The sequence below is a fragment of the Paenibacillus dakarensis genome (assembly GCF_001373415.1).
Lineage (GTDB): Bacteria > Bacillota > Bacilli > Paenibacillales > Paenibacillaceae > Paenibacillus_AQ > Paenibacillus_AQ dakarensis.
In genome coordinates this window covers 1-57331 of record NZ_CDSE01000024.1, presented here as the reverse complement: position 1 = coordinate 57331, position 57331 = coordinate 1, and the positions used below count along the sequence as shown (strand labels likewise).

General features: G+C 45.6%; 54 protein-coding genes, 1 riboswitch and 1 other annotated feature. Of the genes, 45 read left to right on the top strand and 9 right to left on the bottom strand.

The annotated features are described in order from the left end of the window. Nucleotides 1–192: 192 nt before the first annotated feature. The 4 genes from BN1234_RS07015 to BN1234_RS06995 all read left to right on the top strand — a co-directional run bounded on the left by BN1234_RS07015 (nucleotide 193) and on the right by BN1234_RS06995 (nucleotide 6375). Nucleotides 193–348, top strand: a complete 156-nt coding sequence (locus tag BN1234_RS07015; protein WP_211751796.1) for a hypothetical protein — start codon at nucleotides 193–195, stop codon at nucleotides 346–348. 86 nt (nucleotides 349–434) lie between these two features. Next, nucleotides 435–708, top strand: a binding site (T-box leader). A gap of 98 nt (nucleotides 709–806) precedes the next feature. After that, on the top strand, nucleotides 807–1841 hold the full coding sequence (pheS, locus tag BN1234_RS07005; protein WP_054955948.1) for a phenylalanine--tRNA ligase subunit alpha: 1035 nt from the start codon (nucleotides 807–809) through the stop codon (nucleotides 1839–1841). A 29-nt stretch (nucleotides 1842–1870) separates the two neighbouring features. Next, on the top strand, nucleotides 1871–4324 hold the full coding sequence (pheT, locus tag BN1234_RS07000) for a phenylalanine--tRNA ligase subunit beta (RefSeq protein ID WP_054955947.1): 2454 nt from the start codon (nucleotides 1871–1873) through the stop codon (nucleotides 4322–4324). A 227-nt stretch (nucleotides 4325–4551) separates the two neighbouring features. After that, a complete protein-coding gene (locus tag BN1234_RS06995; RefSeq protein ID WP_054955946.1) occupies nucleotides 4552–6375 on the top strand; it encodes a cell division protein ZapA in 1824 nt (607 codons plus the stop codon). A 129-nt stretch (nucleotides 6376–6504) separates the two neighbouring features. On the opposite strand, the gene BN1234_RS06990 is transcribed toward BN1234_RS06995, so the two are convergent. Together BN1234_RS06990 and BN1234_RS06985 are read right to left on the bottom strand one after the other, a co-directional pair. Further along, on the bottom strand, nucleotides 6505–6894 hold the full coding sequence (locus BN1234_RS06990; RefSeq protein ID WP_054955945.1) for a cupredoxin domain-containing protein: 390 nt from the start codon (nucleotides 6892–6894) through the stop codon (nucleotides 6505–6507). A 188-nt stretch (nucleotides 6895–7082) separates the two neighbouring features. After that, complete coding sequence (locus BN1234_RS06985; RefSeq protein ID WP_054955944.1) at nucleotides 7083–7436, bottom strand: phage holin family protein; 354 nt, start codon at nucleotides 7434–7436, stop codon at nucleotides 7083–7085. A 164-nt stretch (nucleotides 7437–7600) separates the two neighbouring features. On the opposite strand from BN1234_RS06985, the gene BN1234_RS06980 reads away from it, so the two are divergent. From BN1234_RS06980 to BN1234_RS06965, 4 genes are all read left to right on the top strand, one after another. Next, the gene (locus BN1234_RS06980; protein ID WP_054955943.1) at nucleotides 7601–9970 is read left to right on the top strand and encodes an endonuclease MutS2; all 2370 of its coding nucleotides are present in this window, start codon (nucleotides 7601–7603) and stop codon (nucleotides 9968–9970) included. 117 nt (nucleotides 9971–10087) lie between these two features. Continuing rightward, entirely contained in the window at nucleotides 10088–10507 is a 420-nt protein-coding gene (locus BN1234_RS06975) for a DUF350 domain-containing protein (protein WP_054955942.1), read from the top strand. A 187-nt stretch (nucleotides 10508–10694) separates the two neighbouring features. Then, nucleotides 10695–11261 (top strand): hypothetical protein, encoded by a 567-nt coding sequence (locus BN1234_RS06970; protein WP_054955941.1) that lies wholly within the window; start codon nucleotides 10695–10697, stop codon nucleotides 11259–11261. Between the two features lie 123 nt (nucleotides 11262–11384). After that, nucleotides 11385–12587: an MFS transporter gene (locus tag BN1234_RS06965; protein ID WP_054955940.1), complete on the top strand. Its 1203-nt coding sequence runs from the start codon at nucleotides 11385–11387 to the stop codon at nucleotides 12585–12587. Nucleotides 12588–12590: 3 nt separating this feature from the next. On the opposite strand, the gene BN1234_RS06960 is transcribed toward BN1234_RS06965, so the two are convergent. After that, nucleotides 12591–13811 (bottom strand): NAD(P)/FAD-dependent oxidoreductase, encoded by a 1221-nt coding sequence (locus BN1234_RS06960; protein ID WP_054955939.1) that lies wholly within the window; start codon nucleotides 13809–13811, stop codon nucleotides 12591–12593. Nucleotides 13812–13956: 145 nt separating this feature from the next. On the opposite strand from BN1234_RS06960, the gene BN1234_RS06955 reads away from it, so the two are divergent. The 15 genes from BN1234_RS06955 (at nucleotide 13957) to BN1234_RS06885 (ending at nucleotide 27220) form a co-directional block, all read left to right on the top strand. After that, nucleotides 13957–14193, top strand: a complete 237-nt coding sequence (locus BN1234_RS06955; RefSeq protein WP_054955938.1) for a hypothetical protein — start codon at nucleotides 13957–13959, stop codon at nucleotides 14191–14193. A 24-nt stretch (nucleotides 14194–14217) separates the two neighbouring features. Beyond that, on the top strand, nucleotides 14218–14601 hold the full coding sequence (locus tag BN1234_RS06950) for a spore coat protein (RefSeq protein ID WP_054955937.1): 384 nt from the start codon (nucleotides 14218–14220) through the stop codon (nucleotides 14599–14601). 187 nt (nucleotides 14602–14788) lie between these two features. Then, nucleotides 14789–15289 carry an Lrp/AsnC family transcriptional regulator gene (locus BN1234_RS06945; protein ID WP_054955936.1) on the top strand — a complete coding sequence of 167 codons (501 nt, stop codon included), beginning with the start codon at nucleotides 14789–14791 and terminating at the stop codon, nucleotides 15287–15289. A 13-nt stretch (nucleotides 15290–15302) separates the two neighbouring features. Then, the gene (locus tag BN1234_RS06940) at nucleotides 15303–16508 is read left to right on the top strand and encodes an aminotransferase class I/II-fold pyridoxal phosphate-dependent enzyme (protein ID WP_054955935.1); all 1206 of its coding nucleotides are present in this window, start codon (nucleotides 15303–15305) and stop codon (nucleotides 16506–16508) included. Between the two features lie 118 nt (nucleotides 16509–16626). Continuing rightward, nucleotides 16627–16890: an aspartyl-phosphate phosphatase Spo0E family protein gene (locus BN1234_RS06935; protein ID WP_054955934.1), complete on the top strand. Its 264-nt coding sequence runs from the start codon at nucleotides 16627–16629 to the stop codon at nucleotides 16888–16890. 150 nt (nucleotides 16891–17040) lie between these two features. Further along, nucleotides 17041–17601 carry a cob(I)yrinic acid a,c-diamide adenosyltransferase gene (locus BN1234_RS06930; RefSeq protein WP_054955933.1) on the top strand — a complete coding sequence of 187 codons (561 nt, stop codon included), beginning with the start codon at nucleotides 17041–17043 and terminating at the stop codon, nucleotides 17599–17601. Nucleotides 17602–17604: 3 nt separating this feature from the next. Beyond that, a complete protein-coding gene (locus tag BN1234_RS06925) occupies nucleotides 17605–18588 on the top strand; it encodes an RluA family pseudouridine synthase (protein WP_082423129.1) in 984 nt (327 codons plus the stop codon). Between the two features lie 19 nt (nucleotides 18589–18607). Further along, on the top strand, nucleotides 18608–18973 hold the full coding sequence (locus tag BN1234_RS06920) for an arsenate reductase family protein (RefSeq protein ID WP_054955931.1): 366 nt from the start codon (nucleotides 18608–18610) through the stop codon (nucleotides 18971–18973). 183 nt (nucleotides 18974–19156) lie between these two features. Next, nucleotides 19157–20047, top strand: a complete 891-nt coding sequence (locus tag BN1234_RS06915) for a 5'-3' exonuclease (RefSeq protein ID WP_156337162.1) — start codon at nucleotides 19157–19159, stop codon at nucleotides 20045–20047. Nucleotides 20048–20159: 112 nt separating this feature from the next. Next, nucleotides 20160–21047 carry an ROK family protein gene (locus BN1234_RS06910; RefSeq protein WP_054955929.1) on the top strand — a complete coding sequence of 296 codons (888 nt, stop codon included), beginning with the start codon at nucleotides 20160–20162 and terminating at the stop codon, nucleotides 21045–21047. A 284-nt stretch (nucleotides 21048–21331) separates the two neighbouring features. Then, complete coding sequence (locus tag BN1234_RS06905) at nucleotides 21332–22612, top strand: Gfo/Idh/MocA family protein (RefSeq protein ID WP_054955955.1); 1281 nt, start codon at nucleotides 21332–21334, stop codon at nucleotides 22610–22612. A 113-nt stretch (nucleotides 22613–22725) separates the two neighbouring features. Further along, on the top strand, nucleotides 22726–23421 hold the full coding sequence (locus BN1234_RS06900; protein WP_054955928.1) for a response regulator transcription factor: 696 nt from the start codon (nucleotides 22726–22728) through the stop codon (nucleotides 23419–23421). After that, complete coding sequence (locus tag BN1234_RS06895; RefSeq protein ID WP_054955927.1) at nucleotides 23414–24421, top strand: sensor histidine kinase; 1008 nt, start codon at nucleotides 23414–23416, stop codon at nucleotides 24419–24421. Before BN1234_RS06900 ends, BN1234_RS06895 begins: the two co-directional genes overlap by 8 nt. 100 nt (nucleotides 24422–24521) lie before the next feature. Next, complete coding sequence (locus tag BN1234_RS06890; RefSeq protein ID WP_054955926.1) at nucleotides 24522–25277, top strand: ABC transporter ATP-binding protein; 756 nt, start codon at nucleotides 24522–24524, stop codon at nucleotides 25275–25277. Further along, entirely contained in the window at nucleotides 25274–27220 is a 1947-nt protein-coding gene (locus BN1234_RS06885) for an FtsX-like permease family protein (RefSeq protein ID WP_054955925.1), read from the top strand. Before BN1234_RS06890 ends, BN1234_RS06885 begins: the two co-directional genes overlap by 4 nt. A gap of 57 nt (nucleotides 27221–27277) precedes the next feature. On the opposite strand, the gene BN1234_RS06880 is transcribed toward BN1234_RS06885, so the two are convergent. Continuing rightward, nucleotides 27278–27586 carry a DUF3055 domain-containing protein gene (locus BN1234_RS06880; RefSeq protein ID WP_370733792.1) on the bottom strand — a complete coding sequence of 103 codons (309 nt, stop codon included), beginning with the start codon at nucleotides 27584–27586 and terminating at the stop codon, nucleotides 27278–27280. A gap of 244 nt (nucleotides 27587–27830) precedes the next feature. Here BN1234_RS06880 and BN1234_RS06875 point away from each other — a divergent pair, with 244 nt between their 5' ends. Then, nucleotides 27831–28838: an HRDC domain-containing protein gene (locus BN1234_RS06875; protein ID WP_054955924.1), complete on the top strand. Its 1008-nt coding sequence runs from the start codon at nucleotides 27831–27833 to the stop codon at nucleotides 28836–28838. A 57-nt stretch (nucleotides 28839–28895) separates the two neighbouring features. On the opposite strand, the gene corA is transcribed toward BN1234_RS06875, so the two are convergent. Both corA and BN1234_RS22905 read right to left on the bottom strand, forming a co-directional pair. Continuing rightward, nucleotides 28896–29831: a magnesium/cobalt transporter CorA gene (gene corA / locus BN1234_RS06870; protein WP_054955923.1), complete on the bottom strand. Its 936-nt coding sequence runs from the start codon at nucleotides 29829–29831 to the stop codon at nucleotides 28896–28898. A gap of 109 nt (nucleotides 29832–29940) precedes the next feature. Continuing rightward, nucleotides 29941–30069, bottom strand: coding sequence for a hypothetical protein (locus BN1234_RS22905; protein WP_281177639.1), 129 nt, complete (start codon nucleotides 30067–30069; stop codon nucleotides 29941–29943). Between the two features lie 201 nt (nucleotides 30070–30270). Continuing rightward, nucleotides 30271–30403, top strand: a riboswitch (SAM riboswitch). A 128-nt stretch (nucleotides 30404–30531) separates the two neighbouring features. Here BN1234_RS22905 and metA point away from each other — a divergent pair. From metA to BN1234_RS06775, 19 genes are all read left to right on the top strand, one after another. Continuing rightward, entirely contained in the window at nucleotides 30532–31449 is a 918-nt protein-coding gene (gene metA, locus BN1234_RS06865) for a homoserine O-acetyltransferase MetA (protein WP_054955922.1), read from the top strand. A 42-nt stretch (nucleotides 31450–31491) separates the two neighbouring features. Continuing rightward, nucleotides 31492–32676 (top strand): PLP-dependent transferase, encoded by a 1185-nt coding sequence (locus BN1234_RS06860; RefSeq protein WP_054955921.1) that lies wholly within the window; start codon nucleotides 31492–31494, stop codon nucleotides 32674–32676. Beyond that, on the top strand, nucleotides 32673–33890 hold the full coding sequence (locus BN1234_RS06855) for an aminotransferase class I/II-fold pyridoxal phosphate-dependent enzyme (RefSeq protein ID WP_082423127.1): 1218 nt from the start codon (nucleotides 32673–32675) through the stop codon (nucleotides 33888–33890). Before BN1234_RS06860 ends, BN1234_RS06855 begins: the two co-directional genes overlap by 4 nt. A gap of 171 nt (nucleotides 33891–34061) precedes the next feature. Continuing rightward, nucleotides 34062–35195, top strand: coding sequence for a cyclic dehypoxanthinyl futalosine synthase (gene mqnC, locus BN1234_RS06850; RefSeq protein WP_054955920.1), 1134 nt, complete (start codon nucleotides 34062–34064; stop codon nucleotides 35193–35195). A 191-nt stretch (nucleotides 35196–35386) separates the two neighbouring features. After that, the gene (locus tag BN1234_RS06845) at nucleotides 35387–36325 is read left to right on the top strand and encodes a putative sporulation protein YtxC (protein WP_054955919.1); all 939 of its coding nucleotides are present in this window, start codon (nucleotides 35387–35389) and stop codon (nucleotides 36323–36325) included. 385 nt (nucleotides 36326–36710) lie between these two features. Continuing rightward, nucleotides 36711–38648 (top strand): threonine--tRNA ligase, encoded by a 1938-nt coding sequence (thrS, locus tag BN1234_RS06840; RefSeq protein WP_054955918.1) that lies wholly within the window; start codon nucleotides 36711–36713, stop codon nucleotides 38646–38648. A 249-nt stretch (nucleotides 38649–38897) separates the two neighbouring features. Further along, the gene (locus BN1234_RS06835; protein WP_245640112.1) at nucleotides 38898–39515 is read left to right on the top strand and encodes a 3D domain-containing protein; all 618 of its coding nucleotides are present in this window, start codon (nucleotides 38898–38900) and stop codon (nucleotides 39513–39515) included. A gap of 112 nt (nucleotides 39516–39627) precedes the next feature. Further along, entirely contained in the window at nucleotides 39628–39828 is a 201-nt protein-coding gene (locus BN1234_RS06830; protein ID WP_054955952.1) for a hypothetical protein, read from the top strand. A gap of 204 nt (nucleotides 39829–40032) precedes the next feature. Then, on the top strand, nucleotides 40033–40995 hold the full coding sequence (gene liaF / locus BN1234_RS06825) for a cell wall-active antibiotics response protein LiaF (RefSeq protein WP_306455053.1): 963 nt from the start codon (nucleotides 40033–40035) through the stop codon (nucleotides 40993–40995). 5 nt (nucleotides 40996–41000) lie between these two features. Further along, nucleotides 41001–42092: a sensor histidine kinase gene (locus BN1234_RS06820; RefSeq protein ID WP_054955915.1), complete on the top strand. Its 1092-nt coding sequence runs from the start codon at nucleotides 41001–41003 to the stop codon at nucleotides 42090–42092. 13 nt (nucleotides 42093–42105) lie between these two features. Then, nucleotides 42106–42756 carry a response regulator gene (locus BN1234_RS06815; RefSeq protein WP_054955914.1) on the top strand — a complete coding sequence of 217 codons (651 nt, stop codon included), beginning with the start codon at nucleotides 42106–42108 and terminating at the stop codon, nucleotides 42754–42756. A gap of 157 nt (nucleotides 42757–42913) precedes the next feature. Beyond that, nucleotides 42914–44509 carry a S1C family serine protease gene (locus BN1234_RS06810; RefSeq protein WP_054955913.1) on the top strand — a complete coding sequence of 532 codons (1596 nt, stop codon included), beginning with the start codon at nucleotides 42914–42916 and terminating at the stop codon, nucleotides 44507–44509. Nucleotides 44510–44634: 125 nt separating this feature from the next. Continuing rightward, nucleotides 44635–45321, top strand: a complete 687-nt coding sequence (locus BN1234_RS06805; RefSeq protein WP_054955912.1) for a response regulator transcription factor — start codon at nucleotides 44635–44637, stop codon at nucleotides 45319–45321. 1 nt (nucleotide 45322) lies between these two features. Beyond that, nucleotides 45323–46792, top strand: coding sequence for a sensor histidine kinase (locus tag BN1234_RS06800; RefSeq protein ID WP_054955911.1), 1470 nt, complete (start codon nucleotides 45323–45325; stop codon nucleotides 46790–46792). A 51-nt stretch (nucleotides 46793–46843) separates the two neighbouring features. Further along, nucleotides 46844–47788, top strand: a complete 945-nt coding sequence (locus BN1234_RS06795) for a 4-hydroxy-3-methylbut-2-enyl diphosphate reductase (protein ID WP_054955951.1) — start codon at nucleotides 46844–46846, stop codon at nucleotides 47786–47788. 282 nt (nucleotides 47789–48070) lie between these two features. Beyond that, a complete protein-coding gene (glnA, locus tag BN1234_RS06790) occupies nucleotides 48071–49495 on the top strand; it encodes a type I glutamate--ammonia ligase (RefSeq protein WP_054955910.1) in 1425 nt (474 codons plus the stop codon). Nucleotides 49496–49690: 195 nt separating this feature from the next. Then, nucleotides 49691–50779: a 3-phosphoserine/phosphohydroxythreonine transaminase gene (gene serC, locus BN1234_RS06785; protein ID WP_054955909.1), complete on the top strand. Its 1089-nt coding sequence runs from the start codon at nucleotides 49691–49693 to the stop codon at nucleotides 50777–50779. A gap of 197 nt (nucleotides 50780–50976) precedes the next feature. Continuing rightward, nucleotides 50977–51441, top strand: coding sequence for a tRNA (uridine(34)/cytosine(34)/5-carboxymethylaminomethyluridine(34)-2'-O)-methyltransferase TrmL (trmL, locus tag BN1234_RS06780; RefSeq protein ID WP_054955908.1), 465 nt, complete (start codon nucleotides 50977–50979; stop codon nucleotides 51439–51441). 197 nt (nucleotides 51442–51638) lie between these two features. Further along, on the top strand, nucleotides 51639–51893 hold the full coding sequence (locus tag BN1234_RS06775) for an AbrB/MazE/SpoVT family DNA-binding domain-containing protein (protein ID WP_054955907.1): 255 nt from the start codon (nucleotides 51639–51641) through the stop codon (nucleotides 51891–51893). Nucleotides 51894–52185: 292 nt separating this feature from the next. On the opposite strand, the gene BN1234_RS06770 is transcribed toward BN1234_RS06775, so the two are convergent. Both BN1234_RS06770 and BN1234_RS06765 read right to left on the bottom strand, forming a co-directional pair. Continuing rightward, nucleotides 52186–53265 carry a phosphodiester glycosidase family protein gene (locus BN1234_RS06770; protein ID WP_054955906.1) on the bottom strand — a complete coding sequence of 360 codons (1080 nt, stop codon included), beginning with the start codon at nucleotides 53263–53265 and terminating at the stop codon, nucleotides 52186–52188. Continuing rightward, the gene (locus BN1234_RS06765) at nucleotides 53262–53675 is read right to left on the bottom strand and encodes a hypothetical protein (protein ID WP_054955905.1); all 414 of its coding nucleotides are present in this window, start codon (nucleotides 53673–53675) and stop codon (nucleotides 53262–53264) included. The genes BN1234_RS06770 and BN1234_RS06765 overlap by 4 nt, the downstream gene beginning before the upstream one ends. Before the next feature lie 371 nt (nucleotides 53676–54046). Between BN1234_RS06765 and BN1234_RS06760 the strand changes: the two genes are divergently transcribed. Then, the gene (locus tag BN1234_RS06760) at nucleotides 54047–54703 is read left to right on the top strand and encodes a response regulator transcription factor (protein ID WP_054955904.1); all 657 of its coding nucleotides are present in this window, start codon (nucleotides 54047–54049) and stop codon (nucleotides 54701–54703) included. A gap of 102 nt (nucleotides 54704–54805) precedes the next feature. Further along, complete coding sequence (locus BN1234_RS06755; RefSeq protein WP_054955903.1) at nucleotides 54806–56020, top strand: aminotransferase-like domain-containing protein; 1215 nt, start codon at nucleotides 54806–54808, stop codon at nucleotides 56018–56020. Nucleotides 56021–56154: 134 nt separating this feature from the next. On the opposite strand, the gene BN1234_RS06750 is transcribed toward BN1234_RS06755, so the two are convergent. Then, complete coding sequence (locus BN1234_RS06750; protein ID WP_054955902.1) at nucleotides 56155–56943, bottom strand: DUF2161 family putative PD-(D/E)XK-type phosphodiesterase; 789 nt, start codon at nucleotides 56941–56943, stop codon at nucleotides 56155–56157. Nucleotides 56944–57331: the final 388 nt, after the last annotated feature.

Below are 57331 nucleotides of genomic sequence, written 5' to 3'. Positions count from 1 at the left end.
TGGCGGGTGGGGGCCTTGGGTAAATGCCGGGGGGTGGCTGATTGTTCAGGGTCATCATGAGGACCTTATTCTCCGGGACATCCATCGTGTGGGACAGGTGAATGATGATTGCAGCGCAGGCGTGGTTACAACACATTATCATGCTTTGCAGCGAACGAACAATACTGCGTGAACGAGAAGAAAGCAGTGTCAATGGTGAATGATTTCGCAATCCGCCCCGAGGATTACAAGCTGAGGGTTGATGAAGTGATCACATTGTTATCGTTAGACCAGGACAGGACCCGTGATGGAGTGACCATTCTTTTCCAGCTCGTAGAGGAAACAGAGATACTCCTAGGCGAACAATGACGTTAATAAGGCTGAGAATTCAGGCATATGAACTTGTCATGCACGGCATATTTGAATATAATATAGGCTATATAAGCCATAACAATGAAAATGCGTTGAAGGAGAAGAGTAAGCAGTGCCTCTTTACAGGGAGGAGACGTCATGGATTGAGAACGTCTCTATGGAAACAGGCTGCCGAAGTTCACTCTGGAGCAGTTCCCTGAACACAGACTTTGCTGCTTAAGTAGGGGATATCGGATTCCGGCACGTTAAGCCGGTCAGAGTGAGTCTATTGCTTTGATATTGGGTGAATAACGGCTGTTATTCATTTCATTCCAGGCAGGCTAACAAGGGTGGTACCACGGTCTTTTCGTCCCTTTCGGGAGAAAAGGCCTTTTTTGTTGCAAGCATTTTGTTCAATGAGGTTTTGCCGTAGTACTGGTATTCAATTGAAGATGGATGAAGGGGGCATAAAAGCCATGAAAGAAAAATTAGAAGCACTAAAGCAGGAGGCGCTGGCCCAGCTGCAGGGGGTAACAGATCCACAAAGTCTGAATGATCTGCGCGTCAAGTATTTGGGGAAGAAAGGTGCCTTGACAGAAATTTTAAGAGGTATGGGGTCACTCAGCGCTGAAGAGCGTCCGGTTATCGGACAGATTGGTAATGAGGTTCGCGGAGCTATTGAATCTGTTATTACAAGCAAGCAGGAAGAATTCCAGCGCAAGGAGACGGAAGAACGTCTTCGTGCAGAAAAGGTAGATGTAACCCTGCCTGGACGTAAGCTCGCTCAAGGATCTATCCATCCGCTGAGCAGAGTTATTCAGGATATAGAAGATATTTTTATCGGCATGGGCTACCGTGTAGCCGAAGGCCCTGAAGTAGAAACGGATTACTTCAACTTCGAAGCGCTCAACCTGCCGAAGAACCATCCGGCTCGTGATATGCAGGATTCCTTCTACTTGACTGACGATCTGCTTATGCGGACTCAGACATCCCCTGTACAGGCGCGGACCATGCTTGCCATGAAGGGGGAAACGCCTGTTAAGATCATCTGCCCGGGACGTGTATTCCGCCGGGATGATGACGATGCAACGCATTCCTTCCAGTTCCATCAGATTGAAGGGCTAGTAATTGGCAGTAATATCCGCATGAGCGATTTGAAAGGTACTCTGCTGCAGTTTGTACGCGAGATGTTCGGTGAAAATACCCAAATCAGACTGCGTCCAAGCTTCTTCCCGTTCACTGAGCCAAGTGCTGAAGTTGACGTATCTTGTGTAAGATGCGGCGGCAGTGGCTGCCGTGTATGTAAGCAAACAGGATGGCTTGAAATTTTGGGCTGCGGTATGGTCCATCCGAAGGTGCTTGAGATGGGTGGATATGATCCGGAGAAGTACAGCGGTTTTGCCTTCGGTATGGGTGTAGAACGGATTGCAATGCTGAAATACGGCGTTGACGATATTCGTCATTTCTTTAATAACGATATGTCATTCTTGAAGCAGTTTGCACGGATATAATTTTAAACCTAAGAAGGAAGTGAAGAGTCATGAGAGTATCAACAGAATGGTTGTCTGAGTATATATCTCTTTCAGGCGTAACAGCTGAAGAACTGGCAACCCGCATTACCTCGGCTGGTATTGAAATCGATCTTATTGAGGACCGCAATCAAGGGATTAACAAAGTAGTTACAGGATACGTGAAGAGTAAAGAGAAGCATCCGGATGCTGACAAGCTGAATATTTGTATCGTGGATGCTGGACAGGAAGAGGATCTCCAGATCGTATGCGGTGCCAAAAATGTTGACGCAGGCCAGAAGGTTCCTGTCGCACTTGTTGGTGCCAAGCTGCCGGGTGGTTTGGATATCAAGAAAGCGAAGCTGCGCGGAGTTCTTTCACAAGGCATGATCTGCTCCGCCAAAGAGCTTGGTATGAACGACAAGCTCCTGCCAAAAGACTTGCAGGAGGGAATTCTGGTGCTTCCGGCAGATACAGAAGTTGGCGTACCGATCACGAAGGTGCTGGGTCTTGATGATAAAGTGCTTGAGCTCGACTTGACACCAAACCGGTCTGACTGCCTTAGCATGCTTGGAGCAGCATACGAGGTAAGTGCTATTTTGGGACGGGAAATTTCTCTTCCTGATCCGGATAAAGAGCTGGTTGAGGTTAGTGATGCGGCTGGAAACCATGTTTCGGTTGCGATTGAAGCAGCAGAGCAGTGCCCTCACTATGCCGCTCGTTATATTACAGGTGTTACTGTAGGCGCTTCGCCGCTCTGGATGCAGAACCGTCTGATGGCTGCGGGCGTTCGCCCGATCAATAACATTGTGGATATTACCAACTATGTAATGCTTGAATACGGGCAGCCGCTTCATGCATTCGATGCAGATCAGCTGGCAGATGGCTCAGTACTGGTTAGAATGGCTAAGGAAGGCGAAACAATGACGACCCTGGATGGCCAGGAGAGACGCCTTGAGCCGCATATGCTGGTCATTACAGCAGGCGGCAAGCCTGTTGCACTAGCTGGTGTTATGGGCGGACTGGATTCTGAAGTAACAGATAATACGGTTAACATATTCCTCGAATCTGCTAAGTTTGACGGCGGAACGGTTCGTAAAACATCTCGTCAGCTAGGTCTTCGATCTGAAGCGAGCTCCCGCTTCGAGAAGGAAGTGGATGGAGGAAGAGTTATACCTGCGCTCAACCGCGCAGCTGCTCTCATGGCGAAATATGCCGGAGGCACAGTCCATCAAGAAATCGTTCAGGCAGGAGAAGCTGTGGCAGAACCCAAAACAATCCAGCTTTCGCTTGAAAAACTGAATCGTTACCTTGGTACGGACCTGTCATCGCTTGAAGTGAAAACGATCTTTGCTCGTCTTCATTTCGCTTGTGGTGATGCGAAGAAGACCGGCATCATTGAGGTTCAGGTTCCTACGCGCCGCGGCGATATTCAATATGATGTGGACTTGATTGAGGAAATCGCCCGTTTATACGGTTACGATAATATCCCGACAACCGCTATTGAAGGACCAACAACGCCGGGAGCACTGACCAAGTCCCAGGCACTTCGCCGTGGTATTCGTCATCTCCTGACACATGCGGGCTGGCAGGAAGTGCTCGGGTATTCTTTCATTCACCCTCAGAGTGCAGAGACATTCACATCTCTTGCTGAGGGCGGAAGAGCGGTGAAGCTGGCAATGCCAATGAGTGAGGATCGAGGTGTGCTTCGCACCAGCCTGATTCCGCAGCTGCTCGATATTGCTGTTTATAATGCAAACCGCAAGCATACCGATCTTGCAATGTTCGAAATCGGAAATCTGTTCCATACACATGAAGAAACACTGACTAAGCAGCCTTTGGAAAGACCTGTGCTTGGATTGCTATTGTCAGGACGTATCGGAAATAAACAGTGGAATGTTAAGCCGGAGAAGGTTGACTTCTTTGACCTCAAGGGAGCACTTGAAACTGTATTTGCTTTACTGGGTATCGATAGTGAACAAATTTCTTACGCTGCTGATCAACCTGAGGGATTCCACCCTGGACGTTCTGCATCCATCTATGTTCAGGACGGCGGGAATAAGCTGAAGCTTGGAACTTTAGGGCAGGTTCATCCTCAAATTCAGCAGGATAAGGATCTTGAAGATACGTATGTTGCTGAAATATTGCTCAGTCCACTATATGATCTTGCTGGCAGCCGTGTACAATATCGTGATCTTCCTCGTTTCCCTGCTATGGAACGTGACTTGGCGATCGTGGTAGATGAAGCTGTGGAAGCAGGGGCTCTAATCCGGGTTATTCGGGAGAATGCCGGAGAACTGCTGCAAAATGTGCAGGTGTTCGATGTCTTTACTGGTAGCAAGCTGGGAGAAGGCAAGAAGAGCATTGCCATTTCCTTAACGTATCGTCATCAGGACCGGACGCTTACCGATGAGGAAGTTGCAGCTGCAAATGAAAAAGCAGTACAAGCGCTGGAGCAAACTTTTGGTGCGGAATTGAGAAAATAGAAGGAATTAGAGAAAGCCGTATCGAATACAAATTCGATGCGGTTTTTTTACGAGTCTTCTGAAGAACATCATGGTCGGGAGAAGGTGTCCTGACTAATCCATATATGGCAATTACGGTCTAGGGATTTAGAAATTCGTCTAGAGAGCCTTTCTAATATATAATGTATATAGAGCGAAGGCCGTAAAGACATCTAAGAATCAACATACAATTGAAGGAGGGCATAACTGTGACTACACCAGATCGTACACGTGTTACCGTAGAAATCTACGGAACTTCCTATAAACTTGTTGGCAGCAGCAGCGAATATATGAAACAGGTAGCCGATTATGTCGATGAACGAATGCGCTCGATTTCAAAGGCGCACAACCGCTTGGATACTCCGCGGATTGCAGTCCTTGCAGCCGTACATATGGCGGAAGAAGCCGTTCAAATGCAGCAGTTCCAGAATGAGGTCAAGCTGCTTACAGCTGAACGGAGCGAGCTTCGTTCTGAACTGGCTCGTATACAGTCACTTCAAACGGAACAACAGGCATCATTCATGGAACAGAAACAGCAGCTTGAACAGAAACTGAGCGAGCAGACAGCTCTTGCTGCTGAGCTCGGGGAATTGAAGGAGAAGCTGACGGCTGAGTCGGAACGGAATAAGGAGCTTCTTCGAATAGAGTCTGAGCGGATAGCCAAAATCCAGAAGGAAAAACAGGATGTTGAGCAGCAGCTTGTTCAGCAGACAGGAGATCTGGAGAAGCGTCATAAACAGGCTATTGAAGAACTGAAGCGTCAATATGAAGGGCAAATTCAGCAGCTGCAGAAGAATCATAAGCAGTCGCTGGAACAGTTGGAACAAAACCACAAGCGTTCATCTCAGCAGTCAGAGCAGAAGCATGCTGGGGCTTTACAGGAGATGGAGCAGAAATACAAGCAGACGGCTGCCGATCGTGATCAGCAGCACAAGGTGATTGTTCAGGAATTGGAGAAGAAGATTACAGTATTGCAAAATACGGAGAACAGTCTGAAGACTCGTTTAACCGGTATGGAGAAAGAACTGGTTTCCTTAAAAGAAGAGTCGTCCAAATTAAAGGAAAAATTAACCCAAACGGGTCAGCAGCTTGACAATTCCGCTAAAGAACTAAGAACGGCTAAAGCCAATGTACTTCAGCTTACGGAGGACCGGGAGCGTTTGAAGCAGGAAGCGGTGAAATCAGAAGAAGAACGGCGCCGGCTGCAGAAGCTTGTTGTGGATGGGAACCAGACCTCCCGCAAGCTGAACGATGATATTCATCGTCTTAATGAGGATGTAAAGTCATGGAAGTCACTCGCTGAACAGCGCAAAGAGGAACTTGGAGATTTGGAATTGCGCATGGTTGAAGCCGTTGAAGTGTCCGAGACACTCGAAGAAGGTATGAAGAATCTTCAGGAAGAATTGAATGTTCTTAAGGATGAAGCTAAGCAGCATAAATCTAGACAGCAAGCTTCAGAAGAGGAAAGACGAGCGCTTCAACTTAAGGTCGAGGAGCTTGAGAGAATTAGTAATGAGGCTGTTGTTCGGGATGAAGAAACGAAGAAATTGTATGCAATGCTGGAAGAAGAGTATGATGATGTCTCTTCCAAGCTTGAAGAGCTTCGTAAATCTGCTGCCGAGTGGGATAGCCGAAATGAGGAGCAGCTTGAGCTGTTAAGAAAGGCCGAAGAAGAGCTGGTCGAGTGGCGCAATAAATATGAAGCTCTTGCGGAAGAACGTGAAGAGTGGACGCAATCAGAAGATGCGCTGAATGAAGAAATGGATTCATGGCGTCAGGAAATAGCTGCGACTCGTCAGACCTGCGAGCAGCTTGAAGATGAGAAGAAAGCAGCTTCCGAGCAGCTGTCCCATTTAGGCGAACAGTATGAATTGGTTATGCATCAGTATCGATTGCTCCAGGCAGAACGAGAAGTTCAGCAGGAGAAAACGAACGAGCTGGAGGAAGAACATCGGAAACTTCAAGAGGAGTATGCCAAACTTCAGGTTGAGTATAATGAATGGATTGAGTTAATCGAACAGGAGCAGCGTTGATGGAGATTACAGCCCCTGATTTTCTATAGAAATTATAGTTTCATGACAATACAAAACCTCCAGGTTCCACAAGGACTTACTTGTGGAATCTGGAGGTTACTGTCGTGTTTATCAAATCATGATTAATAATTACTCTTCAATGATCAGTTTCGAGATCATTTTCGTATGACCGGTACCGCACATGATGGAGCAAGAAATCTCGAATGTGCCTGTTTTATCTGGGGTTACAACTGCAGAGCTGTTTTTGCTATCCAGCTGCAAGCTCAAAGCAGGAATCATTACACCGTGATTTCCTTGTTTGTTATTGAAAGTGATTTTTACAGGAACCCCTTTTTTAAGTGTGTATTCTTCTTGATCAAATTGATAGTCGGTGGCGATGATCTCAAGCTCAGCTTCTGGTGCGACACCTGTATCGGTTACACCGGTTCCACTAGCTGGCGCTGCGTCTTTATCTTCACCGCAAGCCGCCAAAACAAACAACAGCATACAGGATACGATTAGTGCAAGTGCTTTTTTCACTTTATTCTCTCCCAACTATTAATATTGTGTGTCAACTCTTCTTCTATGATAACTCATATTGATACACTGAAGACAGGAATGAAAATGAATAATTGGTGAATATTACACAACGGATGCTGAAGGATAGGAATGAACAAGCCCCTGCTCAGGTGTTGAACAGGGGCTTGTTTAAACGGATAAAATTATGTTTAATCTGCTCGGGTCTTATCGAAGGGGGCTGCCAGAGGGATAAACAGGTCAATGATCCCGATGACAAGGGCTGCAAGTAATGCTCCGAGTACTGTAACACGAACATCGGTGATTATGAACTGAGCCAGGTAGATTACAAGCGCGCTTACAAGAAACCCTACAATTCCACGTCCAAACGGAGTGACCCGGGTTCCAAACACACTTTCAATAATCCACCCGATAAGGGCGATAACCAGAGCCAGCAGCAGAGCGCTACCGAATCCTCCCACGCTAAATTGAGGAACGATCCACCCTACAACCATCAGAACAAGCGCAGAAACGATAAATCGAACAACATGCCCAAGAAACTGCATTGGTTGTACCTCCTTATTAAGTTGCATTTAACCGCAGGATTATTGTGTTCAGTTACAGCTCGAGTTATGTGCCCGGATAAATGTTTGATGTACTGCTTATAAATGGCGAAAATTCTGCGTGTCGGCTATAATAAAGGCATTGATTGAGAGGAGTTGTGAACTTCTTGGATGACAAGATTTTGCATACATTGGAATATCGCAAAGTTCTAAATACATTGTCGCAATTTACACAGACTTCGATGGGAACAAAGGCCGCGGAACAGCTAAAGCCATCTGTTCAATTAGAGGACGTAAAACAACTGCTTGCGGCGACGGATCAAGCTTATACGGTAGATCGCTTGAAAGGCAGCCCGTCCTTTGGTGGAATCACAGATGTAAACGATGCGCTAAAGCGTGCGCGAATTGGTGGAACGCTGAATCCCCAGGAGCTGCTTGCTGTTGCGAATATGATTATGGGATCGCGCCGGTTAAAGCGGTTTATTGCACAGATTCACGAAGATGAACCGGTAGAAATATTGTATAACTTGAGTGAACTGATCTCGGAACAGAAGCCTCTTGAAGATGCAATCAAAGCTTGTATCGATGAAAGTGCTGAAGTTATGGATACGGCAAGCAGTGAATTGCTTCAAATCCGCAGAGAGCTGAGAAATGGTGAAGTACGTATTCGTGAAAAGCTTGATGCTATGATTCGTTCACAATCGGTTGCTAAAATGCTGCAGGATCAGCTTATTACGATCCGGGGCGACCGGTTTGTCATTCCTGTCAAGGCTGAATACCGTTCGTATTTTGGCGGAATTGTACATGATCAATCAGGATCAGGAGCAACTCTTTTCATTGAGCCCGAGTCCATCGTAGCGATGAATAATAAACTGCGCGAAACACGCATGAGAGAAGAACGTGAAATTGAAATTATTTTGCAAAAACTGACAGCTCTTGTCGGCGACCAGGCTGACCTGTTGACACTCGATATTGACATTACAGGACAGCTGGATTTTATTTTTGCAAAAGCGCGGCTTGCTCATGTGATGAAGGCATCATTGCCGCGGATGAATGACCGGGGATATTTGAGACTCAAAAAAGGGCGCCATCCGCTCATTCCAATCGATCAGGTTGTTCCGCTTGATGTGGAATTAGGTAATTCATATACCTCCATTATTGTTACAGGACCGAACACAGGAGGAAAAACGGTCACCCTCAAAACGATAGGATTGCTTAATCTGATGGCAATGTCGGGTTTGTTTATCCCGGCAGAAGAAGGTAGTCAGATGTGTGTCTTTGATGCCATATACGCAGATATCGGTGATGAACAGAGCATCGAACAGAGCCTGAGTACTTTTTCAAGTCACATGACTAATATTATCCGTATCCTGAAGAGCATGACTCCGAAAAGTCTTGTGCTGCTGGATGAGGTCGGAGCGGGAACAGATCCGGCTGAAGGGTCTGCCCTTGCTATTGCCATCTTGGAACATATGCACCGGATGGGATGCCGGATGATTGCTACAACCCACTACTCTGAACTGAAGGCTTATGCCTATGAGCGAAAAGGCGTTATTAATGCAAGTATGGAATTTGATATTAATACGCTGAGCCCTACGTACCGCCTGTTAGTCGGCGTTCCGGGCCGGAGTAATGCATTTGCTATTGCGGAGCGGCTTGGACTTCCAGGGATGATCCTCGACTATGCACGTGGTGAGGTGAAAGAAGAGGATCAGCGCGTAGAGCACATGATTGCATCGCTCGAAGAGAACCGTCATGCGGCCGAAACCGAGCGCGAAAAGGCTGAAGTGCTTCGTAAAGAGATGGAGGAGCTCCGTGCCCGTCATTCTCAGGAGCTGGCTAAGCTTGAGGAACAGCGAGACAAGCTGCTGGATAAAGCGCGTCAAGATGCGAAGAAGATGGTTGATAAGGCCAGAAGAGAAGCGGAGGAAATTATCTCGGATCTGCGTAAGCTTGCCCAGGAGGAAGGCGCTTCAGTTAAAGAGCATAAGCTCATTGCTGCAAGGAAACGTCTTGACGAGGCAGAACCGGAACAGAAACGAAAGTCTTCGGGACAGCGCAGTGAAAAGACAAAGAGAACGATTGAGCCTGGAGATGAGGTTATGGTGTACAGCCTCAATCAGAAGGGGCATGTGGTGGAATTAGCCGGAGCCAAGGAAGCGCTTGTTCAGCTTGGTATCATGAAGATGAAGGTATCTCTGGATGATCTGGAGCTTGTCTCTGCTCCGGCATCGGCGAAGAAATCTCAAGGTCAGCGCCATGTGACGACGCTTAAGCGTACAAGGGATGCCAACATTCGCAGCGAGCTTGATTTACGCGGAGCAAATCTGGAAGAAGCGCTTATCGAAGTGGATCGGTTTATAGATGAGGCATTTTTGGGCAACCTTGGGCAAATATCGATTATTCATGGTAAAGGAACAGGTGTTTTAAGAACGGGCATTCAGGAGTATTTACGCAAACATAAGCATGTGAAAAGCTATCGTCTTGGAAATTACGGCGAGGGTGGAACGGGCGTTACGATTGCGGAACTGAAATAAACGTTAAATAAATTAGGAACCGAAGGTTTATCTAACCCGTATACAACTAAAGCACCTGAATTATGACCGGTGGGTGTTAACATATCATCTACCAACTGCGGGGAGGAACGCGGGGGAATGACAGAGATTATTGATCAGCTGCTGGCTCACCCAGTAGGTGTGCTCGTGGGCTATTTCTCGGTTGCGATTTTAGCGTTAATCGTATATTTGTCTTGTTTTGAATGGGTTACTAAATATAATTGCTGGAAAGAAATACAAAAGGGAAATGTTGCTGCAGCCATGGCGACCGGTGGGAAAATATTCGGTATATGCAATGTAATGCGGTTCAGTATCGATTCCAATACATCGGTATATGGGATGCTTAAATGGTCTTTCATAGGATTTTTGCTGCTGCTGGCTGCGTATTTGCTCCTGGAATTTCTGACGCCGGTGTTTTCCATCGATGAAGAAATCAGCAAGGATAATCGAGCCGTTGGATTGATTGTATTGATTATTACTGTATCTTTGTCTTTTGTTATAGGCGCAAGTATAAATTAACCGTCTTTCAAGATGGATGATGATAATCGTTTCTACTTGAACGGAGGAACCAATACATGAAATATTTACCGCGGATATTGTTCGCCGCTGCTTTGATCTTTTTCTTGTCAGGCATAGTATACTTGATGTGGAAGTAATGTAACGGGTTCAGCTGTGACCGTTGGTATAATGAAAGGGATGAATATTGATGGAACCGACTATATGTCCATGGTGCCAAACTGAAATTGTGTGGGATGAGGAGATTGGTCCTGAAGAGAACTGCCCGCATTGTGATAATGAATTAAAGGGATATCGTTCAATTAGTGTTACACTTGATGATTCTGAGGAAGAAGGACATCAGGAAATTATGAAGCAGCCATATAATGATGATGATTTTGAGCACGGAGATATATTGAATAAGCCGTTCTGGGGATCTGATGAAGGAACAGTTCCGGAAATTCGAACACTTGAGAAGTATGGAGAAGCTCATGACCTGATGGCTTATGAAGAATCCGTTGAGAAAGTGCTTGATCATCAGGATGAAACGCCTGAGTGCTTCCACTGTCGTGAGTATATGATGCTTGCTGGAACACAGCGAGTTGATGGGGAAGGGTTCAATCCAGCTGCTCTGCCGTTTCTTAAGAGGCCTCTGCTAGCCCCTCCATTCGATCTGAACGTGTATATTTGCTCGGGATGTTTCCATATTCAATACAGTTTGGCGGAAGACGACCGCTTACGGCTGATCGAAGGTTTGACACCTAAATCCAATAAGTAGCGAAGGGCAGCCATGAGGCTGCTCTTTTTTTGTTTGAAATGTTATGAACCTTTCCGATCTCGGGCAACTTAAACAAGATGACTGCACAAAACAAACAAGGTGCTGCTGAGGAGGCGGGTGCAATTGAAACAACCTAGAGACCGTCAAGCCGTTCTTTTGCTCGCGGTCAACGGCTTGTTTGTATTGGCCGGGGCATTGTCCGGGACATTTCTGAATGTATACTTGTGGAAAAGCAAACAAGATTACATTATGATCGCATGGTTTACGATTGCACAGCAGATCGCGCTGGGCATTACGTTTTGGATTGCTGGTAAATGGGTGAAGGAAGGCAATAAAATGAACACTCTGAGACTTGGCATTGCCATTGCCGGTTTATTTTACTTATGTATCCTCTTTGCCGGAAAGAACGCAATTGATTATATATGGCCGCTTGGTTTATTGCTTGGAATGTCACTTGGTCTGTTCTGGCTTGCATTTAACGTAGTGTATTTTGAAGTAACCGATGCGGAGAATCGCGATTGGTTTAATGGGTGGGTTGGATTGTTAGGCTCCATGACGGGGATTGTAGGACCATGGCTCTCAGGTATTCTGATTACACTCATGCATGGTGAGCAGGGATACCGGTTTATCTTCAGTGCGTCTATGGTTATATTTGGATGCACTGTCGTGCTTAGTTTTTTTCTGAAGAAAAGAAAGGTGAACGGGAAATATGACTGGATGGAAGGAGTTAAGCGACTGAAGGAAGCAGATGGTTCATGGCGATTGACAATGGGCGGGTTGGTTATGCAAGGCATACGTGAGGGAGTGTTTTCATTTCTTATTTTTTTGCTGGTTTATAGCGCTACGAATCAGGAGGCGAGACTCGGGCAGTTTATGCTGATCACTTCTGCTGTATCGCTGGTGAGCTATTGGGCTGCCGGGAAGTGGTTTAAGCCCACTTACCGCAGGCCTGGAATGCTGTTTGGAGCGGTTATGATGCTGCTTGTGATTATCCCGCTGTTCTGGAAAGTGAACTATGTGACATTACTGATCCTTGGAATAGGAACTTCATTGTTTATTCCGTTATACATGCTGCCTGCAATCGCGGTCAGCTTTGATCTTATGGGGGTAAACGCTAAGAATGCAGAGAAAAGAGTTGAGCTTGTGGTTGTAAGAGAAATCTGCCTCATGATTGGGAGAATGGCCGGGTTAATCGTCTTTATTGCTGTACTCTCCATACGGCAGGATCCATTAACCGTAACCATGCTCTTGGCCATTCTCGGAACTTCTCCTATAGGAACATGGTTATTCATGCGAAAAATGATGAAGAGGCAAACAGCTTCTTAAATGTTATGGGTGGAACGGTAAGCGATCTAAGGAGAACCAATCGAGTTCTTTCGGAACCTTGCCAGTAACGGCCTTTGCTAATAAGTCGGCAGCAATCATACTGTACACGGTTCCATTTCCCCCATACCCCTCGATAAAATAGCTGAGAGGATAATCGGGATGGCGTCCGATCAAGGGAATCCCGTCTTTACTGGTGGCGAATACGCCTGCCCAGGCATGCGATATTGATATTTGACCAAGTGTTGGGAAAAGGGCTTGGACATTTTGCAGAAGCTGGTGACCTTTTCGAGTGATGTTCTGATGAGTCAGATCGGCAGCGGTAAGTGGCTCATCCAGGCCTCCGGCAATGATCCGATGATCCGGAGTAGTCCGCATGTATAGATAGGGACGATTAGTTTCCCAGATTAATGCACCCTCGTACCATGTTGAAAGATCATGCACCGGCTCGGTCATGATAGCGTATGTGCTGTCCAGCGACACCAGACGATCGGGCTTCCATTCCTGTGTACCATACCCTGTAGCCCATATGATGGTGGAGGCGTTAACAATGCCGGATTTAGTCTTGATGACGACTCCTTTTTCTGAATAGTCAACCTTCTCCACAGGACTGTGTTCAAACACGCGCAAGCCTTGGCTGGTGGCTTTATTGATTAATCCGTGTAACATTTTGTACGGATTCACTTCAGCATCATGACGGCAATAAAGGGCAGCTGGTTTGGAGAACGGGAATGACGCTTGTATACGCTGCTGATCCCAGTATTCAACATGAAAGCCATAACGGTTCAGCGTATCATATTCGTTTCGGATTTTATGGACATCCTTCTCCGTAGAAGCATAGTACAGACTGCTTCTGCGCCTGAACTCCGTATCAACGGGTAAGCTGCCTGCTATATCTGCCAGGCGATCGACAGCCTTCTTGCACAATGCATAAAAAGAGACTCCTTTTTGTTCACCGAAAGTTTGAATGAGCTGAGCCAAGGGTTCGTCGTTCATAAATTGAAGCAGTCCGGTATTAGCCGAACTGCTGCCCCTTCCAAGTTCACCCTGCTCAAGTAATATGGTGTCGGTTCCTTGTTCGGATAATACATAAGATGTGATTGCCCCGGTTATTCCTCCTCCAATGACAACGACATCGCATAACTCCTTGTGCTCAAGCGGAGAGTAATGCGATTTTTCTACTGTATTTAAATGGTCCCAAGGTGTATCCCCTTCTATTAATTTCATTTCCTTACACCTCTTATGTATGTGTTTGAAAAATATACTGTATCTATTATGAGCTGTATATCAGGTATTTATTGCGCAACATAGAAAGACCGCAGAAAGCCATACTACAATTGTATATCTAATATGGAAGGGGATTATGAACACCATGCCATCCAATAATCAAATGCAGCCTCTAACCTCGAAGGAACTCGATTATATTGTGGATTGTATTTCTAATGAGAGCACACTGGCCAAGTACTGCGCAGCGACAGCTGCAACTACTCAAAGTCCGTCCGTTCAACAGGCGCTTCTTGGATTTATGCGCAAGCACGAAACTCACATGGACACACTGATTCAATCTCTTCAAAATCACCAAAATCTTGCGCCCAATCAAGCACACTAAAAACAATTAGAGGAGGAAGAACATATGCCATCTGCAACTGGGAGTCCTTTCTTGCCGGAAGAGGATTTGCTAAATACAATCCTGAATGAACTTAAGAGGTCTGTGAAAGAATACACGACCGCAACTACAGAGTCATCCTGCCAAGCCGTACGAAGCATGTTCAGCAATTTAACTGCCGAGACGCTTCAAATGCAGGGAGATTTGTATAAACTGATTGAGCAGCAGAAGCAGTATCCTGCCCCTGTACCTCATGCAATTCGAAGCGACATAGACAAGCAGCTCCAAGAAGCTCAGAATACAATTCAGCAGACTGGCCAGCTAATTAGCCAAAAAACGTCCGGACTTCCTATGGGTGTCCATAAGTCCAACGTATCTGCTCACCCAAGTAATGTCACGTCCTCACACTAAATATGTAACCAGAGTGCATAATAATAACGCATAATTGAAAACCGACTGCTCTGAGGCGAAAGCCAAGATGAGAGGTCGGTTTTTTCTTTGCACAGATTGCCTGAATTATTGTAATATAAGTATTAATCTCTTTTGCAGGGAAGAAGGCCATGGCCAATGACCTGAAATAAACGCTGGAGGATGACATATGGAAGAGCTAAGCGAATTGAAATTGAAAGTGCTTGACTTGCTAAAAGAAGATGCGAGAAGATCTCCGGCTTTGTTATCAACTTTGCTCGGCGTGAAGGAAGAGGAAGTGAAGTCTGCAATTACGGAACTGGAAGAAGATCATGTTATCGTAAAATATGCGACTGTGGTGAACTGGGGCAAAGTAGAGGAAGAGAAGGTTACTGCGCTTATTGAAGTGCAGATTACACCGGAGCGAGGGCGAGGCTTTGAGGGAATTGCAGAGCGTATTTATTTATTCCCTCAGGTGAAATCCGTATACCTGATGTCCGGAGCATATGATCTGCTTGTAGAGGTGGAAGGCCGTAATTTGAGAGAGGTCGCCAACTTCGTATCCGAAAAATTGTCTCCAATTGAATCCGTATTGTCGACCAAAACCAACTTTATTCTTAAAAAATATAAACAAGACGGGATTATTTATGAAGAACGTCAAGAAGACAATCGTCTCCTGATCTCGCCGTAAAGGAAGAGTGTGTATGATTGTGAATGAAGAACATCTTACAGAAACCAATAGAAAACCGATGAGTTCTTATTTGGCGCCATCGGTTCGTGAAATTAAACCATCGGGTATCCGGAAGTTTTTCGATTTGGTAAGCGGTAATAAGGATATTATTACTCTTGGTGTAGGTGAACCGGATTTTGTAACGCCATGGCATGTTCGTGAAGCATGTGTATACTCGCTGGAGCGGGGATTCACAGGCTATACCTCGAATGCTGGTATGCCTGAGCTGCGTGAGGCTATTTCACAATACTTGGAGAACAGCTTCCATGTGTCTTATGATCCGGCACATGAAATTCTAGCAACCGTCGGCGGGAGCGAAGCAATTGATCTGGCGCTTCGTGCGCTCATTACTCCAGGGGATGAAATTCTGATCCCTGAACCCTGCTATATTTCCTATTCTCCAATCACATCAATCGGCGGTGGAATTCCTGTCGGTATTGAAACGACAGCTGATAATCATTTCAAGCTCACGGCCGAGGATCTCGAAGCCAAGATAACTCCCAAGTCAAAAATATTGATTTTATGTTATCCGAGCAATCCTACCGGAACAACGATGACTTACGAAGATTGGCTTCCTATAGCTAAGGTTGTAGAGAAGCATGACCTGATTGTAATATCTGACGAGATTTATGCGGAGTTAACTTATGACGGTAAACATGTCAGCTTCCCTTCAATTCCTGGCATGAAGGATCGGACGATCCTCGTAAGCGGCTTTTCGAAAGCTTTCGCAATGACAGGCTGGAGAATGGGTTATGCCTGTGCTCATCCGGATTTGATTGCGGCTATGCTGAAAATTCATCAATACACGGTCATGTGTGCTCCTGCAATGGGGCAGGTAGCTGCTCTAGAGGCACTTACCAACGGGCTGGAAGAGAAGGATCGTATGATTGAATCTTACAATCAGCGCCGCAGACTTATTGTTCAGGGTCTATGTGATATTGGGCTGGATTGTCATGAGCCGCAAGGTGCATTTTATGCATTCCCAAGTATTAAACGAACCGGGCTTTCATCAGAGGAATTTGCACAGCGCCTTCTTACCGAGGCCAAGGTTGCAGCTGTGCCGGGTACCGCATTTGGTCTTGGCGGGGAAGGGTTTATCCGCTGCTCCTATGCGACTTCGATTGCTCAGTTAAATGAAGCCTTGGAACGTATGGGGAAGTTTGTCGAAAAATTGACATGAGAAGAAGTTAATTGTTCCATTTCCTTGAATTTACAAAGATTTTACTTTTCATTACAAATATCTATGGTATAATTTCAATTTGGGAGCATTATTTCAATTTTCCAAGGAGGGATTGCCAGTGTATTGTGATTACGAATTGTCGCCTCACTGCGGTGATTTTGTAGGCGAAAGCCAAGATCCTAATAAGTGGTCTATGGAATCTGCGAAATCCAATCCTCAGGATATTACCTTGGAAGAAGAGATACATTTGCTCCGCCGTAAAATGGAACAGATCTTTTTAGAAGAGCAGTCATTTACTTCAGAAATCGTTATTGAAATTAGCAGTCTGCTGGACTTAAAGATCAATGAGTATATGAAGACCTACCCTAAAAGGAAATTATAATGAAATGATAAAGTAGGAGACCATTAATGGTCTCCTTTTTTGATCTAAAGCAGGTTAGATTCATCTGCACAAGAAGTTATGTTATAGTGAAACATAATTAAAAAAGCAGCAGCATGGATAATTATAGTGCGGAATAAGGAGGAATGAACGTTGAAGGTATACACAAAAACCGGCGATAAAGGCGAGACGTCAATTATTGGCGGCCGAGTGCCTAAGGATGATCCTCGGATTGAAGCCTACGGAACGATAGATGAATTGAACAGTTTTGTCGGACAGGCGGTCGGTTTGGCGCAAGCAGCGGGCTTTCATGAACTGTATGAGCAGCTGATCCAGATTCAGCATGAATTGTTTGACTGCGGATCAGATCTTGCTTATGCGAGACATAATGAGGATAAATACAAAATGAACGGCTCGTTGGTGGAGAGACTTGAGGAGTGGATGGATGCTTTCGAAGCGGAAAATCCGCCGCTGGAGCGGTTTATTTTGCCGGGAGGAAGCAGCTTGTCTTCTATGCTTCATGTATGCCGTACCGTATGCCGCCGTGCAGAGCGGTTGACGGTTACACTGGCGCGCCAGACTGAAATCAACGCTGAAGTACGCAGCTATTTAAACCGGTTGTCTGATTACTTTTTTGTTACAGCCCGTACCGCTAATGTACGTGCAGGCGTCCCGGATATGGAATATGTGCGAAGTGGAAAGGTGTTTCGATAATTGATGGAGTTGTATTACCCGCCTATATCTTATAAGGTGCCTGAGAGTGATGATGGTGTTATATTAAAAACCGTGCTGCAAAAGCGAATGGGAGTGTCACGAAAACTCTTATCACGGCTAAAGCTGACAGAGCAAGGGATCATGCTGAATGGAACAAGGGTCTATATCAGTGTGAAGGTAAGTGCGGGAGATTTGGTTGAAATTCGGATGGAGCAGGAGCGGTCGGATGATATTTTGCCGCAGCCTATGGATCTGGATATCCTGTATGAAGATGAGCATTTACTGGTAGTTCATAAGGCAGCAGGGAGGATTGTGCATCCAACGCATGGTCATTATACGGATACACTGGCTAACGGGGTGGTTCATTACTGGCAGCAGAAGGGCTGGAATTACCGTTTTAGAGCGATTCACCGATTGGATCAAGAAACCTCGGGAGTGCTTGCCATTGCTAAAAATCCGTATGTTCATCAGCATATCTCCGAACAAATGATTGCGGGTACGGTAGATAAGAGATACCTGGCGCTAGTTCATGGGGTTCCAGATCCAGCTGCAGGATATATTGATGGCCCGATTGACCGGGACCCGGAAGAACCGCACCGGCGTATCGTTACGCCGAACGGTTACCCTTCGCTGACACGTTATAACGTGCGGGAACGCTATGGCAGAAAGGCTTCTCTCGTAGAACTGAAGCTTGAGACAGGCCGGACGCATCAGATTCGTGTACATATGAGCAGTATAGGTAATCCTTTAATTGGGGATAAAATGTACCGGCATCCGATTTATGAAGATAATAAGATAGCTGAGCGGCAAGTAGATGAAGATGAATATACGTCTATAATCCAGCTGGATGAACTTATTCACCGGCAGGCACTGCATGCCGAGCTGTTAACATTGATTCACCCGATTAAGGGTGAACGAATGACCTTTCAAGCGCCGATTCCTGAAGATATGAATGAGCTGATAAAACGATTGAATGAAACGATATAAGAAGAAGGAGAGTACATCCATGAGTCAACTTACTGTATATCATTATCCTAAATGCGGGACATGCAGAAACGCTGTCAAATGGTTGCAAAATGAAGGACATGAACTGACACTCCGGCATATTAAAGATACCCCGCCAACTGCAGAGGAGCTATCTTCTCTGATCGATAAGAGTGGACTTGAGCTGAAGAAATTTTTTAACACGAGCGGTGAAGTATACAAGCAAATGGAATTAAAAGACAAGCTGAAAGGCATGCCTGCAGAGGAACAAATCAAGCTGCTGTCCTCCAATGGAATGCTTATTAAACGTCCAATCGTAACAGATGGGAAGCAGGTAACTGTAGGTTATAAAGAGGACATGTTCGAAAACATTTGGAAGGCAAAGTAATGTAGTGGCTTGTACGAGATTGCATGGTCCATCACACTAAAACAAGAGGCCCTGGAACAATTGTTTCCGGGGCTTTATATCATTCTTAACTCTATCATTATTGCATATATGATATAATGACAAAGATATAGGAACTGTGATATAACATGATTTTGAACATATATGCAAGGAGAGATTTGTACATTGAACAATACAAGACAGCCATCCCTGCTGCTGGTCGATGGAATGGCCCTGCTGTTCCGGGCATATTATGCCACGGCTGCAAACGGGTATATCCGTCGTACGAAAGCTGGAATTCCAACCAACGCAATTTATGGTTTCCTTCGCTATCTATGGGATGCTATTGATACATTTCAGCCTACACATGTTGCTTGCTGCTGGGACATGCCGTCCAAGACCTTCCGCAGTGAACAATTTGCAGCTTATAAAGGTAACCGCCCGGATGCGCCGGAAGACTTGGTACCTCAGTTCGCTCTAATCCGAGAGGTTACCGAATGTCTTGGCATTCCTAATCTAGGTGTTGAAGGCTTTGAAGCCGATGATTGTATCGGAACACTGGCCTGTCGTTATGGTAAAGAGATGAAGGTTATGGTTTTGTCGGGTGATCACGATCTGCTTCAGCTTGTGGATGAACAGGTCTCTGTTATTATTATGAAAAAAGGTCACGGCAATTATATGGTTTATACGCCGGATTCGCTGTATCAAGAGAAAGGACTTCTCCCTCATCAGATTATTGACGTCAAGGGTCTAATGGGTGATACCAGCGATAACTATCCTGGAGTACGGGGAATCGGCGAGAAGACAGCCGTGAAACTGATCCAGGAATACGAAACAATAGAAGGTATTCTTGAAAATATGGATTCTCTTACAAAAGGGGTTCGCAGTAAAATTGAATCTGATTTAAATATGCTCCATTTGTCACGGTCTCTGGCAGCTATTCATTGCGAAGTGCCTTTGGAATGTGAATTGGACCTCTGTATTCTGGAGATCAACCATGAACGTGTCTCAATGAAGCTTGAGGAACTTGAGATGAAGAGCTTAAGTCATTTGATGGGCGCGGCCATGGTCAACTGATGAATCAGGGGATTACTCTGATAAGCGTATCTTGAGACATGAACATTTTGATAGATAGATAAGTAAAACACATATAGAATGGGCTTTTACACCTTGGAGAGGATGAACTGACATGATTCTTGGAGCGATTGAAGCGGGCGGTACTAAATTTGTATGTGGTATTGGTACAGAGGAAGGTACAGTTATTGAACGTACCAGCTTTCCAACAACTACGCCGGAGGAAACAATGGCGAAGGTGTTTGCTTTTTTTGAAGACAAAGGGGTAGAGGCAATCGGCGCTGGATTTTTTGGACCGATTGATCCTGTTAAAGAAAGCCCTACGTATGGTTGTATTACGACAACCCCAAAGCCTCACTGGAGTAATTTCAATGTTGTGAAAGCACTCAAGGAACGTTTTGATGTACCGGTCGGATTTGATACCGATGTAAATGGTGCTGCTCTTGGAGAACACACTTGGGGAGCTGCCAAGGGTCTGAACAGCTGCTTGTATATTACCATTGGCACGGGCGTAGGTGCGGGTGCCGTTGTGGACGGCAAGCTGATTCATGGTCTCTCGCATCCGGAAATGGGTCATATTCTGGTTCGTCGTCATCCTGAAGACAAATATGAAGGAACATGCCCTTATCACAAGGACTGCCTGGAAGGCTTGGCAGCAGGCCCTTCTCTAGGTAAACGCTGGGGGGTTGCAGGAGCAGATCTGACTCCGGACCATCCTGCTTGGGAAATGGAAGCCTACTATCTGGCACAGGCATTGATGAATTATGTGTTAATCTTGTCTCCGCAGAGAATTGTTATGGGCGGGGGAGTGATGAAGCAGCAGCAGCTGTTTCCTCTGATTCACAAAAAACTTCAGGAAATGTTGGCAGGGTATGTGCCGCATCCAAGTTTGAATGAGAATATTGCTGAATATATTGTATCTCCAAAGCTTGGTGACAATGCAGGACTATGCGGTGCATTAGCACTGGCCAAGCTTGCCGTTGACGAAGCTGCAATAAAATAAATCGATGAACTAACAACAAGTCTAAGTACTGGAAAAGGAGCATAGGCTTGTTTTGGAATGATCCTAAACCGGTGGGGAAATTTCCCCGCCGGTTTTTCATAAGCAACCATTTTTGTGGGGGATAGCAGGGCATTACTTGCTTCATCAAAAATGCCAATGAGGTTTAGTCTTTCCTCCAATTGACAATGGACTTTAGTTCGGGTATACCATATTATGAAAGATTACGATTAATGGATGTCGTCCAACGGATTTATTATTGCATCTATGTTTCTCAAGGAGTAATCATTATGACTATAAAGGCTATACTGATTGGTGCTGGTGTTCGCGGGGCTAACGTGTATGCGCCTTATGCGCGGAATCACCCTGATCAATTGAAGTTTGCGGCGGTAGCAGAGCCTGATCCTATTCGCAGATCGTCTTTCGCGGAAGACTATGATATACCAAAAGAACATGTATATGAAGACTGGCGTGAAGTGCTCCGGAAGCCCCGGTTTGCAGATGCAGTGTGGATCTGTACCCAGGACCGGATGCACTATGAAGTGGCTATGCTTGCACTGCAGCAAGGGTATCATGTGCTGCTCGAGAAACCGATATCTCCATCTCCATATGAATGCTTGCAGCTGGAGGAAGCAGCCCGAAGAAGTAACCGTCTACTGACCATTTGCCATGTGCTTCGCTATACTCCCTTCTGGTCAGGGATTCATGAGGTCGTTGCAAATGGCGATATAGGTAAAGTTGTCGATATTCAGCTTCGGGAAAATATCGGCTATGCCCATATGGCTCATAGCTATGTAAGGGGTAACTGGAATAATTCTGTGTCAGCAAGCCCGCTGATTCTTGCTAAGTCCTGTCATGACCTGGATTTGATATCCTGGTTAATGGGCGATAAATGCACGCGCCTTACTTCCTTTGGATCGCTGTTTCATTTTACAAAAGAACAGGCACCGGAAGGAGCAACGGAGCGCTGCTCGGATGGTTGCCCGCATGTGAAGACTTGCTGTTATGTGGATCAACGCTATTACATGGGGGAAGGCCGGAGACATGCACAGCATTTTTCGGAGGACCTGTCGGATCAGACGATCCGGAAACAGCTGCCGAATACGCCTTATGGACGCTGTGTTTATCACTGTGATAATGATGTGGTTGATCATCAGAATGTAAACTTGCAGTTCGGCAATGGAGCTACAGCCTCATTTTCGTTGTCTGCATTCACCCATGACAGCTCCAGAATGGTACAGATTTCAGGAACGCGCGGAGAGATTAGGGGTAACATGGCGAAGCAGACGTTTACGGTTTATTCCTTCGCAGATGGTGGAAGTACGGAGGTACAGGTTGAAGATAGGGGCCGAGAAGGCACTGATCGGATGCTCCGTGAATTTTGTAATCAAGTTGAGTTCTTTACAGGCAGTTCTTTAACTTCCGTATCTGCTTCTCTGCAAAGCCATATGATGGCTTTTGCAGCTGAGGAATCCAGGCTAAACGCTGGGCAATGTATGGAACTCGGACAATTCATTGACCGATACAGAGCAGTTGTGAAGAAGCATGGTTTGTATTGCACCGTGTAGATAATAGGGATGGCTCACAGTCATATCATATATGACAGTGGAGACATCCCTTTTTATTTGGGTTATTCTAATAAGGAGAATATCCTAATCAAACGAAATAATGTGGTGATGACTTGTTTAAAATCATGTTAATTGAAGATGACATTAGTCTTTATAAAGAAATCGAGGAGCGATTGTCCCAGTGGTCTTATGATGTTTATGGTGTTAAGGACTTCGGCAATGTACTGCAGGAATTTACCGTTATACAACCGGATCTTGTTATTGTTGATATCCAGCTTCCCAAATTTGATGGCTTTCATTGGTGCCGGATGATCAGGGCACATTCGAATGTTCCAATCATCTTTCTATCCTCCAGGGATCATCCAACAGATATGGTGATGTCCATGCAGCTTGGAGGAGATGATTTTGTCCAGAAGCCGTTTCATTTTGACGTGCTGATTGCCAAGATTCAAGCGATATTACGCCGTGTCTACAACTACAGTACAGAACGAACGGAGCTTCGGACCTGGCGGGGGGCAACCATCGAGTATGTAAAGAATACCGTGACCCATGAGAAGGGAACGGTTGAACTTACGAAGAATGAAATGTTTATTTTGAAGGTGCTTATAGAGCGGAAGAATCAGATCGTGGGCCGGGAGGAAATCATCAAAAGCTTATGGGATAATGAGCATTTTGTAAGTGACAATACATTAACGGTTAATTTAAACCGTCTGCGCAAAAAACTTGAGATCATCGGATTAGGCGACTATATTGAGACGAAGGTAGGACAAGGATACATGGCTACGGAAGAGGTACAGCCATATGTTTAAAAAGTTTGTCTCAGAGCGGCGCAGCTGGATTATATTTTGGATCATACTTCAGCTGCTTATCCTGTTTGTCTCTTTTATTGATACCACTATTCCGTTTACGCCTATTCTGTACATCGTATTTCTGACGTCTCTCATCTCTGTTGGTTTTTTTATTTTGCGATACCATAAGGAAACCAGGTTTTATAAAAGTCTTGAGGATTGGGACCAGAAGGCAGGGATAGAGGGAATTATGGAAGCAGAGAGCCCCTTCGAGCAGATCGTCGAAACGGCATTGACGCTTCAGAATGAACGATATCTAAAGGAATCTTCTCAACACATGATCGAGTTAGAGCAGGAGAAGGACGAGCTGTTGTCCTGGATTCACGAAGTGAAAACACCACTAACCGCAATGCATTTAATGATCGAGCGCATGGATAACGAAACGCTAAAAGGACAATTAATGTATGAGTGGCTCCGAATTCACCTTCTGCTTGATCAGCAGCTGCATCAGAAACGTATTCCTTTCATTCAGAATGATCTGTATATCGAGTTATCCTTGCTCGAACCGATCATATTTAAAGAAATTAAAGACTTAAAATCCTGGTGCTTGCAGAAGGGCATTGGTTTTGATGTAAATTTAGAGGTTAGCGAAGTGTTAAGTGATGCGAAATGGCTGGGTTTTATTTTGAGGCAGATCTTAACCAATGCGGTTAAATACAGTGAAGCATCCGATATTATGATCGAAAGCCGGCTTAATGAGGAACATAAGACTGTACTTATGATAAAAGATTACGGGCGCGGGATCGACCCAAAAGATCTGCCGCGCATTTTTGATAAGGGCTTTACGTCAACAACCAAGCACCAGGACAGCGCTGCAACCGGTATGGGACTGTATTTAGCGAAGAAGGTTTCACGGTCTTTACTCATACGCCTGGATGTGGAATCGGAGCTACATGCCGGGACTACCTTCACCCTAACGTTTCCGTTAAAAAATGAATTCGAGAATATTCGAGGCATGTGACAACACTGTCACATGCTTTAATCATTTGTTCGGTGAATCGAAGGAAAAGAGTGCGGCCGCTGTTTTATGATAAGAGTAAGAAGAAAAGGAGTGAGTAAATATGGTTATACTTGAAGCCAATAAGATATATAAAGCTTACGGAAACAAGTTCAATAAACAGGAAGTATTAAAAGGGATAGATATTTCCGTAGATAAGGGCGAATTTGTAAGTATTATGGGCGCTTCCGGATCCGGTAAAACGACACTGCTGAACGTGCTCTCATCCATTGATAAGGTAAGTCAAGGGAGTATCAGCGTTGAGGGCAAGGAATTCACCGGTATGAAGGAGAAGCAGCTGGCTGAATTCAGAAAGCATCATTTAGGATTTATTTTCCAGGAATATAATCTGCTGGATACATTAACGGTTAAAGAAAATGTGCTGCTGCCGCTGTCTGTGAATAAGGTATCTAAAAAAGAAGCAGACCAAAAATTTAAAGAAGTAGCCACAGAGCTTGGTATCTTTGATTTGAAAGATAAATATCCTAATGAAATATCCGGCGGGCAGAAGCAGCGGACATCGGCAGCGCGTGCTTTTATTCATGATCCGAGCATCATATTTGCAGATGAGCCAACGGGTGCGCTGGATTCAAAGTCGGCATCAGACTTGCTGGGCAAATTGAGTGATTTAAATGAGAGGCTGGCATCGACCATTGTGATGGTTACACACGATCCGGTAGCTGCAAGTTACTGCAGCAGAGTCATTTTCATAAAGGACGGTCAGATTTATACACAGTTGAATAAGGGTGAAGAGACAAGGCAGGCCTTCTTCAACGATATTATGAAGACACAAGGTGTGCTGGGCGGTGTTCAAAATTGAACATCAATTACCTCATCTACCGCAATCTAAGGAAGAACATCAAAAATTATTATCTATATGTATTTGCTTTGATATTTAGCGTCGCTCTCTATTTCTCTTTCGTCACGCTGCAGTACGATCCGGCTATGGATGATGCGAAGGGCACGGTCAAAGGCGGGGCGGCTTTGGGAGCAGCTTCGGTTTTGCTGGTGGCGATTGTGGCGATCTTCCTGCTGTATGCGAATAATATTTTCATTAAACGGCGCAGCAAAGAAATCGGATTGTTCCAATTAGTCGGACTAACCAAAGGGAAAATATTCAGGATTCTAAGCACCGAGAACTTAATCTTGTATTTTGGTTCTATGCTGGTCGGGATTTTTGCAGGGTTTTCCGTATCAAAGTTAATACTTATGGTTTTATTTAAGATTACGGGTGTGGAAACAGATGCCAGCTTACGTTTTTCATCAGAGGCTCTTACTCAGACCCTCGTAGTATTCGCTGCCATCTATGTGCTGATTATGGTAATGAATTTTCTGTTTATCAAGAGACAGAGCATTCTTTCCTTGTTCCAAGTGGTGTCCACAACACAAACCGCTGTGAAAAAGATGTCCATTGTGGAAATGATCATAGGCTTGGCGGGCATTGGGCTTGTCATTTACGGCTACTATGTATCGTCCAGGTTATTCAGCGGCGATCTGACAGAGATGAGTGAATTATTTCTAAATATGATTCTGATCCTTGGCTCAGTCATTATAGGGACTTATTTGTTCTATAAGGGTTCTGTCAGCTTTATTTTTAATTTGGTGCGGAAAAGTAAGGGAGGTTACTTGTCATTAAATAATGTGCTGTCTCTCTCATCCATCATGTTCCGCATGAAGTCTAACGCTATACTGTTAACGGTAATTACAACCGTTTCTGCGCTGGCGATCGGCCTGCTGTCACTCAGTTACATCTCCTATTATTCGGTAGAGAAAACTGCGCAGCAAAGCTCGCCATATGACTTCTCTGTCATTCAAACCGAAGAACAAGACCGTTTTATTAAAGCATTGGAGGCTAAGGGTATTGAGTATGATATCATACGCAGAAACGTACTGCAGGTGAATACGGATCTCTCCAAAATTATGAGTCAAAGCATAGTTGGATTATCTGGCGATTCAGGTGAAATTACTCTCTCAGTAATTAGTGACAAAGAGGCCGAAGGGATAGACCTAAAGCCAACCGAGACGTTATTTACAGGATCGAGTGATGCGATTCAGAATTTTATGTCTCTTCAAAACACAGGGGATATTTCGTTTAAAGGCGTCAGTCAAACGATCCCACAGCATCTCATCGGAATAAATAAGGACACCCTTCTCTCTTGGTTCTTTAGTAACGGCGGGATGCCTGCGGCTATTGTGGATGATACGGTGTACCAACAGCTTGCAGAGCAATTGGATCCGCAGATTCAGAAAGAATATTCAGTTAATTTCGGCGTTGATATTAAAGATTCATCCGAGCTTGAGCAAGCGAACGACATCTTTCATGAATTAGGATTGGGAGAATCTTATGAAAATCAGTCACAATCCGATTTAATCAAGTACCAGAAAATAAACATGGGACTGACGATATTCATCGTAGGCTTCTTAGGCCTAACATTCCTTATCACTTCCGGCTGTATCCTTTACTTTAAACAGATGGATGAAGCTGAGGAAGAAAAGGCAAATTACACGATCTTAAGAAAAATCGGATTTACGCAAGGAAATCTTCTTCGGGGAATTCAAGCGAAGCAGTTATTTAACTTTGGTATTCCGCTTGTGATCGGATTATTTCACAGCTACTTTGCTGTTAAATCGGGCTGGTTCTTTTTCGGGACAGAGTTATGGACGCCTATGATTATCGTTATGCTCATGTATACAGCACTGTATTCCATCTTCGGATTGTTGTCTGTCCTGTTCTATAAAAAGGTGATTAAGGAAGCGTTATAAGCCATTCATCACTACGAATATGGATCATTCTTCCGATCGCTGTTGTCCCCGGATTTCTTAATCGGTGAAGTGTGCATCGCCCAGCACCTGTGCTAAAAATTCGCGCAGATCGTCCGCTTCGTCGGGATTTAGATTATAGGTGCGTTCCAGATAGCCTTCCTGCTCCAGATCATCGGCGGCAAGGATAGCTGTTCTTCCGAATTGAAGGTCGGTGACGAGCTTTTTTCCGTAAAAAAGGTTGGTTGTGGTTACAGCCAGATCAAATCGCTTCAGCGATGGGCCGATAAATGTAACAAAACGGGTGGATGTAGACTCTGTAGAGTCTGATAAATAATCAAGCTGACGTGATTGTCCGTTCATATCCATTGGTTCACTCCTTTATGCAGGGATGTATGTTGTCCATCCATTATACAGGAAAAGCTGGAAACAACCTATGCACGTAACGAATATGAATGACATGGTTGACCTTGTTACAAAATATGGTATCATGTGTTTAACAGTATAACGTTCGTTTGATTCGAGGGAAGCACCTTTCTGACGCTGCGGCGAAAGAGAGGTGCTTTTTTTGCGTTGTACGGTTAGTTAAATAGATGAATGGAGGCAGGTAAGGATGCAGATTGTATTCATGAACCAGATGTCCAGAATGAGTGAAGCAAGTGAAGAGCATGCAGCACAGGTATGGATCGGAGAAGAGGAAGGGTTATGGCGCGTGGGTTGGAGAGACATGGAAGGAGACGGTTACGGACAGAACGAGGAATGGTATGAGGGCAGCTCGTGGCAGGAGCTGTTATGTGTATACCGGCATCGCCTTGCTGTTAAATTAAGCGAGGGATACCGGCCGGCTATTGAAGGGATATTTCATGAGCCGGAGGACGCAAAGGGAAGGAATTATGCAGGTCAAAAGCTGCAGTGCTACAGCGAGCTATTTGGTTCAGAGGAGCTATACGCTGAATTATGTGCCTGGCGAAGAAAGAAGGCCGCTGCCGGGCGCAAGGCACCGTATTTTATAGCTAGCAATCGTGTTCTGCGTCTGATCAGTGCCTTTGTCCCTCAGACAGAGGAGGAGTTGATACAGCTTCCGGGTATTGGAGTGAACAAAGCAGCTGAGCACGGAGCCGATTGGATGGAGATAACATCGCGGGTGGAACGGTCAACCTCTTTTCCGCTGGATTGGGTATTTAATAAGCTGCAAGAAAATGTATTCTTGTCCTGGTTATATAAGCAGAAGGAACAGAAATACAAGCAAGAGCTGGATAATTTCCGGACGGATAGGGAGATGCTGATCGGAATTGCTGAAGGGTTAACGCTGGATCAATTGACGGAGAAGACCGGACTCTCACGCAGGGACCTGATTGAACAGCTGGAAGGCTTAGAGAAAGAAGGATATGATACGGAAGCGCTCATCCAAATGGAGCTGGAGAGTTTGTCCGAACCAGAACAATCTGCAATTTGGAAAGCTTTTGAGGAGCTTGGAGATACATTCCTCAAGCCGGTTATGCAGCGGGTATACGGGCAGGAGCCTCCGCAAGAGAGCAGTACGGAAACCTTGTATGAACGTCTTCGCTTGATTCGAATCCGGTTCCGGAGACAGGCCATTGATCAGCGCAGCGCAGTGTGAATGAATATAAAAAAACGGGTTTGCCTTCCCATGAAGAAGGGCACCCGTTTTTGTATTTTATAGCCAGTCTTTTTTGCGGAACAGAAAGTACATTCCAGAGCCGAGTAAAATCATAAGTCCAATGACCGCATAATAGGAATACTTCCAACTAAGCTCCGGCATAAAGTCAAAGTTCATCCCATATATTCCAGTAATAACCGTCAGCGGCATGAAAATCGTCGTTATGGCTGTAAACACCCTCATGATCTCATTCGCACGGTTCGCGATACTGGATTGATAGGCTTCACGAAGGTTACCCATCAAATCGCGATAGGTTTCAAAGGTTTCGGAAATTTTCACAGCATTCTCATAAATATCGCTGAAGTATTTCTGCAGTTGATCATCGATGAGACGAAGATCTTTTTTATTGAGTGTATTAATAACTTCCTTCTGAGGACCAAGCACTTTTTTCAACCATAAAATCTCGCTTCGAAGACCGATGATTTCGTTGAGATGCGATTTCTTGGTATGCATTAAAATATCTTCTTCGAGCTGATCGATACGTGCTTCAATCCGGTCTCCTACGGAGAAGTAATTGTCTGTAACCAAGTCGATTAGAATGTACAGAAACCGGTCCGGTGAGTTGACTTCATCTTCCCAGAGCAGCGGCTTCACCGCCCGAAGCTCATGAATCTTCTGCTTGGTTACGGTGATGATAAAATGTCTGCCCAGAAAAATGTTAAGCGCCCGAAGGAAGATTTCCTCATTATCAAATCGGATGCTGTTTACCACAATAAAGTAGTGGTTCTCGTATATTTCAATCTTTGGACGCTGTTCTTCTTCACTTTGGGTATCTTCTACAGCCAGATCATGAAGGGAGAAGAGCGGCTGAAGCTCTACCAAATCTTCGACATCGGCGTCGATCCAATAAAACCCGTCCGGGGGAGCTACAAGTGTCGTTTCAATATCTTCTACAGGTGTAAAAACACCCGAATTTACCAACCGGATTTTCATCTGATATCACTCCTTAATTCACTGCTTGCGCATCATTGAATAAGGCATAGGGTATCAGCTTACCGGTACAGCCGAGCTGTTGCTTCGGCGCGGCATGGCAAAGCGGCTTTTAATTGAGCGCACGAAAAATAACGCTGCCCTGCACTGGCAAGCTGATCTTGATCCTATGCGGTTTTGCGTCGTTTACCTCCAGCTTTTGGCTCGGGTCACCGTCCATCTTCCGTGTCACCTCTTTCATATGGTTAATTAACACCTGTCTAGTATAACGCCGTGCTTAGCACCTTTCAAGGTGGAAATAGACAGGGGACGCTTAGTACAGGGTATGGAATTAGGAGGTGAAATGTTCCATTCTTTAACCTAAAGCTTCTTGACGAAAAAATATTCTTGATTTAAAGTATGAAACAGTAATATTAGGAAACTGACAACCTCATACAGCGAAATCTTATCAAGAGCAGGTGGAGGGACTAGCCCGATGAAACCCGGCAACCGGCAGCAATATCGCACGGTGCTAATTCTTGCAGGATGTACGTGATCTTTTTTATTAGGGATCACTGCAATCTGACAGATGAGAGAGGAGCATATTTTACGTATACGTATATGGCCTTTCTCATAAGAGAAGGGTCATTTTTATTGCTCTGGTCTTCTCTCACCTTCGTTTTCTGAAGTTCACTCTATTTATTAACCCGAAGGAGGAAATATGATGCCGATCAAAATTCCAGACACTTTGCCTGCAAAAGAAATCCTTGCAAAGGAGAACATTTTTGTAATGGATGAAAGCCATGCTTTTCATCAGGATATTCGTCCCCTGCGGATTGCCATTCTGAATTTAATGCCAACCAAGGAAACGACGGAGACGCAGCTGCTTCGCCTGATCGGTAATTCCCCGCTGCAGGTGGATGTTGTACTGCTACATCCGGGATCACATACCTCAAAGAACACTCCGGCTGAACATTTGGAGTCATTTTACAAAACATTTGAGGAAGTGAAGCACCACCGTTTCGACGGCATGATTATTACTGGGGCGCCTGTTGAACAACTGGAATTTGAAGATGTGAACTACTGGAATGAGCTGACTGAGATTTTTGAATGGACCAAAAACAATGTAACTTCGACGCTTCATATATGTTGGGCCGCTCAAGCAGGTCTTTATTATCATTATGGTGTAGCGAAGTACAGTCTTTCCGAAAAATGCTTTGGTGTGTTTCCCCATACGGTAAATGAACCGACTGTTAAGCTGCTTCGAGGCTTTGACGAGATGTTCTTTGCACCTCATTCCCGGCATACGGATGTGCGCCGGGAAGATATTGAAGGAGCGGAAGAGCTTCAGATATTATCTGAGTCCGAGGAGGCAGGCATTTATCTTGTAGCCTCCAAAGATGGAAAACGAATATTCGTAACAGGTCATTCAGAATATGACCCGGATTCACTCCGGTGGGAGTATGAACGGGATATTGCTAAAGGCTTGGACATCGCGCTGCCGCGCAACTATTATCCAAATGATGATCCGAATCGCAAACCCCCTTCTGTCTGGAGAGCCCATGCTAATTTATTATTCTCTAACTGGCTCAATTACTATGTATATCAAGAAACACCTTATGATATTGGACCTCAAATATAGAAATTGAAGAAGCTTAAAGTTGACGGAGGAGGAGCGAGCAGAATGGAAAAAAAACATCTAAGAATTGAAAGCAGACTGGCTCAAATCGGATCTGTGGAGGAACCGGTGACCGGAGCTGTAACATTCCCGATTTATCAGGCTACGGCATTTCGTCATCCCAGATTAAGTCAAAGTACAGGCTTTGATTACAGTCGAACGAAAAACCCGACTAGAGCGGTGCTTGAGGAAGCGGCGGCAGGGCTTGAAGCCGGTGATGCAGGATTCGCATGCAGCTCCGGAATGGCAGCAATACAGACGGTATTTGCCCTGTTTGGGCAAGGAGACCATCTGATTGTCTCACTTGATTTATACGGTGGTACCTACCGCCTGATCGAGAGAGTTTTGTCCAGGTTCGGAGTCAGTGCAACGTATGTGGATACGAACGATTTGGATGCACTGGAGCAGTCCCGCAAACCGAATACAAAGGCGATTGTGATTGAAACGCCAACGAATCCGTTAATGATGGTCACGGATCTTGAAGCGGTCTGTGGATGGGCTCGCCATCATGGCCTGATCTCGATCGTAGATAATACGCTGCTGACGCCATTTTTCCAGAGACCGATAGAACTCGGTGCCGATATCGTAGTTCATAGCGCAACTAAATATCTGGGCGGCCACAATGACGTGCTTGCCGGATTGATTGTTACCAAGGGAAAAGAGCTGTCTGAGAAAATAGCCTTCCTGCATAACTCGATCGGCTCGGTGCTAAGTCCCTCGGATTCTTATCAACTGATGCGTGGAATGAAGACACTGGCTCTGCGGATGGAGCGTCATGAATATAATGCAACGACGATTGCCTTATTCTTAAAGGAACATTCAGCAGTAGATGAAGTGTTCTATCCGGCATTGCCAGAGCATCCTGGTTACGAAATTCAACAGAAGCAGTCCAGCGGCAATACGGGGATATTCTCATTTAAAGTAAAAGATGCAAGATATGTTGAGCCTGTTCTGCGTCACATCAAGCTGATCGCATTTGCTGAAAGCCTGGGAGGGGTAGAATCCCTAATGACTTATCCCGCGGTTCAGACCCATGCTGATATTCCGCTTGAAATCCGTGAAGCGGTTGGTGTAGATGACAGATTGCTTCGCTTCTCTGTTGGTATTGAACATGTTGATGATCTGATCGCAGATTTGGATGCTGCGTTGAAGGCGGCTGTAGCTGAAGTTGAAGGAGGAGCAGGCAGATGAGTCAAGACAACCAGAATGAACAATCGAATCCGGCAGAACATCTGAATCAAACAAAAGTGGATCATGAGAGGGTCCGGTTTGAAACCAAGCTGCTTCACTTTGGAGGAGAGGTTGATGCGGCAACAGGCGCCTCCAGTGTTCCGCTTTATCAGGCCTCAACGTTTCACCATGAAGATATATTTAATCCCCCGCAGCATGATTACAGCCGTTCTGGAAATCCGACCCGCCAGGTACTGGAGGATTATATTGCACTGCTTGAGGGTGGTGTTCAGGGGTTTGCCTATGCATCCGGTATGGCAGCCATTTCAAGTACCTTTATGATGCTTTCGGCGGGGGATCATATTATCGTAACGGAAGATGTGTACGGTGGGACGTATCGACTGCTTACGAGCATTTTGAACCGGATGGGTATAGAATGCACTTTTGTGGATATGACGGATCTGGATCAAGTAAAAGGAGCATTACAATCCAACACGAAAGCTGTTTACATAGAAACACCGTCGAATCCGACATTGAAGATTACGGATATTAAAGAGGTTACTTCATGGTCTAAAGACAACGGACTATTAACGATTCTTGATAATACTTTTATGACTCCTTACTATCAAAGGCCGATCGAGCAGGGAGTTGATATCGTTCTTCATAGTGCAACGAAGTTTTTAGGAGGACACAGTGACGTGCTGGCTGGCTTGGCCGTAGCCCGAACCCCGGAATTGGGAGCCCGGTTGAAACAGCTGCAGAATGGTCTTGGCACCGTATTAGGCGTACAGGATTCATGGCTGCTGATGAGAGGAATGAAGACGCTCGGAGCTCGTATGACCTATAGTGAGCAGAGTGCTGCCAAACTGGCAGCATGGCTTAGCGGCCGCAAGGATATTGAGGCAGTATATTATCCTGGACTGCTAAATCACCCTGGACGTGAAATACATGAGAAGCAGTGCAGCGGTTATGGTGCCGTTGTTTCGTTTGATGTAGGGTCCGGTGAGCGTGCGAAGCAGGTATTAAATGCGGTGAAGCTGCCGCTCGTTGCTGTAAGCCTGGGCGCGGTGGAGAGTATACTCTCCTATCCTGCGATGATGTCTCATGCCGCTATGGGGGAAAAGGTACGCCATGAACGCGGGATTACCGACGGGCTTCTTCGATTCTCCGTTGGTCTGGAAGATATTGATGATTTGATCGCTGATCTGGATCAAGCTCTTGGAGTAGATCGATAACCATATTTGTGAAGCGGCATCCTGAAATAAAGGATGTCGTTTTTCATTCCTTTATGTGTTACGATGAAAAAGATAATAAGTGAAGAAAATAACATGTAGGTGAGCATTTTACAAAATGCTGAAGCAAGTATCTTTCGCTGTCATTTTGATAATGTAAGGGAGGACCTATATATGGGAACTGTAAATAGTATTCTGGATAAGGCGCTGCGTGGTGAGCGTTTGAATCTGGAGGATACGGTGACTCTTTTTGAGAGTAATGAGATTGAGAAGATTGGTCATGCTGCCAATATTATGACTAAACGATTACATCCGGATCCGATTACGACCTTTGTCATTGGTCGAAATATAAACTATACGAATGTGTGCGATGTTTACTGCCGATTCTGTGCGTTTTACCGGAGACCGGGGCATGAGGAAGGATATGTGCTTTCGGATGAAGCGATTCTCCAGAAGATTCAGGAGACAGAAGACGTAAATGGAACTGAAATATTAATGCAGGGAGGAACGAATCCTAACCTGCCGTTCAGCTACTATACGGACCTGCTCCGCAAGATTAAGAATCGTTTTCCTAACATTACGATGCATTCATTTTCACCTGCTGAAATTGTGAAAATGATGGATGTTTCTGGTCTCAGCATGGAAGAAGTGGTACGCGAGCTTCGGGATGCAGGACTGGATTCTTTACCGGGCGGAGGCGCAGAAATTTTGGACGACCGTATCCGGCAGAAGGTCAGCAGGCTGAAGGGCAGCTGGCGTCAATGGATGGACGTTATGCAGACGGCGCATAAGCTTGGTATGAACTCGACCGCAACCATGGTAATCGGTTTGGGAGAGACGATGGAAGAAAGAGCACTTCATTTGCTTCGTGTTCGTGATGCTCAGGATGAGTGTATCCAGAATGGTTGGAATTCCAAGGGCTTCCTGGCTTTTATTCCTTTCACATTCCAACCGGATAACACGAATCTAAAGCGTGACCGTGAGACACCGGAAGAATATTTGAAGACGGTCGCAATTGGCCGCTTGGCTATTGATAACGTACCTAATCTCCAGTCCTCCTGGGTAACGATGGGTCCTGAAATCGGCAAGCTTTCTCTCTCGTATGGTTGTAATGATTTCGGCAGCACCATGATGGAGGAGAATGTTGTTTCTTCCGCTGGCGCCGTCTATAAAGTGAATATTGAATCGATCGTGAAATTGATTCGTGAGACAGGCAATATTCCTGCACAGCGGAATACGAAGTATGATATTCTGCGGGTTTTCCATGATGACAGCATGATCGAGCGCGATTTTGTTATGCAGAACTAATACCATCTATATCCTGAACAGACAGACCCTGCTTTCCGGTTGTAATCCGGTGGAGCGGGGTTTTTGTTTTGGATGGAAAAAGATAATCGGGCTTGTTCAATTTTCATTAACAGAGCTTTCCAAAGAGCGTTCCGTATATACCGCAGGTGCTCCCCATATACTGAAACAGGGAACCCGAAAGGAGCGATTCCATGGAACTGTTCAGTATATCGGTCGACACGCAGACCGACGGTGAGAAAGAAGTTTTTCACCGCATTTTTTCAGATAAGCAGAAAGAGCTACATAAACAATGCAGGCAGTTAAAGTTTTCATTTAGTGCTTCTGGAAATCGGGTAACTTGGATATGTTCCGGTAAACTGCCCTTAACCTCATGGACCGCATCGGCTGAAAAGGTACGTTTGATCGTATCCGAGGCAGCTGCAGCTTATATTCTGAGAGTGAAGGAGAAGACACTCGCAGCAGGGTTGTTATTAAAGGAATTTGAATTTCATGATGAGGAAGAGGCTGAACGGGTGCTTCAATGGTTTTTGACGCTGTTAGCGAAGGACGATGATCTGCCGGACGGTTATTCACAGCAGCGTAGGCAGAAGCTGAAGGACAGTATATATGCCAGCTTGTATGATTCCCCGGACTTGAATTTAAATGGTTATATGACATTTAGAATGGGGGCATATATGCAGGAGTTAAGGGAAATGGCAGAGTATGCAGTGGATGAATTTATGCTGGATCAACAATATGAGGAATTTGTCAGTCTGCTGAAATATTTTGTTTATTTCCAGGAGCCGCTGATGCCGCTTGTACATGTCATTCATAAGGGGAACGAGGAATTCCTTCTGCTGGACGGCAACCTGAAACCGATAGAAAAGGCAAGGAATGACGGACTTGTTATGGAGCGGTTAGATCAGGAAATGGAAATGGAGGATATGGTCGTAAGTACGCTTATTTCGGTATCACCTGCTAGGATGATCATTCATACGAGAGAGCCGCATCTTCCCGTAATTGGTACACTCGCGCATATTTTTGACAATCGGGCAGAAATTTGCTGCAGCTGCCCTGAATGCAGCTCAATTCTTGAAAATGCTGCAAATGACAACTTGACGTTCTCTGTAAAGCGGGATTATAATAACTGATAAATTCACGTAAAAAGCATTGACAAAGACATGGATCAAGCTGGCTTGGACCGATCAGAGAGAGGAACCTCGGCTGCAATTTCCTCCGGAACGCCACCTGATTTACCCCTTTGTAGCTGCGCTGTCGAAATTATCCTGTGAGCTGAATTGGCGGAACTGGATAGAGAGTAGGCTTCGCCGGTTCATTGCCGTTACACAATGCCAATGAAGGATCTTTTCAGGCGGTAGAGTTTATTCTTATCGCACAAGGATCGAACTAGGGTGGAACCACGAGCATAACACTCGTCCCTTTGCGGGACGGGTGTTTTTTATTTTGTCCTGCAGGGTGATCATCAGGATCAAACGTGAAATAGGATATCAACGATTCTTTTAGGAGGAATGCAGGATGGCTATCGGTATTAAACTTCCGGACGGATCTGTCCGTGAATATGCGGAAGGCAGCAGCATTGAGGATGTGGCAGCATCCATCAGCAGCGGATTGAGAAAGAACGCTGTAGCAGGAAAAATGAACGGTCAAGTGGTGGATCTTTCAACTCCTCTGGAGGAGGGCGCGCTTATTGAAATTATAACCCAGGATTCCCCCGAGGGCCTTGAAGTAATGCGCCATAGTGCAGCTCACTTGATGGCACAAGCGACCAAGCGGTTGTTCGGTGCAAAGGCCGTTAAACTGGGTGTAGGACCTGTGATCGAGGATGGCTTCTATTACGATATGGATCTTGAGGAGCCGCTGAACCCGGAGGATCTCCAAAAGATTGAAAAAGAAATGGAACGCATCATCGGAGAAAATCTTCCAATCGTCCGTAAAGAGGTTAGCCGTGAAGAAGCACTTCGCATCTTCGGCGAACTGGAGGACCCGTATAAGCTTGAACTTATTAATGCTTTGCCTGAGGACAGTGTGATCTCGATCTATGAGCAGGGTGAATTCTTTGACCTGTGCCGTGGACCGCACGTACCTTCAACAGGGAAAATTAAAGTGTTTAAGCTGATGAATGTTGCGGGAGCGTACTGGCGCGGAGACAGCAAGAACAAAATGCTGCAGCGTGTATACGGTACTGCATTTGTGAAGAAGGCCCAGCTCGATGAGCATCTTCGCCTGCTCGAAGAAGCGAAGAAGCGTGACCACCGCAAGCTTGGTAAAGAGCTTGAAATGTTCACCTTCTCCCAATTGGTTGGACAAGGTCTTCCGATCTGGCTGCCGAATGGCGCCAAGCTTCGCCGGACACTGGAGCGTTATATCGTGGATATGGAAGAGCGTCTTGGTTATCAGCATGTTTACACACCGGTGCTCGGTAATGTGGAATTATATAAAACTTCGGGACACTGGGAGCACTACCAGGAGGATATGTTCCCTAAAATGGTTATGGACAACGAGGAGCTTGTGCTTCGTCCGATGAACTGTCCGCACCATATGATGGTGTATAAGAGCAGCATGCACAGTTACCGTGACCTTCCAATCCGTATTGCGGAGCTCGGCATGATGCACCGTTATGAAATGTCAGGAGCCCTCACAGGTCTTCATCGTGTTCGCGCTATGACATTGAATGACTCCCACATTTTCTGCCGTCCGGATCAGATTAAGGAAGAGTTTGCACGCGTTATCGAATTGATCAGAACCGTATACAAGGATTTCGGTATTCATGATTACCGATTCCGCTTGTCTTATCGTGATCCAGAGGATACAGAGAAGTACTATCAGAATGATGAGATGTGGGAAATGTCCCAGCGTATGCTGCGTGAGGTTGTTGAAGACATGGGGCTGCCGTTCTATGAGGCCGAAGGTGAAGCAGCATTCTATGGTCCGAAGCTGGACGTTCAAATTAAGACAGCACTGGGTAAGGAAGAGACACTATCCACCGTTCAATTGGACTTCCTGCTTCCAGAACGCTTTGAGCTTGAATATGTAGGTGATGATGGTCAGAAGCATCGTCCAGTCGTCATCCACCGCGGAATTATTAGTACCATGGAGCGCTTTACTGCCTTCTTGCTGGAGAACTTTGCGGGAGCATTGCCGCTCTGGTTATCTCCTGTTCAGGTTAAGGTAATTCCAGTATCGACTGCTTTCGAAGACTATGCGAAAGAAGTTACTGATAAGCTTCAATTGGCTGGCATTTCTGTAGATCCGGATTTACGCAACGAAAAGCTTGGCTACAAGATTCGTGAAGCCCAGCTGGAAAAAGTGCCTTACATGTTCATTGTTGGTGAGAATGAGATGAATGCAAAAGCTGTGTCCGTACGCAAACGCGGAGAAGGCGATCTTGGAGCACAGGGCCTGGATGAAGTCATTCTCAAGCTTCGTGAAGAGATTAATACCCGCGCAATTTAATGTTTCGGGCCAGCTTGAAGTGAATATAAATATGCAATAACATGAAAAAAAGCCTCTGTCATGGGATGTATAAACCATCTGGGAGTTGGGCAACCTCGCTATTAAGGGGAGGAATGTCAAATGAACAAGTGGAAAACATGGCAGAGGTTTTTTGTGTGCATGATTTTAGCAGCCAGTATAGGTGTGCCTGAGGTGAGTGCAGCGATTGTAACACCGATATCACCGGATTCCTATGGAGCCCATGACTATATGAGAGCAACCGAAAATGAAGTGTTTGAAGCGAGCGATTTTGTCGAGATGACAAGCTTTTACGCCTTTAGTGCTGTAGGCCTTGGGAATATCAATCACTATATTTTAAAGCAGCCGGAATCCAAATTCGATTCTAGAGATCCTGTGAAAAAAAGAGTTTCCTCGATTCCTGTCTTAGCTCCAAAGGAAGATCAGATTCTTCGTACCGTAAGGGTTACAGCGACCGGATATACAGCAGGTTATGAATCAACCGGCAAAAAGCCTGGGCATAAGCAGTATGGAATAACATACTCTGGTGTTAAGGTGAAGCGGGATAAAAATAAGGTTTCAACCATTGCAGCTGATCCGCGGGTGTTTCCGCTTGGAAGCATTTTGTATATTCCCGAGTATGGGTACGGTATCGTGGCGGATACGGGTTCTGCTATAAAAGGGGAAAAGATCGATCTTTACTTTGCTACAACCAAGCAGGTTTATGCAGAATGGGGCAAAAAAGAAGTGGAAGTCCAGGTGATCAAGCGAGGCAGCGGAAAGTGCACAGAGGAAATGCTTGATAAGCTGGGAGAAGCAATTGAGACTTATCATTTCCTTCCTTCATCTGTACTGGAAGAGGCTATTTAATTCATCACTTTCTCTAGAATAATGCCAAGCTGTCCTTCGCATACTAATCTTCGGGGAGCAGTTCGTTCCCCTGAAGAGGATGATGGTATTGATGGACAGGGAGGTGAACACCGTGGCTAAGAAAAACAAGGTGCAGGAAAATTACCAAACACCTAACGAAAAGTTTAATGCTGAATTTGCTGAAGATACCAGCATAGCCAGCAACCCTAAGGGCTCTCAAAAAGTAAGAGAGAGCTACCAGACACCTAATGAAAAATTTGATGCTGAGTTCGCAGAAGAAAGCAGCACAACAAACAAGAGAGCGAATCGTTAAGATGGCTCTTTTGGAAATCCAGATGAACGAAAGCCTTCGCTAACCATGCGGGGGCTTTTTTATATAAACAAAAAACCAGTTTCATCCAACCCACTCAGTCTCAAGACTGAGACCTGTTTCATACCGCCGCCGCTATTCGTTACGAGTCTCTTGTTGTACACTGTAATTAAATGATAAAGAAATATGGAAAGTAAGGGGATGCACATGAATCGAAGAGGATGGAATCAACTGTCTGGCGGGCTTTTACTTATCGGTATTGGTGTATTTTTCATATTAAATCAGATGGGCATCATTGATGTCAGTCTGGGGCATCTGATCTCTACATTTTGGCCGGTAATTCTTATCTGGGTCGGCTTACAGGGATTCATAAACAGTTCAGATATTAGGGGTGCCATATGGAGTTCTGGTGTACCTTTGATTATTGGTTTGTTTTTCCTGGGCCGGAATCTGGATGTGATCGACTTTTCATTTGGTGAGATGATTAAATATGCTATTCCTGTACTGTTAATCGGGTTTGGATTGACGATGTTGATTGGTCCGAAAAAACATCAGCCTCCTCATCCGCCAAAACAAAATAGTGAAGACTATATCAGAGTAGAAAGTATGCCTGAAGTACCTGAAGCACCCAATCTGGAGTCTTCGCTCGACGAGATGTTTGAACAGACCTTTGGAAAGAAGACGGACGGGAATCAAGAAGCGAAACCAGCTCCCGGTCCAATTCCTGAAGAAGGACCTCGTTACCGGGACCGGGGAGATTATTGGAAGGAAGACAAATGGGATCATGGCGAGACCGTAAATAAATCTGCATTTATAGGCGATGTTCATATGGGAACGGATTACTTTACATTAAAGCCGACCAATATTTCACAGTTCATTGGAGATACGGTGCTGGATTTAACGAAAGCCCAAATTCCTTATGGTGAAACTAAGATTAACATTTCTTCTTTCATCGGTGATGTTAAGGTGTTCGTTCCTAACGATTCGGATCTGGGCGTGTCTGTATCCACGAGCTCGTTTATCGGGGATATGAAGGTTCTGGACCAGAAACGCAGCGGATTTATGTCGAATGCCAACGTGGAGAATCCTCATTATAGAGAAGCCGGCAAAAAACTTCGGATCAACGTCAGCCTTTTCATTGGCGATGTTAAAGTGAACAAGGTAGGGTAGAATATATGAGTTTTATAAAAAACACAAAATGGGTGATCATGCTGTACTTCTTGCTGATCGGGGGGGCGGTAGCTGTATTTCTATGCGCCGTGAACGAGGCAGGTTACATTCAGATCCAGGACAACCGACTGTGGGTATATTACACGGTTGGTATTGTTCTGTTTACAGGGATTGCCGGGTACATTGCCGGTCAACGTATACAAAGACCGCTGGATATGCTTCACCTTAATATGCTTCAAGTTGCTAAAGGAAATCTGACCGTTCGAATGCCGGCAGCTGAAGACGCATCTTTTGCCCGGGTCTATGCGGAATTTAACGAGATGACCGAAGCGTTGGAGAAGAAGATGAAGCTGCTTCAGCGATTGGGTGAACAGGATGTAATAGAGAAGGAAATCGCGGCGGAAGCTGCCGTTCTGGAAGAACGCAGACGGATGGCCAGAGATTTGCACGACACAGTTAGTCAGCAGTTATTCGCTATACATATGTCAGCATCATCATTGCCGGGTGTGATGAAGAAAAATCCCGATCATGGTGATAAAGTGCTGGAGCAGTTAATTTCGATGTCACATACGGCACAGAAGCAGATGAGAGCGTTGATTGCCCAGCTGCGGCCGGTTGAGCTTGAAGGCAAGACTTTGGAAGAGGCTTTGGAACGTTGGTTTCCTGATTACTGCCGTCAGAATGGGCTCAAAGGTATAAAAGATGTTGAGATGTACGACGGCGTGTCCGAAGCGATTGAGCATCAGCTTTTTCTCATCATACAAGAGGCAATAGCCAATATTGTAAAGCATGCCAGAGCCAGTCTTGTAAGCATGTCACTGCATGAGGAGCCTAAACGAGTAGTACTGAGTATAAGTGATGATGGACAGGGCTTCAATGAAATGACGCCAAGACAGGGATCTTACGGTTTATCTACCATGCGTGAACGTGCAGAGAAATTGGGCGGACAGGTCGACATTATTAGCCGCCGAGGCGCTGGAACAACCGTACGTGTGCATATCCCGCTGTTTGAGAATCCAGAGAATGAAGATGTTCCGTTTGATTCAACTGCAGCTGGTGAGGAAACAGAAGATAAGCTATCTTTAGGGGAAGAATAGAGGGGGAGCCGTAATGAGCGCAATAAGAATACTGCTTGCTGATGACCACGATATGGTCCGAATGGGACTTAAAACGTATTTATCCTTGGATTCGTCTTTTGAGGTGATTGGAGAAGCTTCCAACGGCCAGGAGGTGCTCGATTATCTTAGAGGGCATAAGGAAGCACCAGACCTTATACTGATGGACCTGATGATGCCGGTGATGAACGGGGCTGAGACGACAAAAGCGGTAATGTCAGAATTCCCGGGTCAGAAAATCGTAATTCTTACAAGCTTTCTTGAAGATAATCTGGTGGTTGAATGTATTGAAGCGGGCGCGGTCAGCTATGTACTCAAGACCGTTTCTGCAGATGAGCTTATATATGCGCTGCAGGGTGCTTTTCGAGGGATGCCGGTCATGACGAAGGATGTATCAGAGGCACTGACCCGGGGGATCCGGCACCATATGGTTCAGGGGGATCAATCGGGGCTTACGGAACGGGAAAAGGAAGTTCTGCTGCTTATTGCTGAGGGGAAGAGCAACAAAGAGATCGGAGAAGAGCTGCATATCAGCATAAAAACAGTCAAAACACATGTCAGTAACCTGCTTATGAAATGCGAGCTGGAGGATCGAACACAGCTTGCCATATTTGCGCATAGAAAGGGCTGGGTTAAGCCGGAGTAATTTTCGCAAGAATCTTTTTAAGGGAAAATATGATTCCTCTGTTTTTATCTTACTTTAAATTGTTTTTAAGGTGCTATTAAGGTTTATAGTACACAATAAGAACAGATAATTTATTAAACCACTTGGTAAGCCAAGTGATCTAATAGGAGGTAAAGACATGGACGATCAGAGAAATCGTTTTGGTCAGAAAGATGAGGATCAGGTGAATGAACCTGGACCACAACCAAATTCGTCTTCAGACAGCTCTTCTTACTATTATTCTTACGGACCGTTCAAGTCTATTGGTGATGAAGAAAACCACAGTGAAGATCAAGATCCTTATAAACGGAATGAACCGCAGGAAGTTGAAGTTACAGCTCCAAAAACAGTAAAGCCTGTTCCATCTCCCTATATGTCTGGATCAGGCCAAGGAGATGGAGGCAGCCGAGGCGGCTCTCTTCCGGATAAATCTTCGAACAGACAATGGAACTATAGCAAGAAGCCTAGGAGTTCAGTCAAAACGGTGCTTCTCTCTTTCCTGGCAGGTATGCTTGTCATTACCGGGCTCATGTTTGCAGCAGACCGGGCAAATTTATTTACTCCGGACACGGCATCAACTACGCAAGCTGCACAAGCTGGAGATGTAAAATCAGCTCTTGCGTCTACGGAAGATCAGGATTCCAACCAGACGACTTCAGCTCAAATTCCATCGAATCCAGGCGATGTAGCATCAGTAGTAGATCAGGCAAGTCCTGCAGTGACGTTGATTAAAACGTTTGTTAACAGCAGCAATGGACAGAACGGATCGAATATGGATGATCCTTTGTTCCGTTACTTCTTCGGTGATCAGTCGAATAGAAGCAATAACAATGATAGCAGTCAAGGATCCTCGCAGCTCCAGCCATCGGGTATCGGATCTGGATTTATTTTTGACAAATCAGGCTATATTCTTACGAACGAGCACGTAGTGCATGGAGCGGATGTCATTCAGGTAACGCTTCAGGATAACAAGAAGCCTTACGAGGCTAAATTGCTTGGTTCGAGTTATGAACTTGATTTAGCTGTACTTAAAATCGAAGGAGATCGAGAATTCCCGGCTGTAAAGCTTGGTAATTCAGATGATCTGAAGGTTGGTGAATGGCTGGTAGCTATTGGTAACCCTCAAGGATTTGAGCATACCGTAACCGCTGGTGTCCTCAGTTCGAAGGAACGCGAGATTGATATTCAAGGTACAAACGGTGAAGAGGATCGTAATTACGAGCATCTTCTGCAAACCGATGCTTCGATTAACCCGGGTAACTCCGGCGGACCGCTTCTCAATCTGAAGGGTGAAGTAATCGGCATGAACGTAGCCGTAAGCGCGCAAGCGCAAGGAATTGGGTTTGCTATTCCTTCTAAAACGATCAGCGAGGTATTGGACTACCTGAAGAATAACAAAGAAGTGCCGAAAGAGCCGGTTCCATTTATCGGTGCAAGTCTTGGAACCCTGACACCTCAAGTATCCCAGCAGCTGGGCACTGACGTAACGGAAGGATCTTTTGTTGACAGTGTCGTGTTCCGTTCTCCGGCTTATGAAGCGGATCTTCGTCAATATGATATAGTGACAGGAGCCGATGGAACGAAATATGCGACAGCACAGGATTTGATTGAATTTATCCAATCGAAGAAAGTCGGCGATAAAATTACACTGAATGTCGTGCGAAACGGCAAGAAGCTTGATCTGCCGATTACGATTGGTGACCGGAACGAATTCAATCTGGATCAGCAGCGTTAACAGCCTCTTTAACGGAGTCTAGAGACAAGCGGAAGGGAGATTCCCTTCCGCTTGTGCTGTTCTTGGAGGCGCGGATATAATGAGGATGTACAAGAAAGCATATAATTATAAGAGGAGATGCCAACATGCGATCCCGTATTCTAATCGTTGATGATGATGATAAAATCACCTCCATGCTGCGAAGAGGCCTGGCTTTTGAAGGGTATGAGGTTCATACAGCCTCGAACGGGGCTGAAGGGTTAAGAATGATTTTGAATGAGGAACCTGATGTGGTAGTTCTGGATGTCATGATGCCTCAGGTAGACGGATTTGAAGCGCTGCGCAGGCTGAGAGAAGGCGGGAGCAAGGTTCCCGTGTTGATGCTTACCGCAAAAGATGAGATAGAGAACCGTGTGAAGGGACTGGATTCCGGAGCAGATGATTATTTGGTTAAGCCTTTTGCTCTGGAGGAGCTGCTGGCCCGGGTTCGTGCCTTATTAAGACGTAAATCAGGGGTAGAAACAGGCAATCAGAAATTGTCTTATGAGGATTTGGTCATGGATACCGATGCCCGTGAAGTTACAAGAAACGGAAGAAGACTGGAGCTGACTGCGAAAGAGTTTGAACTCCTGCATTTATTCATGATGAATCCGAAGCGGGTGCTGTCCCGCGATTTGATTATGGATAAAATTTGGGGTTATGACTATAGCGGAGAATCTAATGTGCTTGAGGTATATATCGCCATGCTGCGTCAAAAAACGGAGGAGCAGGGCGAGAAGAGGCTGATTCAGACGATTCGGGGTGCAGGATATATTCTAAGAGGAGATCAGTAGCATGTCGATACGTTGGCGGCTTACAGCTTGGTATTCAGGTATTCTGATTAGTACGCTGTTCGTATTCAGTATTGCGGTCTATGGCTTCGTGCATTGGTATACGTATGATGAATTGGAATCAAAGATATTGCAGCAATATAACAAAATCAATACACGCCTTGTTGCTTCTGCGGATGGAAGTTTAGGCGTGGCTCCGGACCAATTTTCTAAGCAGCGGATGGAAGATGCGGATTTCTATGTTCAAATCTATACCTTTTACACGCAGTTGACCTGGAGATCTGACAATATGAAGCTCCGGGGGCTTAAATTTGAGGTGCCGGAGCCAAATTTTGCAAAGGCTTCAAAGGATGTCGGGTTTAAGAAATTCAATGTCGGAGGTTACCCGTTCTTAGTGTATCAAGGCTTTGTAACTAAGGAGCTCACGAATGAGGTTGTTGGCTGGATTCAAGTAGGAACCTATACAGGTACAGCTGAGAACACGCTGAATAGACTTCGGTCCATTCTGATCTCGGGATCTCTCGCGACGCTTATCATCGCATCCACTCTCGGGCTGTTCCTTGCTCGGAAATCGATGAAGCCGATTCAGAAGGTCGCTGATGCCGCGAATCAGATCCAGAAGGGAACCGACCTTAGTGTACGGATAGAGTATGATGGTCCGCAGGATGAGATTGGAAGGCTCATTGGAACATTTAACGGAATGATGGAGAGGACGGAAGGGTTCTACAAAGAGCTTGAGGATGCCTATGCAGCACAGCGAAGATTTGTGTCTGATGCTTCCCACGAGCTGCGGACTCCGCTCACGACAATTCGAGGGAATGTGGACTTACTTCAAAAAATATGGACTGCTCCACCAGAGGAGCGACCGGATCTGGATGAGGAAACACTGCGGGAAATGTCCGTCGAAGCTATAGGTGATATATCGGATGAGGCGAAGCGGATGAGCCGTCTGGTCTCCGATATGCTCTCGCTGGCCCGGGCAGATACGGGACAAACATTCGAGAAGGATCCTATAGCCCTGCAGCCGCTTATCGAAGAGGTTACAAGACGGGCGAATTTCCTGCCAAGAACAGCGGAATGGCATGTTGGCGATCTGCGTTCGTTAAATGGAGTGTATGTCGTAGGAAACCGTGATTATTTACAGCAGATGCTGTTTATTTTCATAGAAAATGGCTTTAAATACACGCCTGAAGGCGAGGTGCGGTTGGACGTTATCCTGTATAAAGGACAGGTCGGCATCCGTTTCTCGGATACAGGAATCGGTATGGAGAAAGATGAAATTCCACATATTTTTGAGCGCTTCTACCGGGCTGACCAGTCCAGGGGAATCACCGAGGGAACAGGGCTTGGATTGTCAATCGCCAAATGGATTATCGATGCTCATGACGGTTCGGTTGAAGTGGTCACGAAACGCGGAGAAGGCAGTACGTTTATCGTCTGGCTGCCTGTTATTTTTGCTCCTCCACTCGAATAGGGTTATAATGATAGAGATTGTGATTTAATGCTCAGAAAGCAGGTGAAGACCATGGAAGTGATCAAAATATCGCCGCGCGGCTACTGTTACGGCGTTGTCGACGCAATGGTACTGGCACGGCAGGCAGCGAGCAATTTAGATCTTCCGCGGCCTATATATATATTAGGAATGATTGTTCATAACAGTCATGTTACGCAGTCTTTTGAAGACGAAGGGATAATTACGCTGGATGGACCGAACCGGATGGAAATTCTGAATCAGGTTGATAAAGGGACGGTTATATTTACAGCTCATGGCGTTTCTCCTGAAGTACGCAAGCTGGCCCGCGACAAGGGACTGACCACACTGGATGCCACTTGTCCGGATGTAACGAAGACCCATGATCTTATCCGTGAGAAAGTTGCAGACGGGTACGAAGTGATCTATATCGGCAAGAAGGGTCATCCCGAGCCGGAAGGTGCTATCGGGGTAGCTCCTGACCACGTCCATCTGATCGAGAAGGAAGAAGAGATTGATGATCTGAGGGTTCAAGCAGGTCGGATTATCATCACCAATCAGACGACGATGAGTCAATGGGATATTAAAAATATCATGAAGCGTCTCCTGGATAAATTTCCGGGTGCAGAAATTCATAATGAAATTTGTCTGGCCACTCAAGTCCGCCAGGAAGCAGTAGCTGAACAGGCTGGGCAGGCAGATCTGGTCATCGTTGTTGGAGACCCCCGCAGCAATAACTCGAACCGGCTTGCCCAGGTTTCCGAAGAGATTGCGGGTGTACCTGCCCACCGGATCGGAGATATTACCGAGCTGAAACGGGAATGGCTTGAAGGGGTCAACAAGGTGGCTGTCACATCAGGAGCTTCGACGCCTACGCCAATTACGAAAGAAGTGATTTCGTATTTGGAGCAATACGAACACGATCAGCCTGATACATGGGAGATAAAGAGAACCGTTAATATGAGCAAGCTTCTTCCTCCAGTAAGAGCGAAAAAGTAGTTATTATTCTTAATATTCTGATTCATAACCCGCTGGCGATACCCTGCCGCGGGTTTTTTCTGCATTCAGCTTCTGACAGGGAGGGGCTTCGGTAGTGTGGACTGCTTCTTTTGCACAAAAGAACATTTATGTTAGATAATATAACATAATTGAGTCAAAATACCTCACATGGATATTGACGTTATCTAACATATGAGAATATAATGACGGAAAGAACAGGAAAATGTGTGAACGTTCGACGGGTTACATGCCGTTAATGTTCGGAATTTGGGAGGAAGAGACATGTCGGTAGAGAGAGTATTGCATACAATTCAAGAAAACAGCATTGAATGGATTGATTTTCGGTTTGTAGATTTGGCAGGGCGCGTACACCATATTTCACTACCAGCATCAGCAGTGGATGAAGAGACATTTATAAACGGAGTAGCTTTTGACGGTTCGTCCATTCCAGGCTTTCGGGGAATTGAAGAATCCGACATGGTCATGATGCCTGATCCGGAATCATGCTATATCGATCCATTTACGGCACACCCTACACTGAACATTATGAGCAATATCTATACACCGGATGGAGAAGCATACGATCGTGATCCACGCAGCATTGCTGCACGGGCAGAGCAGTTTTTGCAGGACAGCGGGATAGGAACAGCGGCTTTTTTTGCACCGGAGTCAGAATTCTTTCTGTTTGATGATGTACGTTATGAAAGCACGATGAACAGTTCAAGTTATGTTGTAGAGTCTGAGGAAGCGGCATGGAATACGAATCGTAAAGAAGAGGGCGGAAACCTCGGATTTAAGATCGGTGTGAAAGGCGGATACGTACCTGTAGCACCGGTGGATACACAGCAGGATATTCGCAGCGAGATGTGCCGCTTGCTGGGTGAAGCAGGGCTTCGTGTAGAGCGCCATCACCATGAAGTTGCAACGGCAGGCCAGGCAGAAATCAACTTTCGTTTCGATACGCTGAAGAAAACAGCGGATAACCTGCTTGTCTATAAATATATCGTCCACAATACCGCACGCCAATATGGCAAGACGGCGACATTTATGCCGAAGCCGCTTTTCGGAGATAACGGAAGCGGGATGCATGTTCACCAATCCATCTGTGATGGCGATACCCCGCTCTTTTATGAGAAAGGTGCATATGCTAATCTGAGCGAGATGGCAATGCATTATATCGGTGGTATCCTCTATCATGCTCCGGCTCTGATCGCACTTACGAACCCGAGTACCAACTCCTTTAAACGTCTGGTCCCTGGATATGAAGCTCCTGTTAACCTGGTATTCTCCAAAGGAAACCGTTCGGCTGCGGTACGAATTCCGGTTGCTGCAGTTACACCTAGAGGCTGCCGGATTGAGTTCCGCACACCGGACTCAACAGCGAATCCGTATCTTGCATTTTCAGCGATGCTGATGGCCGGCCTTGATGGAATCAAGCGTAAGATTGACCCTGTGGCACTTGGTTACGGACCGTTCGATAAGAATATTTATGAGTTGTCTGATTCCGAAAAGAAAGAGATTCGCAGTGTTCCTGGAACGCTTGATGAAGCACTGGATGCGCTGCAGGCTGATTATGAGTTTCTGACCGAGGGCGGCGTGTTCACGAAGGAATTCCTCGATAACTATATTGAATTAAAACGCGGCGAAGCCAAAGCAGTGTCGATTCGGGTGCATCCGCACGAGTTCTCACTCTACTATGATCTTTAAGTTATATGAAGCGAATGAAGGAGTGTCTCTGAAGGTCGATTGACCCGGGGCACTCCTTTAAACTGTGTGTAAATGATATTTAATGCGGTCCTTGTGTCTTTAAATAGAGAAAAAAAGCACTTGCCGCATTTCCCGATTGTTGCTATGATATGCGATAATATTCAGTAAGCAGAGAAAGAAAGGGTGGAGAGTCGTTTGAACAAGAGAGCTTTTAACTTTAACGCTGGTCCAGCTGCATTGCCGCTGGAGGTCCTGGAACGGGCCCAATCGGAATTTGTTGAATTTAGGGAGAGCGGCATGTCCATCATGGAGATGTCTCACCGAGGGGCGATCTACGAGTCGGTACATAAGGAAACGCAAGAGCGTCTATTGGCTCTGCTTGGCAACCCGAAAGGGTATAAGGTATTGTTCCTTCAAGGGGGAGCAAGCTTGCAGTTTGCTATGGTTCCAATGAATTTCCTTGGTCAAGGGCAGCAAGCTAACTATGTGATGACCGGAAGCTGGGCGGAAAAGGCTTTAAAGGAAGCACAGTTGATTGGTGATACGCATATTGCGGCTTCATCTGAAGCAGACCATTTTATGTCTTTACCTGATCTTGATGCCATCTCCTTATCAGAGAACCCGGCATATCTTCATATGACCTCGAATGAAACAATCGGGGGAATTCAATTCAAAGAGTTCCCAGACACGGGTTCCCTCCCTCTAATATGTGACATGTCCAGCGATATTTTAAGTCGTCCGATTGATGTCGATCAATTCGGAATGATATATGCCGGGGCCCAGAAAAACCTTGGTCCGTCTGGTGTGACGGTGGTAATTGCAAAAGAAGAACTGATCGCAAACTCTCCAAAGCATCTCCCGACCATGCTGCGTTACAGCACACATGCAAGCAATGACTCTTTGTATAATACGCCTCCATCTTTTGGTATATATATGATTAACGAAGTGCTCAAGTGGATTGAGGAACGCGGAGAACTCGAAGGAATTCAAGTGCAAAACCGTGAAAAAGCAGCTCTGATCTACAATACGATTGACAATAGCGGTGGCTTCTATCGTGGCTGTGTCGATGCAGGAAGCCGTTCGGACATGAACATTACATTCCGTATGGAATCGGAAGAGCTTGAAAAGGAGTTTATAAAAGCTTCTGTACAAGAAGGCTTTGAAGGCCTGAAAGGTCACCGTAGTGTTGGCGGTTTGCGTGCATCTATTTATAATGCGGTTCCGTTAGAAAGCTGCAAAGCACTTGTTGATTTTATGAATCATTTTAAGAAAACTCACGGATAATCTGCTATCGAAGAGGAGCCGATCCCCGAGTAGTTTTTCTACAAGGTAATAATCCCCTATATCGATAAGAAGGCCGAAGAAGGACCCTGCGGGAGTCTCTGATCCCGGCCTTTTCTTTTTTTTGAGCTTGCTGCAAAGAAATCAGAGGTATAAGCTATAATAGAAGAAAACAGATGAAAAAGGTGGATTGTTACAACATGGCACTACACATTGTACTCGTTGAGCCTGAAATACCGGCGAACACGGGGAATATTGCTAGAACTTGTGCGGCTACGGGTGCCCATTTACACTTGGTGCGGCCGCTTGGCTTTAACACGGATGACAAGACATTAAAACGCGCGGGTCTCGATTATTGGTACGCTGTGCATATTGAGTATCATGATTCGTTTGAGGAGTTACAGGCTCAGTATCCAGAAGGGCGTTATTTCTATGCTTCCACCAAATCGGTGAAACGATATTCAGATATTTCCTTCCAGGATGGAGATTTCCTTGTGTTTGGCAAGGAGACGAAGGGCCTCCCGCCTGAACTGCTGGCTGCGAACCCTGATCATTGTATTCGTATGCCAATGTCGGATAAAGTTCGTTCCTTGAATCTCTCTAACTCTGCAGCAATTATTGTGTACGAGGCACTTCGTCAGCTTGATTTTCCAAATATGGAATAGGCTAAAATAGACTGTTTAATGCAATTACTCAGTCGCTTTACCTACATGGTTAAGCAAAAAAAGTAAAAAAGCAAATATTTTCTTAAAAACTAGCAGGATTCGACAACCTTTTATCGAACTATTCTACTAGGCCTATTTTATCAGGAGACTGGGAATAGTGTAACATTACTTGTTGAACGGAGAGGTGTACTATCGTTATGAAACCTGCTGGCGTTGTGCGTAAAGTGGATCAGCTGGGGAGAATTGTCCTGCCCAAATCACTTCGTAAAAGATATCAAATGAACGAGGGCGATCCTGTAGAGATTCTGGTACAGGGTGACCATATCATTCTGGAACGCTACCGCCCGAAATGTGTCTTTTGCGGGTCCATGGATGGGGTTAGCGAGTTTAAAGAACGTTATATATGCGCACAGTGCATGTCCGATATGCATCAAATTCCTAGACATGCCTAACGATGCACGAAAAAGCACCGCTGAAGCGGTGCTTTTTCGTTATCAGACGACAAAAGAAGAAGCTTCCCCTAGATGAGGAAGCTCCGTCTTACAGGCCTTTGGTTTTATCTTCGTTATATGAGGCCGTCAAAATTCCAACCAAATACAAGACAAGAACCAATGTGACGATCCAAAAAGTTAATGAGAAAGACATTGAGGCCACCTCCTGCTAAGCTATTCCCTATTATACCCAGCCTTTGTGAAAAAAGAAATGACTATTATGAGGGATGTCATAGATTTATTCGAAAAATGGTTATTTGAAAAATAAAAAGTGTGTAGGAACAGGACGCAGCCGTCCATCTGAAGGCTTATTTATTACTCTTCCATTCAAAATAAGAGAAGAGGACCCGCCGCCATCCAGATTATACGCATCCTTTACCCCAAGATGATATAACTTGTCTTGAAGCTCCTGCAGTGTGGCACCAGAGTTTCCTTTTTCATTATATCCTTCGGTTACGATCACAAGCAGCTGATCATCTTTATAGTTAGCAATAACGGTTCTGGGAGCCCTCGCGGGCGTAGATTTCCATTTGGACGGAATCGGCACTTTCCTGCCATTCTTGATTAACACCGGGACAAAGGTAGCTCCGAATTTAGGATCAAGCCTGTCCAGCTCTTGGCGATTGCGAAATTTCCCTCCGATTAACTGGCCAGAATGGTTAAGGCCCACAAACGCCAGATCTTTAAAGCTGGGTTGAAACCCGGTAACGTAATGCCCGTCGATAAATGTAGTGCTTAATGGATGTCTGCCGCCGTTACCGTCAGCAAATCCTCCTGCATTAATTCCGGCTACGGCTCCTAATCGGTTTACCGCCTGCAAGGTTGTTTCAGTGGAGCCTTGCTTTCCTCTTCCGAGTGACATCGTCATCGCATTTGGGTCTTTCAGCTTAACCTTCATGGCATATCCGCGATAAATTCCCGGGTTGACTTTGAAGAGATCAATTTGAATCCGGTCGCTGACGACTCTTTCTTTCGGTGTGCCCAGTTTGGCTGTAATTCTGCGGTTGTATATACGCTCAGGCACGAGAGCTTGTTGTTTCGTTGTTTGAAGAATACCATTCACTGCCTTTGTTGACTGTTGATACAATCTCCCCGTTTTTTCAATTGAAGCGATGGTCTTGTCCACCGTAACCGCGGCTTGATCCATTCCTTCCAGAATGATCCTGGTTTCCTCTGACAGATTTGAATCGGGTGCATAATCCGACGAATTCAGTTGAAGACGAGGCGGCTCTGATAAAAGCCCAATACAGAGAAATGCTCCGATAAATGGAGCGATGGCAAGCATAAACCAGCGGTTAACTTGCTTTGCAGTCATTCTGCTTAAAGGCTTCACTTCAGCAGCTCCATTTTTTTCTGCAGCTTGGTAAGCTGTTGTTTTACCTCGTTCAACTGACTATAGAGCTTGTTGCTGTTATCCGTCTTGCCACTGGCTTGATCCTTCGTGAATGTAAGCAGTTCATTGAAAGATTGCACCTTACTCTGCATTTCGTCCATTTGCCGGGACAGCTCTGTGAAGCGGCTGTCATACTGGGCCTTTAGGGAGGCCATCTCTTTTTGAGTATCCTGCTGAAGCTTGGTTATGATTTCTTTTTGCAAATGATTGCTGTATGAATAAGCTGCAGCGACACCCAGCAGGATAAACAGGATCCAAAACATCCAGAACCAACGTGCTCTTGGGCCTTTACGGGAAGATGCTTCCCGCGAAGGGTAGGTGTTTGCTGTATCTGTCTCCAGTCTTGGCATCTAATCCCTCCTTGAAATATCTATCATTTTTACCAGTAATCATTCTATCATGGTAAATTTCATTACGCAAAGACGAAATAATATTATCGCAATCATCAAAAATAGATTGTTATATCGTCGTTTGTGGGATACAATCTGTATAGATTTAATGAATAAATGAGATACATCTATGCCGTTTGCCATGTTATTGTGCGCGGGTCTAAGCCTCTAGCATTACTTAACCGATTTTCCAAATTGAAAACGCTAGAGACTAAATGGCGGATAACAACGGCTATACAATACTTCTTACGGCGTTGTCACATACACCTATCGTATAAGAATGACTATGCTTTACTCTATTATTGTTAGTTGAAACAGGGGGTTTAAGAATCATGAACCAGGTTTGGCGAGTAGTTATTGTAGGAAGTCACCCTACGAGTATGCTGGGAACCAAATTGATCTTGGAGGAAGAGAAGGAACTAACTGTACTAGGTATGACCTCATCAGCTCAGGAAGGGGTTAGACTGGTTGAAGAAATCCAGCCCGATCTCGTGTTGCTTGACTATCGACTTTCGGATGCGACTGCTGAAACCGTAATAGAACCAATGAAACTAATCTCGCCCAAATCGCATGTGATTGTGATGACAGATAACGACGGGTTGTCCTTACTGCAAACTTTAATCCATCGGGGAGCAAGCGGGCTTTTATCGAAACAGGCTTCGCCTTTTCAGCTTATACATATGATTGCAGGACTTCGCGAAGGCGTTACTACTCTGCCGCTCGAATGGGTTAAGCAGGCGATTTGGCCGCTGGCTTCCTCCGGACTGCACGAGGGCGGAATGCCGCTTTCCGAGACAGAGACCTTTATCATGGAGCGGATTGTACAAGGGATTACGTATGACAAAATAGCTCTGGAGATTGAAGTAAGCCGCCGTTCTATCGATAACTATCTTCGCAAAATTTACGTCAAGCTCGGTGTTAACACCAGAGCCCAGGCGATTGAGAAATATGCCCTCTACAGCCACCAAGGAAGGCAAATGTATGCTTGATTATTCAACTTAAGTTATAATGGTTAAGAACCAGGAATACCTTTAAGAGGCTGGCTAGTTATATTCTTAAGTTATGATAACGGATAAAGGGAGGGATATCGGGTGCAGTATTCCTTTGCTTCCCGTGCACAGACCCTTATGTCATCCCCGCTGCGCAGTCTCAGTGAACTTGCGAAGCGGGATTCTTTTATTTCCCTGGCAGAAGAGCTTCCGGCAGAAGAGCTGTTTCCTCTGTCATCATTGGCTGAGGCAGCAGAATCTGTACTGAATGCTGATCGCCGTTCATTGCAATACGGGGATACAGAGGGTTATGAACCACTGAAAGAATGGCTCTGTCGCGATTGGAGCCGCAGGAAAAAGTTAAAGGTCTCTCCAGAGCAAATTCTGCTCACCACAGGAACGCAGCAGGCACTGGACTTGTTTGTCAGGGTTTATGTAGAACCAGGGGACTCGGTTCTTGTAGAAAATCCGACTTCGCCAGGCTTGCTCCAAGTGCTTAGGCTGCAGGGAGCCCGGATCATCCCGGTAGAAGGAGACAACAGCGGTATTTTGCCTGACGCATTAGAGTCGCTAATCTTAGCACATCAACCAAAGCTTCTCATGGCGGCTCCTAACTTTACCAATCCCACAGGCGTTTACTGGAGCATGGAGCGCCGCCAGGAGGTGCTCAGGCTGTGTAAGCAACATCATGTCTTGATCGTGGAGGATGACTCTGTTGGTGATTTGTATTTTCCGCAAGGGGCAGCTTCCTCTGGTCAGCTTCCGCCTTTAATTTCTCTAGAGGAGAATCAGGGAGAACATGTTCTGTATGTAGGTTCGTTCAGTAAGACGGTTGCGCCTGCACTTCGTACCGGATGGGCAGCAGGGAACAGGAGGATTATCGAAATGATGGCTGCTGTGAAGCAGATGGCGGATTGGCAGTCCAGTATGCTGAATCAGAGACTGCTGCATCATTTGCTGGAGTCTAAGCATTTCAATTTTGATGATCATCTGTTGATGCTTAACAGGGAGTATAGCACAAGGCTGAAATTGATGGTTGAGCTGCTCAAACGAAGTGCCTGGAGGGATACATATTATGATGTTCCTTTAGGAGGGATGTTCCTGTGGGTGCATCTTCCTGCAGGATTGAATGGGGATGCGCTTTTGAAATGCTCGGTTCAGAAGGGGGTTAGCTTTCTCCCTGGCTCGATGTGTTCGCCGGAAGATGAAGCGAGTGAATGCATTCGCCTGAACTTTACGCATCCGGGCAGGGATGAGCTGCTCCTTGGAATGAATCTGATCAGTGAAGCGATCATGGAGTTTACTGCCCGGAACTAGTGCACGCAGCATATTGTTGTAATGTAAATAGAGGCTGGCCTTTTGGATGATGTTAAAGGATTCCAAAGGTCAGCCTCTTTGTCAATATTTACGGCAGCGGGAAGATAAGTAGATCATAATTATAATCACTTGAGTTAAAGGTGAGGCTGATAGCCGGGGAGCGAGGAGTTTTCAAGAACGGAGGCGTATTCCTCTAAAGCCTGAACTCCGGCATCGGTAAGAAGATATCGTCCACGCATGATACGGGTAAACCACCCATAGTAATTTTGTTGAAGTACGGAGGCCGCATTGCCAACCCCACTCAAGTTCCGAATAGCAGCAGGAGTGACACCGGGTTTGGGAGGGGAGCCTACCGCAGTGATGGAAAGATCCGCTGTGCAATCTGATCTGCTCAGCTGGTGTAATGCTGCAGCAACTCGGAGGGCTTTTTCCCGGTACGCTGTTACCAGCTTGGCCCGTGTTACACCACCTGTATTATAGTCTCCGCTGCGCTCCCGGAATTCCATGAGCAGTCGTTCACGTTTTCTCGGTGCACTGCGGCCCGTATAATTTCCTTCACACGGCTCACACAGCACCTCAACAAAGGGAGCTTTCGTCTTGTAGAAAGTTACCGTGATCAGTCCAAGCCCAAGCTTTCGGCACAGATTACTTAGTTCTGACCATCGCTGGTTGACTGCCCCTTTTTTGACACGGCTCTTCTCAACAGCCAGATACACAAGGGAGCTCATTTTAAGGCGTTCCAATCCCTGCAGAAGCAGTGCAAGGTTAAATGTTTTTTTCATTTCAACAATAAGGGGGTCCGTTAAACCTTCTTTCATGCCGACCATATCGCAGCTTCGTACTTCACCTTTGATCTCATATCCATGCAGTCCAAAAAAAGCCTTCAAGGGAGCGTACAGCTCGGCTTCATGTTTAATCGCCATGGCTATTTCTCCTTTTGTGATCAGAATCAGGAATCATCCCTAGATGCATTATTTCATCAGTATAACATGTCGGGAACGAATGTGCGCATATCTGGAGGAGTGCTTGAATAATTGCGGAAAAGAAGGCTCTTAACTTCGAAAATATGGTCAACTAATCCGGCAATGCCGCATAGGTATGTAATACGCTTTTTCGGTAGGTTAATGGTAAATCGTCATGAGTGGAATGAAAGCCAATCCTCATAACCGAGTCATAGGAGGTAGCGGTATGGATATTTTCGAACGAATAGCATCGTATCGGGCAGAGAGCGACCGTCTGGCATGGAGCGGCACATTCAGGGAATATATAGAAATCATTAAGAAGGATACTTCACCCGCCATGACTGCGCAT

What these genes read in the sequence shown, in the direction of transcription:
- BN1234_RS06750 (WP_054955902.1), bottom strand. Translation starts at nt 56,943, where the DNA reads ATGGCGATTAAACATGAAGCCGAGCTGTACGCTCCCTTGAAGGCTTTT.
- BN1234_RS06955 (WP_054955938.1), top strand. Translation starts at nt 13,957, where the DNA reads ATGCCATCCAATAATCAAATGCAGCCTCTAACCTCGAAGGAACTCGAT.
- BN1234_RS06820 (WP_054955915.1), top strand. Translation starts at nt 41,001, where the DNA reads ATGAGTTTTATAAAAAACACAAAATGGGTGATCATGCTGTACTTCTTG.
- BN1234_RS06765 (WP_054955905.1), bottom strand. Translation starts at nt 53,675, where the DNA reads ATGCCAAGACTGGAGACAGATACAGCAAACACCTACCCTTCGCGGGAA.
- pheT (WP_054955947.1), top strand. Translation starts at nt 1,871, where the DNA reads ATGAGAGTATCAACAGAATGGTTGTCTGAGTATATATCTCTTTCAGGC.
- BN1234_RS06895 (WP_054955927.1), top strand. Translation starts at nt 23,414, where the DNA reads ATGTTTAAAAAGTTTGTCTCAGAGCGGCGCAGCTGGATTATATTTTGG.
- BN1234_RS06985 (WP_054955944.1), bottom strand. Translation starts at nt 7,436, where the DNA reads ATGCAGTTTCTTGGGCATGTTGTTCGATTTATCGTTTCTGCGCTTGTT.
- BN1234_RS06835 (WP_245640112.1), top strand. Translation starts at nt 38,898, where the DNA reads ATGAGAGCAACCGAAAATGAAGTGTTTGAAGCGAGCGATTTTGTCGAG.
- BN1234_RS06815 (WP_054955914.1), top strand. Translation starts at nt 42,106, where the DNA reads ATGAGCGCAATAAGAATACTGCTTGCTGATGACCACGATATGGTCCGA.
- BN1234_RS06940 (WP_054955935.1), top strand. Translation starts at nt 15,303, where the DNA reads ATGATTGTGAATGAAGAACATCTTACAGAAACCAATAGAAAACCGATG.
- BN1234_RS06800 (WP_054955911.1), top strand. Translation starts at nt 45,323, where the DNA reads ATGTCGATACGTTGGCGGCTTACAGCTTGGTATTCAGGTATTCTGATT.
- BN1234_RS06960 (WP_054955939.1), bottom strand. Translation starts at nt 13,811, where the DNA reads ATGAAATTAATAGAAGGGGATACACCTTGGGACCATTTAAATACAGTA.
- BN1234_RS06880 (WP_370733792.1), bottom strand. Translation starts at nt 27,586, where the DNA reads ATGGATATGAACGGACAATCACGTCAGCTTGATTATTTATCAGACTCT.
- BN1234_RS06855 (WP_082423127.1), top strand. Translation starts at nt 32,673, where the DNA reads ATGAGTCAAGACAACCAGAATGAACAATCGAATCCGGCAGAACATCTG.
- BN1234_RS06845 (WP_054955919.1), top strand. Translation starts at nt 35,387, where the DNA reads ATGGAACTGTTCAGTATATCGGTCGACACGCAGACCGACGGTGAGAAA.
- BN1234_RS06975 (WP_054955942.1), top strand. Translation starts at nt 10,088, where the DNA reads ATGACAGAGATTATTGATCAGCTGCTGGCTCACCCAGTAGGTGTGCTC.
- liaF (WP_306455053.1), top strand. Translation starts at nt 40,033, where the DNA reads ATGAATCGAAGAGGATGGAATCAACTGTCTGGCGGGCTTTTACTTATC.
- pheS (WP_054955948.1), top strand. Translation starts at nt 807, where the DNA reads ATGAAAGAAAAATTAGAAGCACTAAAGCAGGAGGCGCTGGCCCAGCTG.
- BN1234_RS22905 (WP_281177639.1), bottom strand. Translation starts at nt 30,069, where the DNA reads ATGAAAGAGGTGACACGGAAGATGGACGGTGACCCGAGCCAAAAGCTG.
- BN1234_RS06950 (WP_054955937.1), top strand. Translation starts at nt 14,218, where the DNA reads ATGCCATCTGCAACTGGGAGTCCTTTCTTGCCGGAAGAGGATTTGCTA.
- BN1234_RS06795 (WP_054955951.1), top strand. Translation starts at nt 46,844, where the DNA reads ATGGAAGTGATCAAAATATCGCCGCGCGGCTACTGTTACGGCGTTGTC.
- BN1234_RS06890 (WP_054955926.1), top strand. Translation starts at nt 24,522, where the DNA reads ATGGTTATACTTGAAGCCAATAAGATATATAAAGCTTACGGAAACAAG.
- BN1234_RS06920 (WP_054955931.1), top strand. Translation starts at nt 18,608, where the DNA reads ATGAGTCAACTTACTGTATATCATTATCCTAAATGCGGGACATGCAGA.
- glnA (WP_054955910.1), top strand. Translation starts at nt 48,071, where the DNA reads ATGTCGGTAGAGAGAGTATTGCATACAATTCAAGAAAACAGCATTGAA.
- BN1234_RS07015 (WP_211751796.1), top strand. Translation starts at nt 193, where the DNA reads ATGGTGAATGATTTCGCAATCCGCCCCGAGGATTACAAGCTGAGGGTT.
- metA (WP_054955922.1), top strand. Translation starts at nt 30,532, where the DNA reads ATGCCGATCAAAATTCCAGACACTTTGCCTGCAAAAGAAATCCTTGCA.
- BN1234_RS06860 (WP_054955921.1), top strand. Translation starts at nt 31,492, where the DNA reads ATGGAAAAAAAACATCTAAGAATTGAAAGCAGACTGGCTCAAATCGGA.
- mqnC (WP_054955920.1), top strand. Translation starts at nt 34,062, where the DNA reads ATGGGAACTGTAAATAGTATTCTGGATAAGGCGCTGCGTGGTGAGCGT.
- BN1234_RS06970 (WP_054955941.1), top strand. Translation starts at nt 10,695, where the DNA reads ATGGAACCGACTATATGTCCATGGTGCCAAACTGAAATTGTGTGGGAT.
- corA (WP_054955923.1), bottom strand. Translation starts at nt 29,831, where the DNA reads ATGAAAATCCGGTTGGTAAATTCGGGTGTTTTTACACCTGTAGAAGAT.
- BN1234_RS06810 (WP_054955913.1), top strand. Translation starts at nt 42,914, where the DNA reads ATGGACGATCAGAGAAATCGTTTTGGTCAGAAAGATGAGGATCAGGTG.
- BN1234_RS06925 (WP_082423129.1), top strand. Translation starts at nt 17,605, where the DNA reads ATGGAGTTGTATTACCCGCCTATATCTTATAAGGTGCCTGAGAGTGAT.
- thrS (WP_054955918.1), top strand. Translation starts at nt 36,711, where the DNA reads ATGGCTATCGGTATTAAACTTCCGGACGGATCTGTCCGTGAATATGCG.
- BN1234_RS06910 (WP_054955929.1), top strand. Translation starts at nt 20,160, where the DNA reads ATGATTCTTGGAGCGATTGAAGCGGGCGGTACTAAATTTGTATGTGGT.
- BN1234_RS06805 (WP_054955912.1), top strand. Translation starts at nt 44,635, where the DNA reads ATGCGATCCCGTATTCTAATCGTTGATGATGATGATAAAATCACCTCC.
- trmL (WP_054955908.1), top strand. Translation starts at nt 50,977, where the DNA reads ATGGCACTACACATTGTACTCGTTGAGCCTGAAATACCGGCGAACACG.
- BN1234_RS06760 (WP_054955904.1), top strand. Translation starts at nt 54,047, where the DNA reads ATGAACCAGGTTTGGCGAGTAGTTATTGTAGGAAGTCACCCTACGAGT.
- BN1234_RS06775 (WP_054955907.1), top strand. Translation starts at nt 51,639, where the DNA reads ATGAAACCTGCTGGCGTTGTGCGTAAAGTGGATCAGCTGGGGAGAATT.
- BN1234_RS06945 (WP_054955936.1), top strand. Translation starts at nt 14,789, where the DNA reads ATGGAAGAGCTAAGCGAATTGAAATTGAAAGTGCTTGACTTGCTAAAA.
- BN1234_RS06875 (WP_054955924.1), top strand. Translation starts at nt 27,831, where the DNA reads ATGCAGATTGTATTCATGAACCAGATGTCCAGAATGAGTGAAGCAAGT.